This window comes from Streptococcus sp. SP8, assembly GCF_030440045.1.
GTDB classification, from domain to species: Bacteria; Bacillota; Bacilli; order Lactobacillales; family Streptococcaceae; genus Streptococcus; species Streptococcus parasanguinis_I.
The window spans coordinates 346,029-403,699 of record NZ_JAQFJL010000001.1; the positions used below are offsets into that span (position 1 = coordinate 346,029).

58 protein-coding genes, 1 tRNA gene and 1 pseudogene (2 of these 60 cut by a window edge) are annotated in these 57,671 nt (G+C 41.7%); 8 read left to right on the plus strand and 52 right to left on the minus strand.

Going from position 1 to position 57,671, the window contains the following annotated elements; all coding sequences use genetic code 11:
- Positions 1–422, minus strand: the 5' portion of a protein-coding gene (locus PCY11_RS01745; protein WP_049490916.1) for a glycosyltransferase family 2 protein. The gene continues 289 nt to the left of window position 1, outside the view; the window shows 422 of its 711 coding nt (coding positions 1–422); it begins with the start codon at positions 420–422; its stop codon lies beyond the left edge, outside the window.
- A 127-nt stretch (positions 423–549) separates the two neighbouring features.
- On the opposite strand from PCY11_RS01745, the gene PCY11_RS01750 reads away from it, so the two are divergent.
- Together PCY11_RS01750 and PCY11_RS01755 are read left to right on the plus strand one after the other, a co-directional pair.
- Positions 550–1,530, plus strand: a complete 981-nt coding sequence (locus PCY11_RS01750; RefSeq protein ID WP_070845454.1) for a Gfo/Idh/MocA family protein — start codon at positions 550–552, stop codon at positions 1,528–1,530.
- The gene (locus tag PCY11_RS01755; protein ID WP_070845453.1) at positions 1,527–2,612 is read left to right on the plus strand and encodes a DEAD/DEAH box helicase; all 1,086 of its coding nucleotides are present in this window, start codon (positions 1,527–1,529) and stop codon (positions 2,610–2,612) included. The genes PCY11_RS01750 and PCY11_RS01755 overlap by 4 nt, the downstream gene beginning before the upstream one ends.
- Positions 2,613–2,654: 42 nt before the next feature.
- Here PCY11_RS01755 and PCY11_RS01760 read toward each other — a convergent pair whose 3' ends face one another.
- From PCY11_RS01760 to PCY11_RS01780, 5 genes are all read right to left on the minus strand, one after another.
- A complete protein-coding gene (locus tag PCY11_RS01760; RefSeq protein WP_070673898.1) occupies positions 2,655–4,037 on the minus strand; it encodes a polysaccharide deacetylase family protein in 1,383 nt (460 codons plus the stop codon).
- 110 nt (positions 4,038–4,147) lie between these two features.
- On the minus strand, positions 4,148–4,528 hold the full coding sequence (locus tag PCY11_RS01765) for a VOC family protein (protein ID WP_070673897.1): 381 nt from the start codon (positions 4,526–4,528) through the stop codon (positions 4,148–4,150).
- A gap of 32 nt (positions 4,529–4,560) precedes the next feature.
- Entirely contained in the window at positions 4,561–5,919 is a 1,359-nt protein-coding gene (locus PCY11_RS01770) for a cell wall metabolism sensor histidine kinase WalK (protein ID WP_070673896.1), read from the minus strand.
- Positions 5,903–6,583: a response regulator transcription factor gene (locus tag PCY11_RS01775; RefSeq protein ID WP_003011876.1), complete on the minus strand. Its 681-nt coding sequence runs from the start codon at positions 6,581–6,583 to the stop codon at positions 5,903–5,905. Before PCY11_RS01775 ends, PCY11_RS01770 begins: the two co-directional genes overlap by 17 nt.
- Before the next feature lie 135 nt (positions 6,584–6,718).
- On the minus strand, positions 6,719–7,246 hold the full coding sequence (locus PCY11_RS01780; RefSeq protein ID WP_070845452.1) for a hypothetical protein: 528 nt from the start codon (positions 7,244–7,246) through the stop codon (positions 6,719–6,721).
- A gap of 205 nt (positions 7,247–7,451) precedes the next feature.
- Between PCY11_RS01780 and PCY11_RS01785 the strand changes: the two genes are divergently transcribed.
- Positions 7,452–7,985 (plus strand): biotin transporter BioY, encoded by a 534-nt coding sequence (locus PCY11_RS01785; RefSeq protein WP_049522885.1) that lies wholly within the window; start codon positions 7,452–7,454, stop codon positions 7,983–7,985.
- A 153-nt stretch (positions 7,986–8,138) separates the two neighbouring features.
- Here the strand turns inward: PCY11_RS01785 and PCY11_RS01790 are convergent, their stop codons facing one another.
- Both PCY11_RS01790 and PCY11_RS01795 read right to left on the minus strand, forming a co-directional pair.
- Positions 8,139–8,861 (minus strand): ABC transporter permease, encoded by a 723-nt coding sequence (locus tag PCY11_RS01790; protein ID WP_049503982.1) that lies wholly within the window; start codon positions 8,859–8,861, stop codon positions 8,139–8,141.
- Between the two features lies 1 nt (position 8,862).
- Entirely contained in the window at positions 8,863–9,819 is a 957-nt protein-coding gene (locus PCY11_RS01795; RefSeq protein ID WP_070845478.1) for an ABC transporter ATP-binding protein, read from the minus strand.
- Positions 9,820–9,925: 106 nt separating this feature from the next.
- Here PCY11_RS01795 and PCY11_RS01800 point away from each other — a divergent pair, with 106 nt between their 5' ends.
- The gene (locus PCY11_RS01800) at positions 9,926–10,636 is read left to right on the plus strand and encodes a LytTR family DNA-binding domain-containing protein (protein WP_301362361.1); all 711 of its coding nucleotides are present in this window, start codon (positions 9,926–9,928) and stop codon (positions 10,634–10,636) included.
- The gene (locus PCY11_RS01805; RefSeq protein WP_070845451.1) at positions 10,636–11,913 is read left to right on the plus strand and encodes a sensor histidine kinase; all 1,278 of its coding nucleotides are present in this window, start codon (positions 10,636–10,638) and stop codon (positions 11,911–11,913) included. Before PCY11_RS01800 ends, PCY11_RS01805 begins: the two co-directional genes overlap by 1 nt.
- A gap of 97 nt (positions 11,914–12,010) precedes the next feature.
- Here PCY11_RS01805 and PCY11_RS01810 read toward each other — a convergent pair whose 3' ends face one another.
- From PCY11_RS01810 to truB, 13 genes are all read right to left on the minus strand, one after another.
- Positions 12,011–14,554: a M1 family metallopeptidase gene (locus PCY11_RS01810; protein ID WP_049474793.1), complete on the minus strand. Its 2,544-nt coding sequence runs from the start codon at positions 14,552–14,554 to the stop codon at positions 12,011–12,013.
- Between the two features lie 130 nt (positions 14,555–14,684).
- Positions 14,685–15,338 carry a phosphate signaling complex protein PhoU gene (phoU, locus tag PCY11_RS01815; RefSeq protein ID WP_003006603.1) on the minus strand — a complete coding sequence of 218 codons (654 nt, stop codon included), beginning with the start codon at positions 15,336–15,338 and terminating at the stop codon, positions 14,685–14,687.
- A gap of 12 nt (positions 15,339–15,350) precedes the next feature.
- Entirely contained in the window at positions 15,351–16,109 is a 759-nt protein-coding gene (pstB, locus tag PCY11_RS01820) for a phosphate ABC transporter ATP-binding protein PstB (RefSeq protein ID WP_003003393.1), read from the minus strand.
- Between the two features lie 29 nt (positions 16,110–16,138).
- Entirely contained in the window at positions 16,139–16,942 is an 804-nt protein-coding gene (gene pstB, locus PCY11_RS01825; protein ID WP_003011874.1) for a phosphate ABC transporter ATP-binding protein PstB, read from the minus strand.
- A gap of 10 nt (positions 16,943–16,952) precedes the next feature.
- Entirely contained in the window at positions 16,953–17,837 is an 885-nt protein-coding gene (gene pstA, locus PCY11_RS01830; RefSeq protein ID WP_003006597.1) for a phosphate ABC transporter permease PstA, read from the minus strand.
- Entirely contained in the window at positions 17,827–18,738 is a 912-nt protein-coding gene (pstC, locus tag PCY11_RS01835) for a phosphate ABC transporter permease subunit PstC (protein WP_003003307.1), read from the minus strand. The genes pstA and pstC overlap by 11 nt, the downstream gene beginning before the upstream one ends.
- A gap of 16 nt (positions 18,739–18,754) precedes the next feature.
- Positions 18,755–19,621: a phosphate ABC transporter substrate-binding protein PstS family protein gene (locus PCY11_RS01840; protein WP_049474794.1), complete on the minus strand. Its 867-nt coding sequence runs from the start codon at positions 19,619–19,621 to the stop codon at positions 18,755–18,757.
- Between the two features lie 106 nt (positions 19,622–19,727).
- Positions 19,728–21,032, minus strand: a complete 1,305-nt coding sequence (locus PCY11_RS01845; protein ID WP_049474795.1) for an RsmF rRNA methyltransferase first C-terminal domain-containing protein — start codon at positions 21,030–21,032, stop codon at positions 19,728–19,730.
- On the minus strand, positions 21,033–21,803 hold the full coding sequence (locus PCY11_RS01850; protein WP_049474796.1) for an inositol monophosphatase family protein: 771 nt from the start codon (positions 21,801–21,803) through the stop codon (positions 21,033–21,035).
- On the minus strand, positions 21,793–22,071 hold the full coding sequence (locus tag PCY11_RS01855; RefSeq protein WP_003003480.1) for a UPF0223 family protein: 279 nt from the start codon (positions 22,069–22,071) through the stop codon (positions 21,793–21,795). The genes PCY11_RS01850 and PCY11_RS01855 overlap by 11 nt, the downstream gene beginning before the upstream one ends.
- A 12-nt stretch (positions 22,072–22,083) precedes the next feature.
- On the minus strand, positions 22,084–22,485 hold the full coding sequence (locus tag PCY11_RS01860) for a Spx/MgsR family RNA polymerase-binding regulatory protein (RefSeq protein WP_009732658.1): 402 nt from the start codon (positions 22,483–22,485) through the stop codon (positions 22,084–22,086).
- 171 nt (positions 22,486–22,656) lie between these two features.
- On the minus strand, positions 22,657–23,577 hold the full coding sequence (locus tag PCY11_RS01865) for a bifunctional riboflavin kinase/FAD synthetase (protein WP_070673893.1): 921 nt from the start codon (positions 23,575–23,577) through the stop codon (positions 22,657–22,659).
- A gap of 4 nt (positions 23,578–23,581) precedes the next feature.
- On the minus strand, positions 23,582–24,478 hold the full coding sequence (truB, locus tag PCY11_RS01870) for a tRNA pseudouridine(55) synthase TruB (RefSeq protein WP_049472264.1): 897 nt from the start codon (positions 24,476–24,478) through the stop codon (positions 23,582–23,584).
- Positions 24,479–24,659: 181 nt separating this feature from the next.
- Here truB and PCY11_RS01875 point away from each other — a divergent pair, with 181 nt between their 5' ends.
- On the plus strand, positions 24,660–25,976 hold the full coding sequence (locus PCY11_RS01875; protein WP_070845444.1) for an FAD-containing oxidoreductase: 1,317 nt from the start codon (positions 24,660–24,662) through the stop codon (positions 25,974–25,976).
- Between the two features lie 35 nt (positions 25,977–26,011).
- Here the strand turns inward: PCY11_RS01875 and PCY11_RS01880 are convergent, their stop codons facing one another.
- The 4 genes and pseudogenes from PCY11_RS01880 to pcrA all read right to left on the minus strand — a co-directional run bounded on the left by PCY11_RS01880 (position 26,012) and on the right by pcrA (position 31,223).
- Positions 26,012–26,812: an alpha/beta fold hydrolase gene (locus PCY11_RS01880; protein WP_049474798.1), complete on the minus strand. Its 801-nt coding sequence runs from the start codon at positions 26,810–26,812 to the stop codon at positions 26,012–26,014.
- Positions 26,813–26,842: 30 nt separating this feature from the next.
- A pseudogene (locus PCY11_RS01885) lies at positions 26,843–27,285 on the minus strand (N-acetyltransferase family protein).
- Between the two features lie 9 nt (positions 27,286–27,294).
- The gene (locus tag PCY11_RS01890; RefSeq protein WP_045759278.1) at positions 27,295–28,569 is read right to left on the minus strand and encodes a DUF2130 domain-containing protein; all 1,275 of its coding nucleotides are present in this window, start codon (positions 28,567–28,569) and stop codon (positions 27,295–27,297) included.
- Positions 28,570–28,937: 368 nt separating this feature from the next.
- Entirely contained in the window at positions 28,938–31,223 is a 2,286-nt protein-coding gene (gene pcrA, locus PCY11_RS01895) for a DNA helicase PcrA (protein WP_301362362.1), read from the minus strand.
- A 151-nt stretch (positions 31,224–31,374) separates the two neighbouring features.
- Here pcrA and PCY11_RS01900 point away from each other — a divergent pair, with 151 nt between their 5' ends.
- Entirely contained in the window at positions 31,375–32,565 is a 1,191-nt protein-coding gene (locus PCY11_RS01900) for a cation diffusion facilitator family transporter (RefSeq protein ID WP_301362363.1), read from the plus strand.
- Positions 32,566–32,746: 181 nt separating this feature from the next.
- Here PCY11_RS01900 and PCY11_RS01905 read toward each other — a convergent pair whose 3' ends face one another.
- From PCY11_RS01905 to PCY11_RS01930, 6 genes are all read right to left on the minus strand, one after another.
- Positions 32,747–33,163, minus strand: coding sequence for a transporter substrate-binding domain-containing protein (locus tag PCY11_RS01905; protein WP_345773225.1), 417 nt, complete (start codon positions 33,161–33,163; stop codon positions 32,747–32,749).
- 10 nt (positions 33,164–33,173) lie between these two features.
- A complete protein-coding gene (gene lepB / locus PCY11_RS01910) occupies positions 33,174–33,734 on the minus strand; it encodes a signal peptidase I (RefSeq protein ID WP_003006560.1) in 561 nt (186 codons plus the stop codon).
- Positions 33,735–33,896: 162 nt separating this feature from the next.
- Positions 33,897–35,402 carry a pyruvate kinase gene (pyk, locus tag PCY11_RS01915; protein ID WP_013903352.1) on the minus strand — a complete coding sequence of 502 codons (1,506 nt, stop codon included), beginning with the start codon at positions 35,400–35,402 and terminating at the stop codon, positions 33,897–33,899.
- Positions 35,403–35,471: 69 nt separating this feature from the next.
- A complete protein-coding gene (gene pfkA / locus PCY11_RS01920; protein ID WP_021152956.1) occupies positions 35,472–36,485 on the minus strand; it encodes a 6-phosphofructokinase in 1,014 nt (337 codons plus the stop codon).
- Positions 36,486–36,569: 84 nt separating this feature from the next.
- On the minus strand, positions 36,570–39,671 hold the full coding sequence (locus PCY11_RS01925) for a DNA polymerase III subunit alpha (protein WP_070845477.1): 3,102 nt from the start codon (positions 39,669–39,671) through the stop codon (positions 36,570–36,572).
- Between the two features lie 95 nt (positions 39,672–39,766).
- A tRNA-Ser gene (locus tag PCY11_RS01930) sits at positions 39,767–39,854 on the minus strand.
- A gap of 592 nt (positions 39,855–40,446) precedes the next feature.
- On the opposite strand from PCY11_RS01930, the gene PCY11_RS01935 reads away from it, so the two are divergent.
- Positions 40,447–40,638 carry a hypothetical protein gene (locus PCY11_RS01935; protein WP_009732644.1) on the plus strand — a complete coding sequence of 64 codons (192 nt, stop codon included), beginning with the start codon at positions 40,447–40,449 and terminating at the stop codon, positions 40,636–40,638.
- Positions 40,639–40,794: 156 nt separating this feature from the next.
- Here the strand turns inward: PCY11_RS01935 and PCY11_RS01940 are convergent, their stop codons facing one another.
- The 21 genes from PCY11_RS01940 to PCY11_RS02040 form a co-directional block, all read right to left on the minus strand.
- Complete coding sequence (locus tag PCY11_RS01940) at positions 40,795–41,679, minus strand: hypothetical protein (protein ID WP_301362364.1); 885 nt, start codon at positions 41,677–41,679, stop codon at positions 40,795–40,797.
- Between the two features lie 11 nt (positions 41,680–41,690).
- The gene (locus PCY11_RS01945; protein ID WP_009732642.1) at positions 41,691–42,041 is read right to left on the minus strand and encodes a hypothetical protein; all 351 of its coding nucleotides are present in this window, start codon (positions 42,039–42,041) and stop codon (positions 41,691–41,693) included.
- Positions 42,042–42,053: 12 nt separating this feature from the next.
- The gene (locus PCY11_RS01950; protein WP_301362365.1) at positions 42,054–42,518 is read right to left on the minus strand and encodes a hypothetical protein; all 465 of its coding nucleotides are present in this window, start codon (positions 42,516–42,518) and stop codon (positions 42,054–42,056) included.
- Between the two features lie 11 nt (positions 42,519–42,529).
- Positions 42,530–43,375 carry a lytic exoenzyme target recognition domain-containing protein gene (locus PCY11_RS01955; protein ID WP_301362366.1) on the minus strand — a complete coding sequence of 282 codons (846 nt, stop codon included), beginning with the start codon at positions 43,373–43,375 and terminating at the stop codon, positions 42,530–42,532.
- A gap of 67 nt (positions 43,376–43,442) precedes the next feature.
- Positions 43,443–43,703 (minus strand): phage holin, encoded by a 261-nt coding sequence (locus tag PCY11_RS01960; RefSeq protein ID WP_301362367.1) that lies wholly within the window; start codon positions 43,701–43,703, stop codon positions 43,443–43,445.
- A 15-nt stretch (positions 43,704–43,718) separates the two neighbouring features.
- The gene (locus tag PCY11_RS01965) at positions 43,719–44,000 is read right to left on the minus strand and encodes a hypothetical protein (RefSeq protein ID WP_031575451.1); all 282 of its coding nucleotides are present in this window, start codon (positions 43,998–44,000) and stop codon (positions 43,719–43,721) included.
- A 19-nt stretch (positions 44,001–44,019) separates the two neighbouring features.
- Positions 44,020–44,709, minus strand: a complete 690-nt coding sequence (locus PCY11_RS01970) for a hypothetical protein (protein ID WP_301362368.1) — start codon at positions 44,707–44,709, stop codon at positions 44,020–44,022.
- Positions 44,709–44,930, minus strand: a complete 222-nt coding sequence (locus tag PCY11_RS01975; protein WP_049472245.1) for a hypothetical protein — start codon at positions 44,928–44,930, stop codon at positions 44,709–44,711. The genes PCY11_RS01970 and PCY11_RS01975 overlap by 1 nt, the downstream gene beginning before the upstream one ends.
- A gap of 14 nt (positions 44,931–44,944) precedes the next feature.
- Complete coding sequence (locus PCY11_RS01980) at positions 44,945–48,808, minus strand: phage tail spike protein (RefSeq protein WP_301362369.1); 3,864 nt, start codon at positions 48,806–48,808, stop codon at positions 44,945–44,947.
- Positions 48,805–49,500: a phage tail protein gene (locus tag PCY11_RS01985; RefSeq protein ID WP_301362371.1), complete on the minus strand. Its 696-nt coding sequence runs from the start codon at positions 49,498–49,500 to the stop codon at positions 48,805–48,807. The genes PCY11_RS01980 and PCY11_RS01985 overlap by 4 nt, the downstream gene beginning before the upstream one ends.
- Positions 49,500–53,831, minus strand: coding sequence for a phage tail tape measure protein (locus PCY11_RS01990; protein ID WP_301362372.1), 4,332 nt, complete (start codon positions 53,829–53,831; stop codon positions 49,500–49,502). The genes PCY11_RS01985 and PCY11_RS01990 overlap by 1 nt, the downstream gene beginning before the upstream one ends.
- Positions 53,832–53,869: 38 nt before the next feature.
- Positions 53,870–53,995 carry a hypothetical protein gene (locus tag PCY11_RS01995; RefSeq protein ID WP_301362373.1) on the minus strand — a complete coding sequence of 42 codons (126 nt, stop codon included), beginning with the start codon at positions 53,993–53,995 and terminating at the stop codon, positions 53,870–53,872.
- A 65-nt stretch (positions 53,996–54,060) separates the two neighbouring features.
- On the minus strand, positions 54,061–54,354 hold the full coding sequence (locus PCY11_RS02000) for a hypothetical protein (RefSeq protein ID WP_009732631.1): 294 nt from the start codon (positions 54,352–54,354) through the stop codon (positions 54,061–54,063).
- A 44-nt stretch (positions 54,355–54,398) separates the two neighbouring features.
- The gene (locus PCY11_RS02005) at positions 54,399–55,037 is read right to left on the minus strand and encodes a hypothetical protein (protein WP_301362374.1); all 639 of its coding nucleotides are present in this window, start codon (positions 55,035–55,037) and stop codon (positions 54,399–54,401) included.
- An 87-nt stretch (positions 55,038–55,124) separates the two neighbouring features.
- Positions 55,125–55,730, minus strand: coding sequence for a major tail protein (locus tag PCY11_RS02010; RefSeq protein WP_301362375.1), 606 nt, complete (start codon positions 55,728–55,730; stop codon positions 55,125–55,127).
- 14 nt (positions 55,731–55,744) lie between these two features.
- Entirely contained in the window at positions 55,745–56,125 is a 381-nt protein-coding gene (locus PCY11_RS02015) for a hypothetical protein (protein WP_031575424.1), read from the minus strand.
- Complete coding sequence (locus PCY11_RS02020; protein ID WP_049488161.1) at positions 56,122–56,526, minus strand: hypothetical protein; 405 nt, start codon at positions 56,524–56,526, stop codon at positions 56,122–56,124. The genes PCY11_RS02015 and PCY11_RS02020 overlap by 4 nt, the downstream gene beginning before the upstream one ends.
- Entirely contained in the window at positions 56,519–56,896 is a 378-nt protein-coding gene (locus tag PCY11_RS02025) for a hypothetical protein (protein WP_031575417.1), read from the minus strand. The genes PCY11_RS02020 and PCY11_RS02025 overlap by 8 nt, the downstream gene beginning before the upstream one ends.
- Positions 56,889–57,074 (minus strand): hypothetical protein, encoded by a 186-nt coding sequence (locus tag PCY11_RS02030; protein WP_301362378.1) that lies wholly within the window; start codon positions 57,072–57,074, stop codon positions 56,889–56,891. Before PCY11_RS02030 ends, PCY11_RS02025 begins: the two co-directional genes overlap by 8 nt.
- Positions 57,068–57,358 carry a phage gp6-like head-tail connector protein gene (locus tag PCY11_RS02035; RefSeq protein ID WP_301362379.1) on the minus strand — a complete coding sequence of 97 codons (291 nt, stop codon included), beginning with the start codon at positions 57,356–57,358 and terminating at the stop codon, positions 57,068–57,070. Before PCY11_RS02035 ends, PCY11_RS02030 begins: the two co-directional genes overlap by 7 nt.
- A 16-nt stretch (positions 57,359–57,374) precedes the next feature.
- Positions 57,375–57,671: the 3' portion of a phage major capsid protein gene (locus PCY11_RS02040; RefSeq protein ID WP_118228308.1), read on the minus strand. Its footprint extends 816 nt past the window's final position; the window shows 297 of its 1,113 coding nt (coding positions 817–1,113); the start codon falls outside the window, past its right edge — the gene reads right to left on this strand; it ends in the stop codon at positions 57,375–57,377.

Here is a 57,671-nt window from a genome sequence, read left to right on the forward strand (position 1 = left end):
AATTTTTCAAAAAATGAAATTCCAATCCGTCGCGCGAAGGAGGATTGGAAACCTTGATTTTCAATGAAACGAGAGCCAATCACCATATTCACATTCTTCTCTTGAAGGACTTGAAGCATCTTTCTGATAAATTCAGGATTATGCTGACCATCTCCATCCACTTGAACAGCATATTGATAGCCATTTTTAACTGCATATTGATAACCAGTCTGGACAGCACCACCAATTCCTAAATTAATCGGTAAATCGATAACGTTAAAGTTGTTATTGCGACAAATTTCAAGTGTATGATCTGTAGAACAATCATTGATAATGACATAATCAAATTCAGGTGTATGTTCTTCAATCATCTTGATTGTTTTTTCAATATTTCCACTCTCATTATAAGCAGGAATAATGATCAGTAATTCTGAATTTCTCAATCCTATTGTTTTCCCTTCTAAGCATATCACTTCATTATACAATAATCAGTGCATATTTTCTACTTTATACTGTCCCCTCCCCCTTTTCATGGTATAATAGAGTGAATCGATTACGGAAGGACACCTTATGTTAAAGCTGGGAATTATTGGTACGAGTTGGATTTCACATGAATTTATTACAGCTGCTCATCAGACAGGCCACTATCACTTGCATGCTGTGTATTCGAGAAAGATGAAGACAGCTCAAGAGTTTTGTGAGCCTTATGGGGCGGTCTCTTGCTACACGGATTTCATCGACTTCTTAGACAGTGAGCTGGATGTGATTTACATTGCTAGCCCCAATTCTCTTCATTTCGCTCAGGCCAAGCTTGCTATTCTGGCCAAGAAGCATGTCATCATTGAAAAACCGGCTGTGACCAAGCCTTCTGAATGGAAGGAACTGGTCAAGCTCGCTAAGGAGCACCAGGTCTATCTCTTTGAAGCTGCCAGAAATTACCAAGAAGCAGCATTTCAAGTAGTTAAAGACTTCCTCTCTAATCAGGAAATACTGGGCGCCAACTTCACCTTTGCCAAATATTCTTCCAAATTGCCAGCCCTTCTTGCAGGTGAGATGCCCAATATTTTCTCAGATGTCTATGCAGGTGGAGCTTTGATGGATCTGGGTGTCTACTGCCTCTACTTGGCGATTGGCTTCTTTGGAGAACCGATCTCCAGTCACTACACCGCTCAGCAATTACCCAATTCGGTTGATCTCTATGGTCAAGGTGTCTTGATTTATCCAGAGTTTCAGGTTGCCATTCAGGCAGGGAAAAATATCACCAGCCATCTACCTGCTGAAATCTACACCAAGACTGGAACGCTGACTCTCAATGCTGTAGCAGCCATCAACCAGGCTCGCTTCGTCAGCCATTCTGGGGAAGTTATCGACCTTCCGATCCAGTCCTGCCCGCACCAAATGCAAGAAGAGGCGGAAGCCTTTGCCCTTGCCATCGCTCATCAAAAGCCAGCTGCTTATCTTGAATGGTTACAAACAGCTGAGCAGGTCCATGAAACCCTCTACCAGATGCGTCAAAGCGCTGGAATACAATTTAAGGATGAAAAAGAATGAAAGAACAATTTCCACAAAGCTGGAAAGACCAGTTAGAAACACTCGGATTTGATACATTCACTGAAATTCAGGAACAGATCTTCTCCCCTATCTATGAAGGAGAAAATGTCCTCGGGATCAGTCCTACCGGTACTGGTAAGACACTCGCCTACCTCTTTCCGAGCTTGCTCAAACTCAAACCGAAGAAGGCCCAACAACTCTTGATTTTGGCTCCTAATACAGAATTAGCAGGACAAATTTTTGATGTCACCAAACAATGGGCAGAGCCTCTCGGTCTCCAGACACAACTCTTCCTTTCAGGATCTAGTCAAAAACGGCAAATCGAACGCCTCAAAAAAGGACCCGAAATCCTGGTTGGGACGCCTGGTCGGATCTTTGAACTGATCAAGCTGAAAAAGATCAAAATGATGAATGTAGAAACCATCATTTTAGATGAATTCGACCAATTACTGAGCGATTCTCAGTACCACTTCGTCGACAAAATCAGCCACTATGCTCCCCGTGACCACCAATATATCTATATGAGCGCCACAGCCAAGGTCGATCCTGACCAACTAGAGGAAAATACTCTTCGCGTTACGGTTGATGGAGTTTCTTTGGATAATATCCAACATTTTTATATGCAAGTGGATAAGCGGGACAAGGTTGAATTGCTCCGCAAACTCGCCTACGTCGAAGATTTTCGTGGTCTGGCTTTTTTCAATAGCCTGTCTGATCTGGGTAGTGCTGAAGAAAAACTACAATACCGTGGTGTTGAGGCCGTATCGCTCGCAAGCGATGTCAATGTCAAATACCGCAAGGTCATTCTGGAACGCTTCAAAGACCATCAGCTGACCCTCTTGCTGGCCACCGATTTGGTCGCTCGTGGCATCGATATTGAACATCTTGAGTGTGTGATTAACTACGATATTCCTCGTGATGTGGAGACCTATACCCACCGTGCCGGTCGAACAGGACGAATGGGGCGTGAGGGCTATGTAATCACCTTTATCACCCACCCAGAAGAACTCAAATCCTTAAAAAAATACGCTTCTGTACGTGAACTGGTTTTAAAAAATTCTCAACTCTTTTTAAATGAATAAGAAAATCCTCTGCTAGTGAATGAACTGCAGAGGATTTTTACGTTAATTTCCATTGTAATAAATGCGATGACTTTCAAGTTGATAATCCAACAATTCATCCACCGTTACAAAGGTATAGCCTTGTGATTTGAGGTAGTCAAGGACGGTCGGTAGAGCGTCAATCGTGGTTTGATGGATATCATGCATGAGGATAATCGAACCCGGTTTGACTTCTTTTTTCACTTCATTGAGAATAGCCGTCGTATTATGCGTCTTCCAATCTAGGCTATCCACATCCCACATGATGAAGGATTGGTCGACACCGTATTGGATGGCACTATTGATGGCTCCATACGGAGGACGGGTAATCTTGGTCTGCACACCTGTCGCTTTTTGAATAGCTTCTTGGGTATCCAAGATCTCTTTTTTAGCATTATCCAAGCTCAATTTTGGCAACTGAGGATGATCCCAGGTATGGTTCCCGATTTGATGACCTTCTTTGCGGACTTGCTTAGCAATATCCGGATTCGCGCTGACATTTTTTCCAACCATAAAGAAGGTAGCTTTAGCATTGTATTTCTTTAAGATGGCCAGCGCCTGAGGAGTCGTGGTTGGATCTGGTCCATCATCAAAGGTCAGGGCAATCATCTTACGGTGGCGTTCTTCTATATAGGATTCGTAAGAAGCTAGATCATCAGGAAGCAAGCGCTCTGTATCAATCACGTCGTAGAATTTAGACAAGGGAACAGTAAAGGTATCGTCTCCCTTAACCTTGGTTGGAAATGGAATAGTGAAAATTCCTTTTTCATATTGGAATTCCCATTGGCTCAAATCCAACTCTGAGAAGTGGGCAACCATTTGATCAATGCTTTCCTCATCCAGCTGACGAAAGGCTAGATTCCCCCGTAATTCCTCCAAAAAGATCTGTTTGGCTCCATCTGGATCCGCAAAAACCTGGCTGAGGGTCAAAGGGTTACTATCATCATCCAAGTAAAAGAGGGGCAACTTCACCGTCTCATCTTTGATGAATTTCCCTTTTTTGTACTGGTATTCAGCCCGTTTGATTTGGATAGGGTGATAACCAACAAAAGGCGCTTCTGCTTCTTCACTATGGTAGAAGGTCAAATGCTTTGGTTCTTTGGTTTTTTCATCGGATCCTAGACGCTGAAGGTCTTCTTGGATCTTCTCTTTCACAATCTCAACAGGCTGTCCATCTTTAGTAGGATAATAAGCCGTCACATAAGAAGTTCCTAAAATCCCTTCCTGAACTTGAACATCTTTCCCTTTTTCAGAGTTTTTCTCTAGTTGGGTGACCTTGGCAAACTGATCCTGATAGGCTTTTTGTTCACGAACCCTTTGAATCTTTTGATAGCCAATATACAAAAGACTCAGTAAAAGGAGATTTGTAATGATTAATAAAATAGTTTTCGTGTGTTTGAATCTCATAACTTTATTATAGCAAATTTCTCTCGAAAAAACATTCCTTTTTTGTAAATGGTTTCATAAAAAAGAGGGCGACTGTCGTAGCCGACAGCGGCCCTTGTTTTTAGTCCCTCTTATTTTAAGCGAATGACTTCTACCTTATACCCATCCGGATCTACAACGAAATAGTAATTCGGTTGCGTCCCTGGAAGACCTTTTGGTTCTGTCACTTCATAGCCTTTAGCCTTGTGTTCCGCATTCAAACCTTCTAGATCAGGAGTACTCAAGGCAACGTGAGCATAGCCATCTCCGATGACATATGGACCATGATCATAATTGTAAGTCAATTCCAGCTCATAGTCATCTCCAGGCAAGGCCAAATAAACAATCGTGAACTTGTAGTCTGGGAAATCTTTCCGACGTTTTTCTTCAAAACCAAAAGCATCTTGGTAAAAAGCGATTGATTTTTCTAAGTTTTCCACACGAAGGCAAGTGTGCAACATTTTTGAACTCATAGGTATTCCTCTTTTCTATTTTTAAAAAATTATCAACGATTTTTTTTACGACTTTCCGTCTTAATGGATAATTTCACTTCAAAGATGGTCCCTTTTGGTTTATTATCTTTGACTTGAATGGCCCCTTTGAAGGCTTCTACAATCTGCTTAGCGAGGGATAACCCCAAACCAAATCCACCTTTTTGACGGGTTCTGGCCTTGTCCACGCGGTAAAAACGATCAAAGATCCGTTTCTTATCCTCATCTCGAATCCCTGGACCATTATCCAGCACCCTCAGAAGTAGATTTTTGTCCTTCAACTGGACTTCAAATTGGATCTCGCCATCTTCATCGGTGTACTTCAAGGCATTGTCATAGAGAATGGTCATCAATTGCTTGAGGAGCGTTCTATCAGAACAAATGACTTTGTCCACCTGATTGTCTCCTTGGAAGAGTTTGCCATTTTCTTCCGCAATGATCTCAAAATTGGAGAAGGTCTGATCGAAAAAGCTTGGTTCGATATCTTCCATCTCCGGCTTCAAGCCGTCATCTCTTCGGGCAATGTTAAGAAGGTTAGTGGTTAAGAGCTTCATATTTCGAACTTCATCCAAGCTGGATGCAATATTCTCACTCGATTCCATAATGGTCGCTTCAGGCTTTCTAAAAAGCGTTTCGAGGCGATTTTGCAGAACTGCTAAAGGCGTCCGCAACTCATGGGAAGCATTTTCCACGAAAGCCTTTTGTTTTTGCATACTCTCAAGAAGGGGCTTGACGCTGAGACGTGCTAGGAAGAGACTAGCGAATAAGGAGATTCCCCAGAAGCAGATCATGATGAGGGCGATTTGACTTTCGTGCTCTTCACTGGTCTGCTCTAGCTGACTGATATTGGTCATGACAACCGCATACTTGATGTCACTATCACTTTCATCATCAGATAAACTCAACTCTGCCATATAGGCCCGGTAACTTTCTTTTTTCCCATAGCTATTTGTAATTTGAAGCTGGGAAACCTTGTTGAGGAGCTTTCGACCAAACGTCACCGTTTTGAAGTTTAAAAACCCATTACCGGTTGTCAAGTTTTCATATTTTTTATTGAGCAAAACAACAGTGGTATTGGATGTGACATCCCCTTTAGGTTCTGATTTATCATGATCTGGGATCATCATCTCATGATCATTATCATCTCCTTTGGTATTTGACTGTCGCTGGTCTCGATAAGCAATCGCTACAAGCGAGTAGGGATCCTGACTGAGAGTCTTGAGGTTTTCATCGACCGTTGTATAGAGACTCGAGCGCATGACCTGGATGATAATCAGGGTCATGGCTGAGAATATCAAAGTAAAGAGCCCAAAATATCGGATGAAGTAGGAAAAATCATCTTCCCCGACGGTTTTCTTAATTCTGGTTAGCATCTTTTAAGATATACCCCACACTGCGCAATGTTTGCAAGTTCTCAACGAAATCAGTACCTTTTAATTTCTTACGGATTTTTGAAACATAGACTTCAACCACTGAGATGGTCGTATCACTGTCAAAGCCCCAGAGACGATCGAAAATCTGTGTTTTTGGAAGGATGACATTTTGGTTTTGAAGGAAGTAGACCAAGAGATCAAATTCCTTCCCAAGAAGTTCCACTTCCTTATCGTCCACGTAAGTCGAATTAGTGGATAAATTAACCTTCAAATTGCCATAATTGAGGGTATTTTCATTGACCTTTCCTGAGCGCTTCAAGAGGGCTTGAATCCGCATCTTAAGCTCTTCTAGGTAGAAAGGCTTAGTGAGGTAATCGTCTGCCCCTAGCTCAAATCCGTGTCCCTTGTCATCCAGACTTTCTTTGGCTGTCATGATCAAAACAGGGGTTGTCACGCCTTTTTCACGCAATTCTTTCAAGACATGGAAACCGTCTTTTTCAGGAAGCATGAGGTCCAGCAAAATCAAATCATAGATCCCGCTTTCTGCTTCGTAAAGACCTTCTTCTCCATCAAAGACCTGCATGACATCCGCAAAATCATCTAAAAAATCAAATACTGAATTTGATAAACCAAGGTCATCTTCGACCAATAGAATTTTAATCATTGTCGTATCCTCTTCTCTTTCGTGAGTGAGTCTTTCTAATCTATTCTTAACCATTATAACACGACTTCCCTTCATTTCCTATAGTTTAGAACTTGGTTTTATGATCAAATTCAGCCTGCCTGAGGAAGGCTAATTCTATGAGTTTGTCGTGTTTTCTTTGTTACTTTGACTGTCACTCGTCTTGTTTTTATTTTTTGAATTCTTCTTATTGGACTTTTTAGAGGAACCTTGGTTCCCTTCTTGTCCGCCAGATTGGTTCATGCCATTATCTGGACCATTCCCTTGTGGGCCACCATTGCCTTCTTGTGGCATCTGACCAGGTCCGCTACCTTGGCCTTGGCCACCACCTTGTGGGCCACCGCCTTGAGGACCGCCATCCTGTGGGCCACCATTTTGCTGGTTTCCTTGTGAAGCATGGCCATTTTGACTATTTTGTTGCTGATTAGATCCTTGGTTTTGACCCGTTTGGACCGGTTGAGAAAATTGTTGATTATTGGAAGATTGTGAGGCGATGACACCGACACCAAAGCCACTTCCAGCACCAACCAACAATCCACCAACGGCTGCCATGCCAATCCACCACTTAGGACTTCGTTTGAGGACAACCATTTTTTCTTTGGATTCTTGCGTTTCGACTACTTGTTTTGTTTCTTTTTGATTCATCTTTTTACCTTTTATCTTTTTGTACAAGTACTTGTCTTTTAAAATTTAAAGGGAGCTCGATCCTTTAGTAAGGCGATTATACTTCGGGAGTCTTAAGCCTGCCTAAATTTTTACTTAAAAAATCCTAAAACAAGCGTGGGCTATTGACAGGTTGAGCTCCTTATTGTAGAATAGTTACCATAAAATAAATCAGAGGTTAACTGTTATGAAGAAAATCTTTCCCTTAGTTCTCATCTCCATTGGAGTGGCCATGATCTCCGTCCTATCTCAATTCACCATTCCCTTTGGACCAATTCCTTTGACCCTACAGACACTCATGATCGGGATCATCGGGACCATCTATAAACCCAGCCATGCCTTTGTCACAGTCTGTCTTTACCTGCTTTTAGGCTTCTTAGGTTTTCCAGTATTTGCCGGAGGTGCTGGTGGTGCTTCGCATTTCCTTGGTCCTACTGCTGGTTTCCTCCTCTTCTTCCCATTCCGAGCATGGATCACGTCTCTATTTACCAATGCTAAATCCAGCATTTTCACTATCTTTTTGGCCAATCTCCTCAGTAGTGCTCTCCTCTTTGTGTCAGGAGCTATCGGCTTTATGCTGGTCACGCATACCGATCTCCAAAAAGCATTTGCTTTGGTCGTTGCTCCCTTTATCCTTGCCGACCTCATCAAACTGGTCATCATCACGATCACCAGCAAGGCGATTTTTGCCAGCCTCAAACACCACTGGTATTTCAAATAAGATTCAAAGGGCTTAGCAGATATATTAAAAAAAATCAACATCTGAACACAGATGTTGATTTTTGTTATAGGGATACATGTATAAATCTTTTCAATTGAACTCCTTTTAAAGAGAACACTGTTTTAATGATGAAAAACATAGATCCTCCTTCCTTTATTTTTCCTTATAAAGAACTCTCAAGATCAGTAACTGTGTTAGCAAAATCCAGATGATCAGAATAGTGAAGTCAAAAAATGAGACGGGACCATGACTATAGACACAAGCTCGTAGGAGGTTGACAGAAGGGACAAATGGAAGAACATGGTAGAGATGGTTTATCCAATCTGGAAGACGACTTGCAGGGTACATGATTGGAGAAAACATCAAACCAATCATAAGAATCAACTGAGACATCAGCGTGACAATATTGGGAGAAAAAGTATAAGCAATGGCAAATCCAAGACTGATCATCGTAAGACAGATCAGAAATAGAATGAAAACAGCCAGAACAGATACATTTAGGCGGACAGAGAAACGAAAATAGCCCAATATAACAGAAATGAACACTCCAGGCAAAATAGCAATCATCCACATCCAAAGATCTGCTAAGGAAATCAGAATTCGTGGTATTGGAAGGGCTCGTACGTAGTCTACATGTCCTTCTGACTTCGCATTTGCTATAACAGGAGATGAGATCGTACAGCCAATAGAAATAATTCCTATCAGAACTGAACCAGAAGAGAGATAGTAGGCAGCTGTCGTATCAATCTCACCGATCACTAGTGGATAACCAAAAAGAAGTGAAATGGATAACAGAACCTGAGCTAGCGTAAAGAGTAGAAATAGATCTTTTTGACGAAGATAGTTCCAACGAAGTAAGTAAAAGAATTGAGTCATATCAGTTTGTCAACTCCTCTCTATAAAGATCTGAAATGGATATGTTTTTCTGAGTAAGTGACAGATTTAAAATATTCTTTCTATCCAATTCCTGCGTGATTTTTGGTAGCAGTCTCGTTAACTCCTTCTCTTCTATTTCAATACGACAAATTGAACCGTTGATAATGGTGTAATCTTGAAATAGAGCTAAGCTATCTTCATTCCTAAACTCAAAAGATATTTGGTACTGTTTTTGATAGGTTATTTGCTGAACTGGTCCTGATTTGATTAACTTCCCATGGTTAAATAAGGCATAGTTGTCTGCATATTTTTCAACTTCCAAGAGATTATGCGTCACGATAATAATGGTATGACCTTTATGCGCCAGCTTCTGTAATAATTGCCATTGTTTTTCACGACGTATTGGATCAACATCATTCGTGGGTTCATCAAGAAGAATGATGGTCGGAGATCCGATTAAAGCCATTGCAAAAGAGGTCAGACGCTTTAAACCACCTGAAAGGTCCTTTCCTTGTTTTGCCCGGTACTCCTTAATTTCTAAGTCGGTTAAGAGCTGATCCATTTCTTTTTGTAAATCTAAGGTGTTTAACTCTCTCATTCTTCCAAGCATTTCTATGTTTTGTTCCACCGTCAATTTCTCAAGTGGTGCATACTGTTGCGACATATAGCTCATCATTGAGCGAGCTTGTTTACGATTCTGTACAAAAGAAATATCTCCATAGCATACATCTCCTTTATCGGGTTTGGTAAAACCAATCATTTGATTTAAGAGGGTGGACTTACCAGCACCATTGTGTCCTAAAAAGGCTGTAATTTTAGCAGCTTCTATTTCTAAGGAAATATGGTTATTAGCAAAATGTTGCTTATCGAATGATTTTGTCAAATCTTTAATAGTCAGTGTCGCAAATGTCTTCATCTTATCACTCAAAACTGAGAAGATTGTCCCAGCTTCCTTCATTTTTGATAAGATTATTGTATAATAAACATATGACTTTCCATGGTTTACGTCATGATTTACCATTTAAGTGTCATAATTAGCCAACTCAATTTGATAAGGGGGACTTATGTTAAACGTCGTTATTTGTGATGACTCAACTAGAGATGCTAGTCAGTTAGAACAGTATTTACTTTCTTACGACAAGGTTCCTGTAGAAACAAAACTATATACAAATCCACAAAAAATGCTAGAACAGTTAACAAGGGATACACATTGTGTTTTTTTGGATATTGATATGCCACAAATTACTGGAATTGACCTTGCACGTGAAATTCGTCAGTTCAATCCTTTTATCCCCATTATTTTTGTGACCAGCTATCGAGATTACATGGAACAAGTATTTGAAGTACAGACTTTTGATTACTTAGTAAAACCCATTGAACCCCAAAGGTTAAATAAGGTAGTAGATAGGATCTTGCGTTATTTAGATCTAGGACAAACCATCTTTAACTTCTCATTTGGAAAACAAAGTTACTCTATTCCTTTAAGTGACATTACCTATTTTGAAAAAGATAAGCGTTCCGTTTTTATTTACACACTAGCAGATACCTATAGGTCCTTACTGAAAACTCAAGAAATTTTAGATAAACTGCCTGATTATTTTATTCAAATTCATGCTTCTTATATTGTAAATCCCAAATATATAAAAGATTTTGATGCGAAAACAGTAACTATTTTGCTAAATGGAACCGAGGAGCATTCACTTCCAATTAGTCGTAAGTTCCAGTCTTCTTTTAAAGAAAAATACTATAACTATCTCAGTGAAAGGAATTTCTAATGCTAATAGGATTGCGGATCATTAGTATCTTGTTTGACTTATTTCTGGCAAGTGTGTTATTTTATAGGCCAAATTCCAAAAGTAAACATTCAAAAGAGACACTTTTAGTCCTTTGTTGTTGCTTTCTTCTTCATGTGGCTTTTGTGTTTATATTTTTAGAAAGTCGCGTTTTTTTAGTGAGCAATCTCCTTCTTAGTATTGTAGAATCCTCTCTTGTAGGACTCTATTTTGGCTACCCCTTTCGTGATTCTTCCTTTTGGATATTCTTACAGACAAGCCTGACATTATTAGCAGGAGCTGTTCTCAATCAAGCTATCCAACTTTTTCTTCCACTGTCAAAAGTATCGAAAAATTTAGGACTGATTAGTGGTTACCTTGCCATTAGTTTTCTTTTTTCAACCATCATAACACTTGTTCTTCGACAGTTATTTCGAACACATCAAAAGTTAGGCATGGCAACATCTAAAAGAAATTGGCTGTATCAATTTATTGTGCCGATTTTATCGATTATTTTTGCCTTTACTGTATCAGCTATTCAAGGGCAAGTATTTGGACCAGATTATCTTTCTGTCATTTCACTCTTGTCTCTTATTGTATTGTCGTTTTCCTCGCTTTATTTTACTCTACATCTTTCTCAACAACAGCACACTTATTATCAAAATAAATTAGATAAAGAACAGCTTCAATTCCAATTAAGAGAAACACAACAGTCTCAAGAGGAATACCAACGATTGCAAAGTCTTCGGCATGACTTAAAAAATAAACATTTAACTCTGTTGGCACTTCTAGAAGAAAATCCAGATGAGGCTAGAAAGTATCTTCACTCGTTAACTGATAGTATTTCAGGAAAACAAACCTTTTACTCCAAAAATCCAACAATTAATTTTTTACTAAATCAAAAACTGCACGATGTGGAAGATGAAATTGAATTGGAAATTGACTGCTTTGTCCCTCAAGAATTATCTATTCAGCCTGATATTCTAGCTGTTATTTTAGGAAATTGTTTAGATAATAGTATTTCAGCCTGTCTTCGATTAACTGATAAATCGGAGAGAACCTTGGCTCTAAATATACGTTATTTTCAACAAAACCTATTTATTTCGATCAACAATACCTTTAATGAACAAGAACAAGAGACTCGTAAAACACGTCAAAGAGATGGTTGGGGCTTACGAAACGTTGATGCTCTAGTACAAGAATACCAAGGAACTATCAAGCGTTTCAAAGAAAATGGCCACTATCGAACGGAGATTCTCTTACCAAGTCCAATAAACTAATGATCCTTCTCCTTTGATATCCAATACAAATGATTCATTGAAAAACAAAAGATGCTACAGAATAAATTCTGTAGCATCTTTTATAAATTTATTTCATTTATTTCGTCGCAAGGATAGCGGCTTCTACTGCTGCCTTTTCCCGTTGGATCAAATCCACACGTGCTGCGATCTCCTTGATACCCATGCTGATGTTTCGGCTGATCGCCATATCATCCAATTGAGGCTCAAAGAAGGCCTTGTATTCATTCAAGCGTTCACGGGTCTTGAAACAGTTAGCTGGGTAGATGACAAACTTATCAAAGCTCATATCACCACCGAGGGCTTTCTTGATCCAATCCCAGTTTTCACGCGCCCAAGTCCAAGTTCTACCTTGGGTAAAGTCATCATGCAAGAAGTTGTAGTACCAGCTCATAGCCAAATCCTGAGGTTTCACCACATCCTTGTTCTTCCACTCCTTCAATAGAGCTTCCAAAGTTTCCTCATCCTTGGTATAAGAAAGTGCAGCCGCCAATTGGCGTTTAAAGTTTCCATCCACTGTCTTCACATAGGTATCTAGGTATTGTTGGCTAAGCTCCTTGGTTTCCTGGTGCTTGATTTGGTTGACCAAGATTTGCAAGCGAATGGCAGCTGGAAGTTTTTCCAAGTCATCTGCATGCGCTTCAAAGATAGCGCTCGCTTGAGCTTGTGCTGCTTCATCATTGGCCTTAATCATGTTAGCAATCATTAGCTGACGAACTTTTTCGTCTTCTTCTGTTTCACCAGGCTTAGCCTCCAGACCCAAGCGTTCAAAGTTGTAACGGTTCAAACGTTTCAACAACTCATGGAAGGCCACTTCTGTTTCAGTTCCCTCATCCACAAAGAGACTGATTCCGGCTAAGACGCTCGAAACAGCTGAAACAACCAAGTAGGAACTTTCTTCTGTCAAGTGTTCAATCACTGGCAAAAGGCTTGCATAAGAAATTTGACCGCTTTCCGCTAAGAGACGGCGTTCTTGAACCACTTGCAATTTCGAAGTGCTATCCAAGCTAGCAAGTTCAGCAAGGATGTCTTCCAACAATTCCCCACGGTAATCACTGATATAATGAGCCGTATTTTCTGTATTGAAGCGAAGAGCTCCGGTATTAGCTTGTTTCAAGGCACTATAGTTTGGAATTTCTAAGACTTCTGTTTCCAAAGTATCTGGAATACCTGTCCAGTTGCTGTTCAAAGGAACAACCCACTTGCGACCTTTTTCTTCTCTTTCTCCGATGAAGAACTGCTCTTGACGGATGATCAAGGTATCGTTTTCCACAGAAGCTGAAACAACAGGGTATCCTGGTTGCTCCAACCAAGAATCCATAAAGGCTGCGACATCACGACCTGAAGCTTGCCCAAGAGCATCCCAAAGGTCACGACCGATAGTATTGCCGTATTGGTGTTTTTCAAAGTAGATCTTCAACCCTTTACGGAAGGCGTCATCGCCTAACCAGCGGCGAAGCATGTGCATGAGACGGCTCCCCTTGGCGTAAACGATTGCTGGGTCAAAGAGGGTGTTGATCTCATCAGGGTGTTTGACTTCCACATGGACGGATTGAACGCCATCTGTAGCATCGCGTTTCAAGGCAGCAGGCACACCGGTTGTTTGGAAGTCTTCGAAGATATTCCAGCTTGGTTCGATAGCATCTAAGCTGACATATTCCATCATATTGGCAAAACTTTCATTCAACCAGAGGTCATCCCACCATTTCATGGTCACGAGGTTTCCGAACCATTGGTGAGCCAATTCGTGAGCCACCACCAAGGCCACTGTTTGACGGCTTTGGGCAGTCGAGTTTTCATCTACAAGGAGATAAACTTCACGGTAGGTTACCAAGCCCCAATTTTCCATCGCTCCTGAAGAGAAGTCTGGAAGAGCGATATGAAGGGATTGAGGGATTGGATACTTAACGCCATAGTAGTCTTCGTAGAATTCAATAGCACGAACGGCAATATCTAATGAGAAGTCCAAATTTTCTAATGGGTGAGCTTTTGTTGAGTAGACTCCGACAAGGGTTCCATTCTTAGTCTTAGCTGTCACTCCTTGGAGGTCTCCAGCCGCAAAGGCCAAGAGGTAAGAAGACATGCGAGGAGTTGTGTCAAACTTCCAAATACCTGTTTCTTTACGGTTTTCCACATCAATTTCAGGCATGTTTGATAGGGCAATTTCACCTTCTTCTTGGTCAAATTTCAAAGAAAGATCAAATGTTGCTTTAGCTTCTGGCTCATCCACACTTGGGAAGGCTTCACGCGCAAAATGGCTCTCAAACTGAGTAGAGAGGACTTCCTTCTTCACACCATCAATACTGTAGTAAGATGGGTAAATCCCTGTCATATTGTCTGTGATCTTACCAGAATAGGTCAGAGTAACTGTCACTTGACCTGTGCTTTCCAATTCAACATAAACCGCTTCATTGGCATCATCAACCGTAAATGGACGAGCTTGACCTGCTACTTCTACTGTTTCGATGGTCAAATCCTTTTGGTGAAGCGAGATCTTGTCCTCCTTGGCTTGACCTGTAATCACCACACGACCGCTAAAGGTCTTGGTTTTACGACTTAAATCCAAAAATACTTCATAATGTTCTGGAACGAATGTTTCTACAAAATGTGCAACTGCTTGCATAATTTCCTCCTTTAAATGTTTCACGCTTTTCCAATCAAAAGCCCTAATAAAACTATTTTATCACAAAGTTGGGATAAAAGAAAAGACAAGCATGACAATGCCTGTCTGATATCGAAAAGACTCCATGATCTTACATTTCGATAATTTTACCTGTTTCAAAGTAAACTACCCATTCACAGATATTTTTTGCATAATCTCCGATGCGTTCCAAGAAGTTGATCACTTGGAAATAATCACGACCCGTCACGATGGACTCTGGATTTTTCCGAATTTCTTCTGTTGCTAATTCTTGGATACTATCAAAATAATGGTTGATGACTTCATCTCGTGAAGCAACTTCATAGGCCAAATCCACATCACCTTTGAGGTAAACATCTAGTGTCGCTTCGACAAAATCTTTGACTTCACGGCCCATCTTGCTGATTTCTTCCTCAACAGATTGGATACGGACTTCCCCTTTCATGCGAATCGTTGCCTTGGCAATCGATACTGCGTGGTCCCCCATCCGCTCCAAGTCAGAAACTGCTTTTAAGACGGTCATCACGACACGAAGGTCTTGTGAAACCGGCTGTTGAAGGGCGATAATCTCAAAAGACTTACGCTCTAGCTTCACTTCGTATTCGTTGATCTCCGCATCATCTTCGATGACCTGACGGGCCAATTCACGGTCATGGGTCACGAAAGCACGAACCGTACGGTTGATCTGACTCAACACTTCATTTCCCATTGCATAAAACTGGTTATGCAACTTCTCTAAATCTTCTTCAAATTGAACTCGTAACATTTTATTTTCTTCCTATCCAAATTTACCAGAGACATAGTCTTCTGTTTCTTTCTTAGCTGGGTTCAAGAACATTTCATTGGTATCATTGTACTCGATCAAATCCCCATCCAAGAAAAAGGCAGTTTTATCGGAAATCCGACTTGCTTGTTGCATGGAACGTGTCACCAAGAGCATGGTGTAGCGGTCTTTTAGTCCATACAAGGTTTCTTCAATCTTCCCAGCTGAAATTGGATCCAGCGCTGAAGTTGGCTCATCCAAAAGAATAATCTTTGGACTGGTCGCAAGGACCCGCGCCACACAGACCCGCTGTTGCTGACCACCAGAAAGTCCGATAGCTGAATCATGCAAGCGATCCTTGACTTCATCCCAGATGGATGCGCGTTTCAAAGAGGTTTCAACTGCTTCGTCCAAGACAGCCTTGTCCTTGACACCATTAATCATCAAGCCATAGGTCACATTATCATAAATGGACATTGGGAAAGGATTGGGCTGTTGGAAGACCATTCCGATTTCCTTACGCAATTCGACCGTATCGGTCCGCGGTCCGTAGATATTATGTCCATTGTAGAGGATAGTTCCTGTAGTGGTGACCTCATGGTTGAGGTCGCCCATGCGGTTAATGGCTTTTAAAAGGGTAGATTTCCCTGATCCTGAAGGACCAATCAAGGCTGTAATCTCCTTTGGAGCAAAGTCCAAGGAGACGCTATTTAGAGCCTTCTTTTTATTGTAATAAACCGACAAGTCCTTGACTTGCAAAATTGGTTCTGTCATTCTATTTTCCTTTTTGTTGTCATTTTACTTTATCCAAAGTGACCCGATACATAATCGTTGGTCGATTGCAATTTCGCATTTTGGAAAATATTCGAAGTCTTATCGTACTCGATGAGGTTTCCTAGGTAGAAGAAACCGGTATAATCGCTAGCACGGGCTGCTTGTTGCATGCTGTGGGTCACGATGACAATGGTATAATTCTTCTTCAACTCAAGCATGGTTTCTTCTAATTGCGCTGTTGCGATCGGATCAAGCGCTGAAGCTGGCTCATCCATGAGTAAGATATCTGGCTTCACAGAGATGGCCCGTGCGATACAAAGTCGTTGCTGTTGGCCACCTGAAAGTGTCAAGGCTGATTTATGAAGGTCATCCTTGACCTGATCCCACAGAGCTGCCTGTTTCAAAGAAGTTTCGACCAATTCGTCCAAGATCTTCTTGTCTTTCACCCCAGCGCGTTCATGCGGGAAGGTGATGTTTTTATAAATCGATTTGGCAAAAGGATTGGGCCGTTGGAAAACCATCCCAATATGCTTACGCATTTCATAAACATTGATATCTGGACGATTGACATCGATTCCTTCATACCAAATTTCACCCGTTACACGCGCAATATCAATGGTATCGTTCATCCGGTTCAAACTACGAAGGTAGGTTGATTTTCCAGATCCTGAAGGACCGATCAAGGCTGTAATCTTATTCTTTTCAAACTGCATGTCAACGCCTTTGATGGACTCGTTCGTTCCATAATAGACATGCAAATCTTTGGTCGATAGGACCACCTTTTCTTCAGGAAAAGTAATGATGTGTCTCTCATCCCAATTGTATTTTGACATTTCTTCTCCTTTAAGCAGATGTTAGTTTTTTATGGAGGTAACTTCCGAGTTTGCGCGCTCCAAAGTTAAAGATCAAGATAAAGATCAAAAGAACGGCGGCAGAACCGGCTGAGACTTCGATCGAGTCTGGAATAGTTCCTTCACTGTTGACCTTCCAGATATGAACAGCCAAGGTTTCAGCCTGACGGAAGATCGAAATCGGGCTGGTCACACTAAAGATATTCCAGTTTGACCAATCAAGGGCTGGAGCCGATTGACCTGCTGTATAGATCAAGGCAGCAGCTTCCCCAAAGATCCGTCCTGAAGCTAAGACGACCCCAGTGATAATACTTGGAAGAGCTTCTGGTACCACGACATGAATCACAGTTTCCCAGCGAGACAAGCCCAATGCTAGACCTGCTTCGCGCTGTGTATGGTGAACGTGCTGCAAGCTATCTTCGATATTGCGGGTCATCTGTGGCAGGTTAAAGACGGTCAAGGCCAAGGCCCCTGAAATGATCGAAAATCCGTATTTGAACTGGACAACGAAGACCAGGTAACCAAAGAGACCTACAACGACAGATGGCAAAGAAGACAAGATCTCAATACAGGTACGAACCAAATTGGTCAAGCGACCTTTTTTTGCGTACTCAGAGAGGTAAATCCCAGCCCCAAGAGAAAGTGGGAAGGAAATCACCAAGGTAATGACCAAGAGGAAGAAGGAATTATACAATTGAATTCCGATCCCTCCTCCTGCTTGGTAAGAAGAAGATTTCCCAGTCAAGAAGTGCCAGGATACATGGGGCAAGCCACGGACCAAGATATAAAGGATCAATGAGGCAAGAATCGCAACGATGATCCCTGAAATAGCATACAGCACTCCTGTTGCAATTTTATCCATTCGTTTAGCGTGCATAGTTCTTCTTACCTCTTTCTTTCGTAATCAGTTTAATCACACTGTTAAAGGCAAGACTCATGAGGAGCAATACCAAGGCGAGTGACCAAAGAACATTGTTATTGACCGTACCCATGACGGTATTTCCGATTCCCATGGTCAAAATAGAGGTGAGGGTGGAAGCTGGTGTAGTGAGTGAGGTTGGCACCACTGCCGAGTTTCCGACCACCATCTGGATAGCCAAGGCTTCCCCGAAGGCACGTGCCATACCAAAGACAACCGCTGTAAAGATTCCAGAGCGGGCTGCCTTGAGCGTGACATGCCAAATGGTTTGCCAGCGTGTCGCACCCATGGCCATACTAGCTTCCCGATAATGACGGGGCACAGCTCGGAGGCTATCGGTCGTCATAAAGGTGACAGTTGGCAGGATCATAACAAAGAGGACAAAGACCCCTGAGAGAATCCCAAAACCGGTCCCTCCAAAGAGACTACGCGTAAATGGAACGACCACTTGAAGGCCAATGAATCCGTAAACAACTGAAGGAATCCCCACTAAGAGCTCAATCGCTGGTTGCAAGAAACGAGCTCCTTTGGGGGAGACTTCTGTCATGAAAACTGCTGCACCAATGGCAAACGGCGTTGCCAAGAGGGCAGAAAGCAAGGTTACAATAAAGGAACCTAGAATCATTGGTAGGGCTCCGAATTCCTTTGCAGCAGGATTCCAAGTACTCCCAAATAGAAAACTAAAGATATTGACTTTATTGACAAAGAAAGTCGATAAACCTTTTTGGGCCACGAAAATCAAAATCATGGCAACGACGACAACAATCAAACTCATACATAAAAAAGTAATGGTTTTCCCAAATTTTTCTAGGCGGGAGTTTTTTGATTTCGTCAGCATTTTTTTTGCTACTTCGTTCATTTTTTACCTAATTCTTTTATTTTTTTGACACATTCCCTTTTAAATCACGGGTGACTTTCATGTCATTGATCGGGATATAACCCATCTTACCAACAACCTTTTGCTGAACCTCATCGGTCATCATGTAGTCAATGAATTTTTTAGACAACTCATTGGGTTTTCCTTTGGTATACATGTGTTCGTAGGACCAGATTGGCCAGTTATTGTTGACAACATTGGCTTTGGTTGGTTGATAGCCATTAAGCTTCATGGTTTTGACACTGCTATCCAAATAGGTAAAGGCTAGATAAGAGATGGCTCCTGGCGTTTGAGAAACGATGTTTTTCACCATTCCATTAGAGTCTTGCTCTTGAGCCTGCTTGGGTTGTTTGCCATCCATGATAATGGCATCAAAGACAGCTCGGCTACCAGAACCAACCGCCCGGTTCACAATCGTGATTTCAAGATCTGGACCTCCCAATTGCTTCCAGTTGGTATATTCACCCGTAAAGATCTTTCGCAATTGCTCCGTTGTCAAATTGTCGATTGAGATATTTTTATTGGCAATGATGGCTGTTCCTGCTACGGCTACCTGATGGTCGACCAGACTAGAGGCATCGATCCCAGATTTTTCCTCTGCAAAGAGGTCACTATTTCCGATGTCCACAGCGCCTGATTGAACTTGTGAAAGTCCTGTACCAGAACCTCCTCCTTGTACATTTACAATCTTACCAGGATGTTCTTCAATGTAGCGATCTACTACTCCTTCAACCAAGGGTTGTAAGGCAGTCGATCCGACAGCAGTGATGGATTCTCCGCGATTGATCCAAGAAGCACAAGCAGATAAACTTCCTGCTAATGCGATCGTCGCTAGTCCTAGGATCAGCTTTTTAGACTTTTTCAAATCATGTCTCCTTGATATTCACTATTTCACTTATGATTTTGACAAGTTTTTTTCAAAAAAACCTGTAATTCCACTATATCATAGAACGAGTTCTTTGCCCAGCATTTTACCTAAAACGAAGCCCCTTTGGATAGAAATTTTTCAGGGTCTGTCCGGTCACTTTGGCAAAGCCCAAACCATTGCCTTCAACAAGGACCTGGTACCATCCATTTGGATGCGTTTCCTTCAATTGAACCGTCTCTCCCGCCACATAATGAACAAAGTCTTCAGGCGTGATCGAAACGGTCTCTTTTACCTCACTCGGTTTCAGAGCAAGGCCCAAGGCAAAACTAGGTTCAAATCGATTTTTCTTGAAGGTCCCTAGGTGCAAACCATTTCGGGCGATTTTTACTTTTCGCAAATCTGGTAAATCAAGCGGAACCAAGTAGAGTTCGTCACCAAAGGTTTCGAGGACACCTTCTAGAGTGATCTTCAAGTGTTTCTTAGAAAACTCCTGCCACCATTTCTTTTGCTCCGCAGATAATTGGTCCTTTTTGGAAGGGATTTTGGCAGGACGATTCTCTCCTAGATAACGGAACTTAGCAACAAATTGTCCCTCCCCTTTAAAGAGATGAGGATACATGCGCGCCGTTTCTGGATGGTCAATGCCTTCTGCCATACCATTGATCTTCTCGATCGTTTCCAATTCTAGATCAAAATTATCTAAGAGCCAGGATACGATCTCTTCATTTTCCTCAGGAGCCCAGGTACAGGTTGAATAAACCAAGGAACCACCTGGAACCAACATCTTGAGAGCATCCTCTAGAATTTCTCTTTGAAGAAGACTACACTCTCGAGGATAATCGATGGACCAATAGTCCATGGCATCTGGTTGCTTACGGAACATCCCCTCACCTGAACACGGGGCGTCTAGTACAATCAGATCAAAAAAGCCTGAGAAAACTTTGGCCAGACGATCGGCAGACTCATTGGTCACCAATACATTTCGGGCACCGAAACGTTCGACATTCTCTACGAGAATTTTCGAGCGTCCCTTGTGGATTTCATTGGAGACCAAGAGTCCTTGATTGTCCAAATAAGACAAGAGTTGCGTCGTCTTACCACCAGGTGCTGCGGCCAAGTCTAGGACCTTCATCCCTGGCTTCGGCTGGGCGACTTGGGCCACTATCTGAGCTGCTGGTTCTTGTGAATAGACCAAGCCCGTTGCGTGTTCGATGGATTTCCCTGAGACCTTTCCATAATGACCCCAAGGAGTATTGGGAATCGGATCATCAAATACTTTTTGTGCTTCTTTCAAAGGATTGGTGCGAAAGGCTGCTACTGCTTCTTGATCAAAGGTCGCAAAAAAAGCAGCAGCATCCTCACCTAGAAGATGCTGGTATTTTTCTTTAAAACCATGGGGAAAATTCATTTAACTTCTCCCTTTCTTAAGATAGGTTTGAATCTCTGTTAACTTCACCTTTGGAACCATCATAATGGGTTCGACTGTCTGGTAATTAGGTTTATCCCCATTTAGATTTAGGACGGTATAGCCTAACCGTTCGCCCATGATCGCTGCGGCTGCATAGTCCCATGGCCAGATATAGCTAAAGTAAGCTAAAATCCCACCTGAGAGAATTTTTGAAAAACTAATACCGGCACTGCCATAGACCCGGATTCCTAGTGAATCCATGCCAAGATCGGCCATTCCCCAGTCATTTTTCTCAAGCATACCGACATTTGACGCAATCAAAAGGTTTTCCAGAGGCTGATCTACAAAGGGCGTCAATTCAACCTCATTGCGATAAACTGGGAATTCTCCACCCCCGAAAAAAAGGTGATCCCGCATCACATCGTAGATCAGGCCAAACCGACCGATTCCGTCTTCGAAATAGGCCACCATGACCGCAAAATCTTCCTTTTGGGTCACAAAATTATTGGTCCCATCAATGGGATCAATCACCCAAACGGATCCTTCTGAAATCGGTGAACGAAGGCCATCTTCCTCCGCAAAAATCCGATCTTCTGGGTAGCGATTTGTGATTTTTTCAACCAAATCCTTTTGAACCTGTTGGTCCATCTGGGTCACCAAATCTGTCGGCCCAGTCTTTTTTGAGATCATCAAGTCATCATGGAGATGAAGACGCAAGTAGTCTCCAGCCTCTAAAACGATTTGTTTGGCAAACTCTAATTTATTCTTCAAGAGAAAACCATCCTTCCTCTTTTTGCTTTGCAGCCTGGGTCGCACGATAGAGAGAATAACCGCTCACTTCTTCGAACTCCCGTCCGAGACGTTTTTCTTCTCCGATACTAGGCACGACCTTCTTAAAAGCGCGGTAGGCTTCCATGTATTCTTTGGCCTCTACCTTACTTTCATAGGCTTCTTCAACTTTATTGAAAAAAGAAAGCACTGAAGCAAGCTCTTCAGTGCTCCACGATAAGTCCAGTGGGTAACTATAATTTTTTTGCATTCGACATACTTCTTAGTTTATTTCTGCTCTTAGAGTGGCAGAGCGTAACTCTTGTTTTCGATAACTCCGCGGCAAGAAGGCCCGAATTTCGTCTTCGTTAAAGCCGATTTGCATGCGCTTGTTATCTAAAATAATCGGTCTCCTTAAGAGACTTGGATTTTCCTCAATCAGATGAATCAAGGCTGAGATCGATAAATCTTCAACATCAACATCCAATTTTTGAAAAATTTTTGAACGAGTTGAAATAATGTCGTCTGTTCCGTTTTCGGTCAAGGCCAATATACTTGTCAACTCCTGTTTGCTCAAAGGACTTGTCATTATATTGTGTTCTTTAAATGGAACATCGTGCTTTTTTAACCAAGCCCGAGCTTTTCGACATGATGTACAACTCGGTGATAAAAATAATGTAATCATGTGGTTCACTTCTTTTTTATATATAACTATCTAACTCTATTATACAAAAAAATTAGGTGCTTGAAAAGCGCTTTTTTGATTTCTAGTCGATTTTTCTGAATTTCAGTAGAAAAAAAGAAACCACTTTCATTATCCCCAAAAAGACAGCAGAAAAAAGGACTAGGTAACTTCCTAATCCTCGGGCCAGTTTCGTGAAACTGCTTCATCTTCTTTCAATTGAGCCACTAGTTGATCGATCCCATCGAATTTGACCATTTCCCGTATCTTATCCAACCAATGAATGGTCAAAGTATGGCCATAAATATCTCCAGAAAAATCAAAGAGATTGACTTCGAAACGAAGCTCTTTTCCATCAAAGGTGACATTTTTGCCAACAGAAGCCATGCCTCGATAGATCTGCCCTTTAAAATCGACATCAACTACATAAACCCCATCTGATGGTAAATAGGTCCGGTCAATCGGTGCTAAATTGGCAGTAGGATAGCCAATGGTGCGGCCACGCGCATCCCCATGCACGACGATGCCCCGACTGGATAAAGGGTGACCAAGTAGACGGGCAGCTTCTTGGACGCGTCCTTCTAGGATAGCTTGACGAATGCGGGTTGAACTAATCTTTTCCCCCTGATCCAATACAGGAGAAATGACTTCCACTTGACCATCAAAATAATCAGCTAAGTCAGAGGCCGTTTTCTTATCAGAGCCAAAACTATAATCAAATCCAGCAATTAAAACTCGGGCCCTCAAGGCTTTGACAAATTGATCAACAAATTCTTTGGCGGTTTTAGAAGCAAAATCGGTCGTAAAATCAATGAGGAAGAGCTCATCCACTCCTAGTTCGTTTAATTTTTGGAACCGATCCTCAGGACTCTGCAAATGAAGCAGTAATTCTGGTTGGTAGCGAACAAAGGCTAACTTAGGAGATTCAGGAAAGGTTAACAAAGCGACCTTCAAGCCTTTTTCATCCGCGATCTGACGCGCCTTTTTAAAGAGTTCTTGATGCCCCAGATGCAGGCCATCAAAGTAGCCCAGAACCAAAACTGTCTCATTCTCCAAATGGATCTGGTTAGCAGTAGTAATCGTACGAATATTCATGAATTTATTGTAACACACTTTCTGTTAGAAAGACTTTTCGAGGTTTGTAAAGTTCTTCTCTTTTTTCTAAAATGGCTACCAATTTTCCTTGGTAAAAAGCAGCTAACTCTTTGGAGTCACTCTCAACTGGAATAAAGCGTCCCACTTGAACTTCGCCAACCTCTTCTACTGTCAGCTCTACTTTTTCCAGATCCCCGGTGCCAATTTCAAGTGGGTGAAGGAAGCTCAAATCTCCTTGTGCTACTTTTTCAGCCACTTCTTCTAAGGTCAGGGAATCTTCCAGTGACAAACCGGCAGCACTGGTCCGTGTCAGATGAGACATATGGGCTGCATAACCCAGTTTTTGACCCAAATCCACCGACAAGGTCCGGATATAGGTGCCCTTGCTGCATTTAACCCGGAAGCGAAAACGGGCTAGTCCTTCCTCGTAGCCAATCTCACTGGTACGCGTGAATTCATAAATGGTTACCTGTCGGACAGGGCGTTCCACTTCTTCTCCTGCCCGTGCATACTCATAGAGCTTACGCCCATTGACCTTAACCGCGGAGTACATAGGCGGTACCTGCTCGATCTCTCCCACCATTTGGGCAATCATACGATCGACCTCTTCTGCATCTAAAGGCACTTCCACTGGGGTCCGCTCCACGACATCCCCGCTGGCATCCTCCGTTGTGGTAGAAAATCCCAGAGTGATTTCTCCTTCATAGACCTTGCCTTCATCTTGCATGAATTCGACCATCCGGGTCGCCTTGCCAACTGCTATTGGAAGCACTCCCACCACATCCGGATCCAGCGTTCCCCCATGGCCGATCTTCTTAGTTCCTAAGATTTTTCGCAGTTTAAAGACCACATCATGTGAGGTCATGCCTGCTTCCTTTTTTACATTGATAATTCCGTCCATCTGATTTGCTCTTTCTAACTGATTGTGTGACCATCCGGTCCACCGACCCTTTATTATACCATGAAACAAGACTTCTTGTCCCTCTTTCCCCCTTCTCATGAGCTCCTAAAAAATCCCGTAGCAGATTTCAGACTTTTTAAAATGGATTTGATACAATAGAAAGCGAAAGAAGGTGTAACATATGTTAATGTATGATGTTATTGTGATTGGATTTGGTAAAGCTGGTAAAACACTCGCAGCGAAATTATCAAGCCAAGGAAAAAAAGTCGCTCTGATTGAAAAGAGCAAATCTATGTACGGTGGTACTTGTATCAATATCGCTTGTATTCCCACCAAGACCTTGATTGTTGCAGCAGAAAAAGGCTTGGATTTTGAGCAAGCCATGAATGAGAAAAATGCAGTCACTACTCGTCTCAACGGCAAGAACTACGCAACCATTGCTGGAACTGGCGTAGACATTATCGACGCGACGGCTCGTTTCGTTTCTAACAAGGTCATCGAAATTCAAGCTGGAGATGAAAAGGAAGAATTGACAGCTGAAACCATTATTATTAATACTGGTGCTGTGCCAAATGTCCTTCCGATTCCAGGTTTGGCTGAAAGTAAATTTGCCGTGGATTCAACCGGCATTCAACGTTTGGAAAACCTACCTAAACGCCTTGGTGTCCTTGGCGGTGGACCTATCGGATTGGAATTTGCCCACCTATACAATACCTTGGGTAGCCAAGTAACGGTATTGGATGCTTCTGAAACATTCTTGCCACGGATCGAGCCAAGTATTGCAGCTCTTGCAAAAGGCTACCTTGAAGAAGACGGCATTCAATTCTTGCAAGGCGTTCATACCCAAGAAATCAAAGATGGTGACCATAGCTTAACGGTTGTCACAGATAAGGGAGACTTTGAGTTCGATATCCTTCTCTACGCAACAGGTCGTAAGCCAAACACAGCTGGACTTGGTCTTGAAAACACAGACATCCAAGTCACTGATCGTGGAGCGATCCAAGTTAACCGTCATTTGGAAACCAGCGTCCCTGGAGTCTTTGCAGTTGGGGATGTCAATGGTGGTCCACAATTCACCTACATGTCACTCGATGACTTCCGCATTGTCTTCAACTACCTTACAGGCGATGGTAGCTACAATCTCGAAACTCGTCACAATTATGCGACAACACTCTTTATTGCTCCTCCACTTGCCCAAGTCGGCTTGACCGAGCAAGAAGCACGTGACAAAGGACTTCCAGTTGCTGTTAAAGAATTGCCAGTTGCTGCTATGCCACGCGGACACGTCAATGCAGACCTTCGAGGTGCCTTCAAAGCCGTGGTCAACCCAGAAACTAAAGAAATTCTTGGAGTGACGCTCTTTGGAGAAGCTGCAGGCGAAATCATCAACCTGATCACCATGGCGATGGACAACAAGATCCCTTATACTTACATCGCAAAACAAATCTTTACCCACCCAACCATGGCAGAAAACCTAAACGATCTCTTTGCGATTTAACTAGAATAAAAACGCTGGAATTTTTCCAGCGTTTTTTAGTTTAAGAATCCACAGACAGCCTCTTGAAATGCTTTATTTTCTTCATAAAGAGCATGCCCAGAATGCTTAAGAATGAGGAGTTGACAATCCGAAATCGCTTTTGCTAGTTCCTTGGATCCGTCCACACCAATCACATCATCTTCAAGCGCACCAAGGACAAAGGTTGGACACTGAATTTCCTTTAAGACCTCAATGCTATCGTGAGTAAGGCAAGACTGAGACTGAATGGCAATTCTATTTTCATCTTTGATTCGCCCCAAGCGACCCATGATATTATAAAGGAACCGCCACTTTTGATAGCTCTTTTGCGTATAGGAGTGCTTTGCGATATCCAGCATGAGATGCTTAAAAGTTCCAGATTGACTAAGCTTTTGCCAATGCTCAATTCGCTCTCTAGCAAGTTGACTAGGTTTTGCAGTAGTCACGGCTAAGATGAGCTTTTGAACCTTTTCAGGGAAATCCACCACCAACCATTGGGCAATCATTCCACCTTGCGAAATCCCCATAACATAAGATGTATCTAAGTTCAGCGCCTCCATTGCTTCTGCTACATCTGCTGCCATATCCCGCGTCGTATAGCCCTGTCTCAGCTCATTGATTCGAGAAAAAACATAGATTTTGTAACGTTTGGCAAGTATACGGTATGTGATTGAAAAAGGCATAGCCATACCTTTAACCGTCTGCAATCCATCCCCCAATCCTGGTATGATCACTAATGGCTGTTTACCTTTTCCAAATGTTACATAGTCCATGCTCTTTTTGTTCAAATATAAGGTTTTCCCTTTTGTTGAAGACATTACTTCGTTTTCTCTCCTATTTTATCATGTTTATTCATGTTGAGTTTTTAAATACAGAGCAAAGCCGGCAGTTACTTTTTCAAATCCAACTGCCTGATAAAACTGATGTGCAGCATTTCGTTCAGCGGTTAATCCACTATTTAGAGCCAGCGCCTTAACCCCTTCTTTTACCGCTTGTTTTTTCAATTCATCGATTAGCCTACTAGCAATTCCTTGTCGTCTTGTTTCTTTTGCAACTGACAAAGCCAAATACGATAGTAAGACCCATCTGCTTCAAAAAAGAAGAGTTTTGCATAACCTAAGAAACCTAAAATTTCTCCGTTTCTTTCAGCTAAAAGACAGCCATAATGTGGTTGAGAAAGAATCATTTCTAAGCGTCGAGACAGCTTAGAAGCGGTCGTTGGATAGCCCAAGTCTTCGTATAAAGTCAGTAAGACTTCAGCATCTTTCATGGTTGCTTTTCGTATCTGCATAGAAGCCTCCTAGTCTTCCTTCAAGGCATCAAACTTCGCTTTCATAGTTGGATTTTTCCGAGTCAATTTTTTAACGGAAACATCATCCAACTTGTTGTTAGCGAGGCGAAGTTGGTTTTCTGATGTGGTGAGGAATTTCTTGACTTCTTCCATCCGCTTGATGGCTTTGTCGATTTCATCGATAGCCTTGCCAAAGTTGACAGAAGCCGAATTGTAGTTCTTAGCAAAGGCTACTTTAAAGGCATCTAGGTCCTCTTCAAAGTGGGTAATATCAATATTTTGTTCACGGACAAGCGCCAATTCCTGCTTGTATTTAAGGGAATTAAGGGCCGCATTACGCAGGAGCCCAATGATCTGGATAAAGAACTGAGGACGGACGACATACATCTTCTCATACTCGTGGCTGACATCGACAATCCCTGTGTTAAAGTAGTCGTTATCTGCTTCAAGCATGGTCACTAAAACCGCATACTCACAGTTCTTTTCTCGACGGTCCTTGTCCAATTCCTTGTAGAAATCCGCATTCTTATGCTTCTTCTCTGTCCCGTCAGCTTCATTCTTCATCTCGAACATAATGGAGATAATCTCCACCCCATTTTCATCGCACTCGCGGAAAATAAAGTCGCCTTTAGACCCACGTGCAGAGACCTTGTTGTCCTTTTCAAAATAGGCATTTGGAAAGGCAAAACTGCGAACCTTGTTGAATTCACTTTCCGCATACTGTTCCAGACTTTCCCCGATGGCCTTGGTCGACTGTTGGGCCTTAAAATTCTTGTAGAACTCGACCTGTTCATTGGCTGCCTTAAGCTGGGCTTCGTAGTTTTGCTTGACAGAAGCTAGGGACAGTTCATTTTCCTTCTCTTGAAGGAGTAATTGGTTTTGTACCTGATCACGCTCCTTCTCCAAATTAGAAAGCGTCTTTTGCAACTGGTTCTCATGCTCCAAGCGCAAGGTGGCCAATTGATTCTCCAGTGCTTGCACTTCTTTTTCTTTCTCTAGCAAGCTTTGGCTAGCTGTTTGCTCCACCTCTTTTTTAGCCAATTCTTTTTCAGTATCAAACTGTTGAATCTGGTTTTGTAACTGAGCAATTTCTTGATCCTTCTTTGCTAACTTCTCTTGCTGCTCATTAAGGGCCTTTTGCTCTGCTAAAGCCAACTCTTGCCGAATTCGCTCATGAATTTCCTTGTCAAACTCTGCTGTCCGTACCTGTGACAAGAGTTCGCTGTATTGACTTTCATTGACTGTAAAGACTTCCCCACAGTTGGGACACTTGATTTCGTTCATAGTATGCCTCTTTCTCTATTCTTAGTATATTATATCATGCCACCAGTAAAATCAAAACCAACAAACGAAGCTTGCTGGTTTTAAGTAAATATTCATTCTTTTATAGAGACTTTCCTTAGGTGAGGACGGACGGTAGCGACTCCCTTTGGGATTCCATACCTTAGATTTGAGCCTTTCGTCTCAAATCTACCGAGCACCAGAAACTAATGCGTTTCTGATGCTTTCCTCACGGCGAAAAGTCTCAATCTATTTTGCACTAGTTCCAAAATATTTTTTTCAATAGTCTCATTCAGTAATAACTTTAGATTTCTGAAAAGATGTTGCTTATTTATAATCTGAAACAGTGGACTTAGCTTACTGGCTTTAGTTTATTTCTTCTCAATCGGCGCGACACTGGCCAAGAGTTTCTTGAGACCCACTTCTGGGAAGTTGATCTTGAGCTCTTGGGTGTTGCCACTACCAGATACTTCAAGCACAGTTCCTTCTCCCCACTTCTTGTGAATGGCAATATCACCAATGGACCAAGCGACGCTTTCTTTAGCAGCAGCTCGGTTACTATTACCAAAAGGTAGGCTTGATGACGTGAGAGCACTTGGGGATGCTTGTCTCTTGCGCTCTTGAAGGGCTTGAGACAGGCTCATGCCTTTTCCAAATGTCGTTCCGCTTCCATTGCTATAAGAAGCCTTAAAGCTGGTATTAACTGGACGGGCTAATCCTTGGTAGGTCAATAAATCCGAGCTAATTTCATTGATGAAACGCGTCGGACGGTTGTAGCTGGTCCGTCCAAAGAGCAAACGAGAGTTGGCATTGGTCAAGAAGAGAACCTTCTCTGCCCGCGTGATCCCCACATAAGCCAAGCGACGTTCTTCCTCCAATTCATCTGGATCCTCTGCTGCACGACTAAGAGGAAAGACATTTTCTTCCATTCCAATCAAGAAGACGACCGGGAACTCCAATCCCTTGGCTGCATGAAGAGTCATCAAGGTGACTTCTGAAGTTTCTTGGGCCCCATCGTCTGTATCGGCAATCAAGGCCAAATCGTTCAAGAAACGACTCAAGGTTTCCACACCTGATTCGTCTTCGACGGTCTCTCCATTTTCATCAAAATTCTTGGTAACAGATAGGAACTCTTGGATATTCTCGATGCGGGCCTGACTTTCCAAATTTCCCTGATTGGTTAGGGCCGTCATATAACCTGTCTTGTCAAGGACTTCTTCGACCAACTCTGTAATGGTCAGCTGGTCCAATCTTTCTCTCAAATCAAAAATGAGATTGGCAAAGTCCCAGATGGCTTGAGCGGCCTTTCCTTTGATGCCTGAGAGCATGATATTGGCTGAAGCATCCAGGAGTGAAGACTCTTGCATTTGGGCAAAGTCACGAATCTTATCCACTGTACCTGGCCCGATTCCCCGCTTGGGTTCATTGATAATGCGCTCAAAACTGATATTGTCACTGAGGTTGGCAATCAAGTTCAGATAAGCAATGACATCCCGAATTTCCTTCCGGCTGTAGAACTTGGTGCCTCCCACCATGGTGTAGGGAATGTTGGACTTGAGCAGCGCTTCTTCAATGGTCCGTGACTGGGCATTGGTTCGGTAGAGAACAGCAAAATCACGGTGCTTGTAGCCAGCTTCGCGACTGAGCTCTTCAATGGTTTTAGCAACAAAGACTGCTTCATCCTGCTCGTCATTAGCCCGATAATAAACAATATCTTCCCCGTCTTCATTTTGTGTCCAGAGATTCTTCGGACGGCGGTGGCGATTGTTTTTGATGACATCATTGGCTGCTTGCAGGATAGTTTTAGTGGAACGATAATTTTCCTCCAACAAAACGACCTTAGCTTCCTTATAATCCTTCTCAAAGTCCAGGATATTCTGCATATCTGCTCCCCGCCAGCCATAAATAGACTGGTCCGCATCCCCAACGACACAGATATTTTTAAAGCGTGAAGCCAAGAGTTTGACCAACTGGTATTGGGCATGGTTGGTATCTTGATACTCGTCTACGTGGATGTATTGGAACTTCTGCTGGTAATAGGTCAGCACATCTGGATGCTGATCAAAAAGACGCAAGGTCAGCATGATCAAATCATCAAAGTCCACTGCTTCTGACTGACGGAGTTCCTTTTGGTAAGCCTCATAGCACTTGGCGACGATCTGGGTGTACATATCGCCAGCCTGGGCGGCGTAGGCCACTTCATCGATCAGGTCATTTTTGGCATTGGAAATAGTCCCCAAAATGGTCCGTTCATTCCATTTTTTAGGATCCAAGTTCAAGGACTTCAAGATCCGCTTCATCAAGGTCCGTTGTTCTCCTGGATCTACAATGGTAAAATTGCGATTGTAGCCAATATGATCCGCATCTCGGCGAAGGATGCGCACACACATGGAGTGGAAGGTCGCAATCAAGCAATCTTGGGTGGCTGGATTCAATTGATAAGCCCGCTCCTTCATCTCCCGAGCGGCTTTATTGGTAAAGGTAATGGCCAAAATATTCCAAGGATTGACCATTTTTTCATCGATCAAGTAAGCGATGCGGTGGGTCAAGACACGTGTCTTACCAGAACCAGCCCCCGCCATGATCAAGAGGGGACCTTCTGTCGTTTGGACCGCCTCTGCTTGGCGATCATTCATACCATTCAATAAAGGATTCATCTCATACTCCTCATTCATTCAATCGTTCTATTATACCACAAAAACCGGTCTAGCTTCTTTTAAAAAAGGACTCATTTGAATTTCCCTTCCAAAAACGATATAATAGTAGCTTAAAGAAAACAGGATTTCATCCGAGGTCTAGGAGGATATTTTGGATAAACCATACAGTAACTTAAAACTGGCCGAACGTGGCGCTATCATTAGTATTCTAGCCTATTTATTGCTCTCTTCAGTAAAATTGGCTACCGGCCATCTACTTCATTCATCCAGTTTGGTAGCCGATGGATTTAACAACTTATCTGATATCATCAGCAATGCTGCCCTGCTCATCGGGATTCGTCTCGCTCGCCAACCTGCTGACCGTGATCACAAGTTTGGTCACTGGAAAATTGAGGATCTAGCTAGTCTAGTCACCTCCATCATTATGTTTTATGTCGGCTTTGATGTCTTACGCGATACCCTCCAAAAGATCTTCAGCAATGAAACCGTTAGCATTGATCCACTTGGTGCTGGTGTCGGAGTGGTTTCAGCCCTTGTCATGCTAGGCGTTTATTTCTACAATCTTCGCTTAGCAAAACGGGCCAAATCAAAAGCCTTAAAAGCGGCCGCAAAAGACAATCTTTCAGACGTCGTCACATCTCTTGGGACGTCGATTGCGATTGCTGCTAGTGCTTTTAACTATCCAATTGTCGATAAAATCGCAGCCATCATCATCACCTTCTTTATCCTCAAAACAGCCTACGATATTTTTATGGAATCTTCCTTTAGTCTTTCAGACGGCTTTGACGATAGTCTCCTCGAAGATTACGAAAAAGCTATTTTAAAACTCCCTAAGATTGCGCGTGTGAAATATCAACGCGGGCGGACCTACGGAAGCAATATCTATCTGGACGTTGTCTTGGAGATGAATCCCGATCTTTCAGTCTATGAAAGTCATGCCATTACAGAAGAAGTCGAGGATCTCTTGACAGAAAAATTTGGAGTCTTTGACATTGATGTCCATGTAGAACCTAGCTCAATTCCTGAAGATGAGCTGATCGAAAACGTTGAAAAGAAACTCTTGACCTACGAAAAACTCCTCTATGCTAAGCAAGAATTTGATACACTGCTAGCAGATAATTATACCTTGATTGACGATACTGGTCACGAACACCACAAGGCGGAATTAATAGAGGCTCTCGCAAGCGACCAGGTTCAATTCCAAAACTTTGAACTGGAGTCCATCAGTCAAAAGACCAAACTCATACGCTATGAACTAGACGGTCAAATCCATACCAGTCTCTGGCGTCGCCACGAAACTTGGCAAAAGATTTTCCATCAAATCACTAATAAAACCGACTAAAAGAGGCTGGGACAAAAGTCCTAGCCTCTCAATTGTTTTTGGATTGTCGAGCAAGACGCAGTGGTTGAGTGGTCTCTACTACGCTGATTTCATCAGCTTTTACAGCCCTACTCAACTGTGCGGAGGTGGGACGACGAAATCGAATTCTAACGAATTACCGATTTCTGTCCCACTCTCTTTTTTACTTGATGTCATCTGTTGCTACATCAGTTCCCAACCACTTCTTAGAGATCTTTTGGAACTGGCCTTTTTGATAGAGTTTTACGAAGGCTTCATCAATTTTTTTCTTCAAAGTTTTATCCGCCTTGCGCACCCCTACCGCAAAGGATTCTGTCTCAAAACCGACAGGAAAGACATTATAGTCTTTTAAAATTCCTTCCGTTTGCAGATAATAGTTGGCATAGACACGGTCGATTAAGAGGCCATCGATCCGATCATTCTGAAGATCGATCAGCGCCTCGTTGAAACTCTGGTATTGGGTAGCCTTTTGATTTTTGATCTTATTTTTCAAGATTTTAGGATTGGCTTCAAAATCCATATAGCCAGGCGATCCGGTCTGGGCATCTAATCGTTTCTCTTTGATATTTATAAAAAAAATAGCCTTTCGGCTATTCTTCTACTTTTATAAATCCAAATTTATTGAGAGGATAAAGACGCAGATTCACGACTCCTTCGATCTGATTTTTATGGATATAACCAAACTCACGACTATCTTCTGTATCTCCTCGGTTATCATTTAAGACTAGATAAGTATCGGATGGGACACGACCAGCCTTGGTCCCTTTTAACTCTGATAAAAAGAAATCATCCGTATAATACCCATTACTCGTTGGAGCAGCTAAGTGTTTGTTGAGCATTTTGTTCAGGTAAGGTTCTGGTGTTGCCTGTCCATTCAAATAGAGGACGTCATCTACGTAGCTGACTTCGTCGTTTTCTTTGGCAATGACACGTCCAAGGTATTCTTTTCCACCGACCTTGTATAAGACCAAATCACTGCGATCTACCTGAGCATTTCTAGTCGCTACCACAAGATCTCCAGTTTTCACAGAAGCATTGGCCATTTTATCATTGATACTAAATGGATGAAATACAAAGATTCGAAGCAAAATCAGTGCCAAAACCAGTACACCGACAATGATGACATTTCTAATTAAATCTCTCCTTGGCATGAATGTCTCCCTTCCTTTTTATTTATTATACCATGTTTTTGATCTTTAAAAAAGAGAAAGTAAGCATTAGTGAGAATTCTTGTCATACTAAACAGGAAAAAGAAAAACCTCGCGGTCAATCCTTTCGGACCAACCAGCAAGGCTTTAAGATCAAATTGTCTATTAACGTACTGTACGGATACGCATTGTGTTTGTACGAACAGCTTCTCCAACTGGTACACCAGCAACGATAACGATATCATCACCAGATTTAACAAGACCAGCTTCAACTGCTTTACGTTCAGCAATTTCGAACATATCGTCAGTTGATGAAGGAGCATCTGTCAACATTGGGATAACACCCCAGTTCAACATCAATCCACGTTCTGTCAATTCGTCAAATGTCAATGCCAAGATATCAGCATCTGGACGGTATTTAGAGATCAAACGTGCAGTGTGACCTGTCTTAGTCAATGTTACAACCAATTTGATATCCATTGAGTTTGTAGCATCTTTAACAGCTGAAGCCATAACTTCTGTCTTAGAGTTACGTTCGAATGAAGCTGGGTTCAAACGACCATATTCTTTCAAAAGTGTTTGAGCGTTCATGTCGATTTTCGCCATTGTAGCTACAGATTCAAGTGGGTATTTACCGTTTGCAGATTCACCTGAAAGCATTGTAGCATCAGTACCATCGATAACAGCGTTGAAGACGTCAGATACTTCAGAACGAGTAGCACGTGGTTTTTCAGTCATTGTTTCAAGCATGTTTGTTGCAGTGATAACAACTTTACCAGCAGCATTTACTTTAGAAGTAATCATTTTTTGGTAAACTGGAACCATTTCGAATGGTACTTCGATACCCATGTCACCACGAGCGATCATGATACCATCAGTTACTTCGATGATTTCATCCAAGTTTTCGATACCTTGTTGGTTTTCGATTTTCGCAAACAATTGAACGTGGCTGTTACCAGTTTCTTCACAGATAGCACGAACTTCTTGAACGTCTTTTGCAGTACGTACGAATGAGATCGCGATGAAGTTGATACCTTGTTCCAAACCGAAGCGGATATCGTCGTTATCGCGTTCAGCAAGTGCTGGGAAAGGAATCTTAGTGTTAGGGATGTTTACACCTTTTTGTTTAGCGATGATACCATCGTTTTCAACTTCAACAACAAATTCACGTTTTGCAGCGTCTTTTTCTACAACGCGAAGACCCAATTTACCATCATCAACCAATACTTGGTGACCAACTTCAACATCATCAAAGATGTCAAGCGCACCAGCAACGTTCAAAGCAATCACTTCACGAGTTGATTTGATGCCTTGTTTTGTAGCAACGCGGATACGTTCACCAGTCTTGTATGAATATTCTTTAGCTTCGCCTTCGAACAATTCAGTACGGATTTCAGGACCTTTTGTATCAAGAAGGTAACCAACTTTTTTACCAGCGATTTCTTCTGCACGTTTAACAGTCGCCATACGTTCACCTTGTTCTTGGTGGTCACCGTGTGAGAAGTTGAAACGGAAAGTGTTAGCGCCAGCTTCGATCAATTTAGCAATGTTTTGTGCTGAAGCTTCAACGTCAAGTTTTTCAGCCCAGTATCCATCTTCACCGAATTTTTTACCGCCACGGATTTCTACCGCAGGACCTAAAGTTGCAACGATTTTTACACGTTTGTTCATGATATATATGACTCCTTTTTAAATATATCTGTCTTTTTAAGACAAGGTTAACGAATTTATGAAATAAAATTAGATTGAAGACAAGCTACGGTTCAACTCGGCAAGACCAAGATCAGCTTTATGTGGATTGTTTACCACAATCTTACCATCTTCTGTCAAGCTAAAGAGGGCTCCTTCTTCTGCTTTACCAAGGATTGGGTTTTCAACCATTTTTTCATTACGGATACCAACGGCTACACCACCGATTCCTTGTTTCAACAATTTAACAGCGTGTGCTCCCATACGTGAAGCAAGAACACGGTCACGCGCAGTAGGTGAACCACCACGTTGGATGTGGCCAAGCTCAGTCACACGAAGGTCACTTTCATCACCAGCTTCTTTCAAAGCTTTACCAAATTCATCTGCAGACATCACGCCTTCAGCCAAGATGATGATGTTGTGGGTACGACCTTTTGCGTAACCTTCTTTGATGCTCTCAACAACATCTTCGATCTTGAAACCTTCTTCAGGGATGATGATTTCATCTGCACCAGATGCAATCCCTGCCCAAAGAGCGATATCTCCAGCGTTACGTCCCATCACTTCGATAACGAAAGTACGGTGGTGACTAGATGAAGTATCACGGATCTTATCGATCGCGTCCATTGCAGTTGTGACTGCCGTATCAAAACCAATTGTAAAGTCAGTTCCGACGATATCGTTGTCGATCGTACCAGGAAGACCCACAGCTGGGAATCCAAGCTCAGTCAAGCGCATCGCACCATGGTAAGAACCATCTCCACCAATAACGACAACACCTTCGATCCCGTGTTTCTTCAATTGCTCGATCCCTTTTAATTGACCTTCGCGTTGTGCGAATTCAGGGTAACGAGCTGAATGAAGGAAGGTACCACCACGGGAAATAATATCTCCAACAGATGAGGCGTCAAGGGGCTGAATTTTACCAGCAACCATTCCCGCATATCCATCATAGATACCGAAAACTTCCATTCCTTCTGAAATTGCTTGACGAACAACTGCACGGATGGCAGCATTCATACCAGGGGCATCTCCACCACTAGTTAAAACAGCAATACGTTTCATTTCGTTGTTTGCTCCTTTTTTTCTTTTACATTCTACGTAATTATAACACAAAGAAGACTAAAATTCTCGTATTTTTCGCAGTTTTTACCGATAAATCGTTTTCATAACGAGATTCTTTAATTCATCTTCCAATTCTTTGTTTTTCTGGACGGTATAGCCCTTCAATTGAAGAGTTTTTTTCTCGTCTTCATAGCGTAATATCACAGGATATGGGCCCGGATATTTTTTCAAGATAGAAAGAATCGTTTTATCCTGACGATGATCGAGCAACTGGATCCAGAACTTTTCATTGGTTGCCAGTTGTGCCTCTGCTAGAATCATCTGCAAGCGCCCATCACGCTCTTGTATTTTCCCTGTCAAGTAATAAAAGCCACCTTCTTTTATCAAGGAGGAAAATCGATTGTAGGTTTCAGGGAAAAGGGTCACATCCAATTTTTTCTTGGTATCACTGACTTGTAAGAAAGCCATGAGATCACCTGACTTGGTTCGAATGGTTCGAATGTTTTGTACCTCAATGAGAATGCGTACCTGCTCTCCTTGTATGAGTTGAGAAATTGGTTGGATCTCGTAGGGACTCGTTTGCCCAATCGCAACCAATGGGTGGGTACTGAGTCCGATCCCAATAATGGCCTCTTCCTTCTCATATTTTTCAGCCTGGCTAAAGTCCTCTGCTTCTGTCCAGGAATAGTTAGAATCTGCAAATAAACTACCTAGCTCATCAGCAAAGACAAACAAATTCGGCAAATTGTGAAGCACCTTGCGCCTATTTTTTTCAAAAATATCAAACAATCCAAGCTCCACTAAAGGTGTTAACAGAGGTAATTTATGATACTGATTGGGGAGTCGTAAAATGAAATCTTCGACACTTTCAAAGGGACGATTATCAATGATCCAATACGCTAAATCTCTCGGGAGTCCCTTGATATTTTTCATTCCTAAGTAGATTTTTCGATCCTGGAACTTATCTCTGTAAGGGATGGTATTGATGGATAATGGCGCGACTTTAAAATCAAACTGGAGAGCATCTGTCAGATAATCGCTACTCGAATAATTGAGCATGACATCAAAGAAAACATCTGGATAATGGACCTTGAAATAGGCCATCTGAAAGGCCAAGGCAGAATAGGCATAGGCATGAGAACGGTTAAACCCATAGCCTGCGAATTTTTCCATGATCGCAAAGACCTCTTTGGCTTTTTCTTCCGTATGCCCAAGTTTAAGAGCACCTGCGACAAAATCGTCTTCCATCTTGTGCATTTCAGCCACATTTTTTTTGCCCATAGCCCGACGTAAGATATCGGCTTTCCCTAGGCTAAAACCTGCAAAACGCTGGGCAACCTGCATGACCTGCTCTTGGTATAGCATGATCCCATATGTGGGCCGTAAGATTGCTTCAATAGCTGGATCTAAAATCTCAACTTTTTCCTGGCCATGCTTTCTTTTGACGAAATTGTCAATGTAATCACTAGCGCCTGGACGATTGAGAGAGGTGGTCGCTACCACTTCTTCGAAATGATTGGGTCTCACTCGTCTCAAGAGGCGAATGGCTCCAGCCTGTTCAAATTGGAAAATCCCCTTGGTATCCCCAGCAGTAAACAAGGCCAAGGTTTCTGGATCTTCTAAATCAATGGCTTCAATCACGATCTCTTCTTGGTACTTTTCATAGACGGCTTCCTTCATTTTCTGAACAAAGGTTAAGTTTCGCAGACCCAAAAAGTCCATCTTCAATAGACCATTGGCTTCAACCGCATGAGCATCGTACTGGGTGACAAACATGTCTTCTCCATACTTGAGAGGAATGTGATCCGTCAAATCCTGGTCACTCATCACAACACCCGCCGCATGGATCGAGGTCTGTCTAGGTTGGCCCTCAATTCTTTTGGCAATTTCAAAGCCACGTTCAAATTCTGCTCGACTATGAATCACTTGTCGAAAAGCTAGATTCTGTTCATACGCTGTCGTCAGTGTATCCCTAAAGCCAATCCGCTTGGTAATGGAGGTTAATTCGTACTCTGGTACCCCAAAACGTTTAAAGACATCTCGAATGGCTTGTTTGGCCCCAAAGGTTGAAAAGGTCACGATCTGAGCTGCATGGTAACTCCCATAACGGTCTCTCACATAACGGATAAATTCTGGACGATAGATATCAGGAATATCAATATCAATATCCGGCATGGTATAGCGCTCCACATTTAAAAAGCGCTCAAACAGGAGGTTCTTCTCCACTGGATCAATCCCTGTAATCTCCAGGGCATAAGCTACCAGTGAGCCTACAGCAGACCCACGCCCCATTCCCATATAATATCCTTGACTTCGTCCGAAACGAAGAAGATCCCAGACAATCAAGAAATAATCATCAAAGCCCATTTGGTGAATAATGTCTAATTCATGATCCAAACGTTCTTGATAGACCGGACTGGTCAAGTTCTTTCGAAGAAGACCCACTTGAGCTAATTCTCTCAATTCCTCAACAGCTGGTTTCTGAGGATTAAAGCGAGGCAATTTCAACTGAGTATCAATGTCGTATTGAATCCCTTGGACAAGTTTTTCAAGATTTGTGATGGCTTGCGGAAATCGCTCAGCAAAATCATTCTGTAAATCCTGAGGAGTTTTTAGGACAGTTCTAGGATCAATTTGTCCTGTTTCTGTCAAGCTTTGATTGTCCTTGATGGCCGCGAGCATCTGCATGGCTTCCATATCTTCCGCCTCAAAAAAACGCACAGTATGAAGAGGAAGCACAGGGTGGCTAAACTCTTGGACCGGCGTAGCCGCAAAAACTCCGATGAAGTAATCTAGATCAAGCGGTATGTCTTCATGAGCAAAAGGCGCTGGGACAATGACCGCTACTCCTTCTGTGAGGTGCTTCACATCTTCCCAATTGTTTTTCCCCATCATTTTGACGGTCGACATCTTCATCAGATTCTGGTAGCCTTTCGTTGACAGGGCCATCATCCGAAACGGAATGGTTTCATTGTCTACTTTTAGTCCAATTTCTAAACCGACCAAGGGGCTGAGGTTGTGGGCCTGACAGGCTTCGATAAATTCATAAGCACCATACAAATTATCTACATCCATGATTCCCAATGCGCCATACCCCATGCTTTTAGCCACTTGGACATAGTCTTTTATGGTCACTAGGCTTTCCATAAAGGTATAGACTGATTTGGTATCTAGCTGTGTAATCACTTTTTCTCCTTTCTGCATTGTCTATTTTGGTGCCTCCTTTGGTAACTCCTTTTTGTACAAAAAAACACCACTGCTACACAATGATGTCTCAACAACGGAAGACATGGGATTCGAACCCACGCACGCTATTACACGCCTACCGCGTTTCCAACACGGCCTCTTAAGCCTCTTGAGTAATCTTCCATGAATAAAAATATGGAGCCGGTGGGAGTTTCTGAAAGTCAATCAATTCGCTGTTTTTAGCTTTTTGGGTCTGTTTTAAGGACTGCTTCTAAAACTTCACAACTTCATTGCTCACATTGCTAGTTTAGCATAGCTTTCGAGAAAGTTCAAGTTTTATTTTTTTCTCTTGGACGCAAAAGGAAGTTATTTAATAGGAAAAAATCTTTTATTTTTTTTAAAAAAGTTGATAAAACCTCTTGACTTTATGTAACTTTAGTTGTATAATATATACATAAGGTTAAGGAGGAAACCTTAGACAAGGAAACTAAAGAAAGGAAAAATAAATGTTAAGGCGAAGAAAAAAGCCAATCAAAGCTAAAACGAATAAGCTAGTAGTCAAAATCAACTTGTTCATCATAAGCATTGAGTGGCATATCGAATTCGGATAGTGAGCAATCACTATCCGCCCCTAATAGGGGCTTGCTTTAATTATAACAGGTATCAGGATGAAAGTAAAATTTAATGTTAAAAAAACCACAGCTAGAGAAAAACTTGAGTTTATTTTAGGGCTTCTGTTGATCGTAGTGATCATTTGGTTTTTTGTGAGGTAAATATGTTAGTTGATATCAATGCTATTAAATGGCTGCTAGAAAATGCCACAGCCTATTCTATTAGTAAAAATTGTGGATTATCCACCCAAGCTGTAGACAAATATAAGAATGGTATTTCTGATATTATGAATATGCGTTTGAAACACGCAATTAAAATGACAGAATACGCCAATCAGTTAAAAAACAAAAAGTGATGGTTATTTAATCATCACTTTTTTGATCTAAAGACCCATTGCTTATAGCACAGAATCAAAAAAACATAGTCATTCTATTGAGGTTATAACGGACAATTTTAAAAATGTCTATTAGAACAGAAAAAGCCCCTCCAAAAAAGGAGGGGTTAAATTATCCTATAAAGTCTCTGGCCACGGGTCATCTGTGATATATGACATATCAGTAAATCGTAAATCTCCGATGTCTCGGTCAGTAGGCACTGGATCATCAAATTGTAAGCGTAGCTGGTTGCCATCACCCGGCCCGCCTAGATAAAAAGTGCCAAGGCGCTTGCCCTTGTCATTGGTCATGACGCCAAGTTTTGAGCTAGTCGCACGAAAACCGACGGGTATACCACCGACGTTTAAGATTACAACATTTCGCTCACGGTCAGACCCCTGTGGAACGTAGCTGGGCGCACCTCGTCTCACGATTCCAAACCAACCCCAAGAGAGGCCACCAAAGCCGATCTCAACCGTGGAGTTTATACGTCTAAACTCGACATACGCATTAGTTTGATTTGAGTTGATATTTCTTGGTTTAATTTTGACATCTCCAAACAAGACCGACCAAGCGTTAGAGCCGGTTCCGGAGCCTTTCTTGATCCACTTCACCGCTCCGTTTTTAGCCGTGGTATCAGTATAAATTGTACCGATGTCAGCGTTTAGATTATACGGGAAGCCTTGACCTTTTAATTCCGTTCCAGCACTGCCACCAGATCCTACCGAACGCTTTAATTCCTCAAGATCGTTTTTGCTGGCCAGTTGGCTTGTGTCGATTGTCGGGATTTTAGAGCGTGTTACGAATGGATCACCGCCATTTGCCAATTTTGTATCAATCAATGCATCCAGACCCAATTCAAGGTGCTTGTCTTTGATGTTATTGGCCATCTGGGATTGCAAGGTTGTATAGGTTGGAAATAGTTCGTATGCTTTAGAGGTTGATAAAAATGAAGTCTGTTGTCCTTGAAGCACACCTATATCAACCCCAATCGCCTGAATAACTTGTTTTAGTTTATCCATGCTTCACCTCCTTAGAGGGTATTTTTAGCGGTATTATAAATCTGTGCAAAATCGGTATTTTCCAAGTCAGTAAATTTTTGACCAAGCTCTGTCATTTTAGACACGATAGCCTGATCTGCTGATCCTGCACCGTTAGCAATACGGTCTGCGATTTCTTTGAGAGTGTCAAGTTCTTCTGGCACACCCTCGCCAAGGATTGCGGTTTTCACCCCTTGAATTGCTGTTTCCAATTGTTGTTGTGTGATCCCGCCTTGACCAAGCTCAGACTTGTCAGCTTTATTAGCAAGCGTGGTCTTGATTTCTTTTACGTCAGCACCAACGGCCTGTGCAAATTGTGTGAGGTTTTGTGTGTTTAAAGTCATTTATTTCTCCTTTTAAATTTTAGCTAGGTTATATAGTACGGTTAGATCTGGGAGTTCTTCCGTCTGTGGTCCATTTGGATGTTCTGCAATGTACTTGTCGATTTCAGTCTTGACATCGTTTCTTACAAGCGAAAGAACTTCCACGCTTGTAAATTCGTCCGCTGAACGGGTAATATCCAAGCGTGTTGAGCGATCACTGGGGAATATATACCCGTCACAAACGACTTCTACCAAATAAGATCCAATAGGTAGGGCTTTCCCAATTTTAAAAGTAACTTTTGATTTCTCTACTGTACTCTCAAATGTAGCCTTTCCTTTTTGATTAAAGATCCGGATTGTGGCATTTTTGCCATTTAGATCACTGATTGGTCGCATTTGCTCGTCCAGTAGCTCATATCCAAAAAGTGAGGCAGAGTCGCCTTGCTTGACGACTGCCCCTCCTTCAAATTGTTTTAGGTTCGTTGAATTAATGCGCATAATTCACCACCTCAGCTATAATAGTTCACCAGGTCGTCCTTGTCCCAACATGAAATCCAGACTGGTCCAAATTGGCCAAATTCAAACAATCGCCAATAATAGCCACCATAATAGCCACCTTTGCCAGTGTCCGTGATATGAGCTTCATCAAGCTCGAAGCTAAAGTACATTCCGGCTTTAAAGTCTTGATCTGCTCCGTCTGGTAAGTTGTTTCCGTCCTTATCGACCCAGTTTACCATCGAAACGGGAATACCGTTTTCAGTCCAATCGAAGCCAACGGGCGCTAGATAGTCACATTTAATTTGCCAGATACCATTAATGTATTTGACCTCATTTGCTTCGTAGTAAGCCTTTTCTTGCGGTTGTACGGATGTGTTTGCTTGGTTGTTTGTCTGTGGTGCTGTGTCAGCATATCGCCAAACCTCGATATAAGCTGGTTTATTCCAGCTGTAGTAGTCGTTCCAAGGATAGGTATTGATAGCTTGTCCGACTGCTCCTTGTGTCGAATAGTCGCAAGAAATGAAGTATGTATCATCGATCATTGCCCCGACATGCCCACCATCGCCACCAGATGAAGACATATCGGCACCCCATGACATTAGAATAATATCGGCCATTTGAGCGTCCCATGGTTGGTTACGGCTCACACGATAGAAGCCGTTATTTGCGAGTTGCTGCCCAAGTGTCACCGTTGATGGCAAACCTTGAATTGGGATACCCGATTCTTTCAATACTTGCGACATGATACCAGAGCAATCCCCTGTCCCATCTGAACCGTTGCGAGAACCTAACATCGAATATGTAATCAGCCCACGACGGCTTGTAAAACCGTTAACTATAGATTGTTGTACACTCATGTTTTTTCAATCCTTTCTAAAATCAAAAGCGACTATCCAAAAGAAGATAGTCGCTAGTACGAAAATATTAATCTTGGTTAGGTTCTTCATAACCTAATGCTCGTGTGCTATCACTCAATCCTGATGTTGTAGGGTCGTTAACAATCCCTACAAGTACAAGAAAGGCAAACAGTACATTGATAAATACAAGGACTTTATCAATTGTTTGGCCAAACTCCAATTTGATGCCAAAGATATCGGCAAATGCTTGGAAAAGCAAAGCCAAAGCTGGTACAAGGGCAAGCCAAAAGTTTTTATTTTTCAAACGTACATTCCAGTTGATTTTCATAATGTTACCTCTTAATTATTTTTTGTTTTGAATTAATGCTTTAAGTTCCTTCATATCCTCGCTCAAGGCTTTGACCTGCTCTGCGAGGATCAATAGAGACTTATTCTGTTCATCGTGGTTATCGAGTCGTCTAACTGCTGTCAGACGAAAATCACGCATGTTTTCAATGTCTTTTTCGATCACGACCATGCGTTTTTCTTGTGCCACGACACTTCCTTTAAAATTACCGTAAATTCCAAGTAAGATCCCGACAAATCCGACCATCATCGAGATATCTTCTGGTGTAAAGTGGATCATAGATCACGCCCCTCTCTAATTAAAGTACTGGTTGTGGTGTAGCTGTCGCCACTGGTTGAGTTTCAAGGTCACCAGAAGGTTGTCCTGGCTTCTCTTCCTTCTCTTCTTTTGGTCTAGCCCATTTCCAGATGCCAATCTTACCATTTTGGAAAAGGCTGTTTAATTGATCCAAGGTTTCGCCCTGATAAGTAAATGGTTCGGTCACTTGGATCATGACACGCTTGCCTTCACCAAATGCTTCTGTATGATTTGGATCTTCAACAGTAAAGATTTCTTGTGGTTGGTAAGTTTTACCAGATTGACCAAGGTCTACCAACTCAAGACCACGTTTAAATACAGTAGGATCAAGTGGATTTTCAACATCGGTCACACGGGCCAATACATTCCATTCTGCCACTTCTTTGATCTTCTGGATTTGGTTCGCTTTTTCTTCGTTGTCTTTGGTTAGAGCTTGGATTTTAGCAATAGCATCATTGTTAGCTTCGACAGATTTGTCTAGCTCTTTCTTGATCGCTACGACTGCGCCAGATGTGTCAAACTCCATGCGGACGATATTCAATACTGCTTCAACCAGTGTCGCATCATCTTCGGTCATGCGATTGGTTGGCAAGATTTCTTCAAAGACACGGTACGGAAAATCTTGCTTGATTGCTACTTTCGTAGTGTTGGCTACTGCATCGTATGATTTAAATTGTACTTTGTAATCCATTAGTTTGTTACCTCGTTTTTGTTTTTAATTTCTTCAAATAGATCCTTTAAATCTTTGTCAGACTCTAGGACAGAGCGATAGCTTTCAACTTCATTTACAAGTTGTGCTACATGTTCCTGAGATTTAGTAAGTCGGGCTTTAAATTCAGCCTCGTTGATTGTCTTATTCGCCAATTGGTTGGCTAAATCAGTGATGATTGCTATGTATGTGCTTTCGTTCATTTTGCTACCTCTTATTAGATATATTGGTCAAATGGAATTGTTTGATCAGAATTGATATTGTAGAATGGGAAGTCATATATATTAAGCCCCCATGAAGGGTTTTTTTTGCGTATTATTTCAAAATTCTGTCTGAAATGTTCAAGTAGTACGCCTAAATTCCACGCTCCGGCATGCCCTCCTTCCCCGTGCGAAGGAACTGTGAATCCAGTAGTTTGAAATTGTAGTCCGCCATTTTGACGCACAGAGTGTCTAAATTGGATTCGGTCTCCGACTAATTCCACCCTGTCGTAAGGAGTTTCACGACTATCACGAAATATTCTGATACCGGCGAAAGATCCGTCCGCCCCAGCATCTGATGGGTTGTCGGTCATTTCGTTGATCCATTTATGAGATGTATTTCCTAAAGTGGTCGCAACACCGCCATGTACGGAATCTTTAAACATCAACGCTCCGATAGTGTTGTGCTTCTTCTGAGGATGTGTGCGTTGTCTAAAGAGTACATTTTTACCAGACTTAAATTCAATTCGAGCGTTTTCATTAAAATCAATTTCCGAGTTATCTAGGTCAATTTTCATCGCTCCCTTATTAGATAAAATCCTACCACCACTAATACGTTCAGCAGAGAAATCAATCGAGGCAAGTTGCGTGATAAAGGCTTTTTGGGCCATTAATTCTCTGATGAAAGCTTGATTTGACACCAGCTTATCAATCATAGCCGAATCTACCAACACCTTATCAGCCGTGACTGAGTTTGAGGACAAAATTGGTGTAGTTACTGATCCTGCTTTCATGTGACCAGTTTCCACGCTCTCGCTTGCAATATGACGGCCTAAAATAGATCCATCAACTACCATGTCCCCTTTTACTTTAATCAATTTTGCAATTAAAGCAATGGATTCTGGCTCTTGTACTAGCAAGGAACTGATGGTTCTTCCACTAATTTCCTTACCAACACCAAAACTAATCTGCCCAGGAGTGATCTGGATATCCGTTTTTCTCAACATGTCACCCATTTGATTGGTTATTGTTGTGAATTGCCCATCTACGGTCTGTTTGTATTCGGCAATCTTAGACTCAATTTTAGTCTCTGAAGTGCCAGCTTTATCCAGTGGGCTGGGCCTAAATGCTGGAATCTTAGATCCACGGACTAAAATTGGATTTCGTATCCAAAACTCTCCGTTATTGATAGCATAGATGTAGAATGGGAAATTTCCTGTTTTGTTAAACTCAAAATCACGATTGGCAGTGAAATGGAATTCTGCTCGAATCCATCTATCTTTCGGTGTATTTTTGTCAGCAAAACCTTGAGCAAATATGGCAGTATTGTTTGAATGGTTTTTTAATGCAAATGCTAGTCCTTTGTCTACCTCTACACTAGATTTGATCATGTAATCAAATGCGATAGAGTATACATCACCTTGCAAAATACGATCAATATAGATTGGGAAGCAAGGTCCTAGCCATGTTGTGGACGGAGACCCATCAATTTTCATTTTGAAGATTCCGTCTTCCGACCTTGAAAGCCTATTATTATTATTATTATTATTGGATACACTGTATTCAGTTAATGTGTCCGCAAATCTGATAAGATTGTCTGGTGTTGTATCTGTCGCAACACTTTCAAATCTTCGATTGATTCCAGCTACATCTTCATCATATTTAGCTTTTGCTATGTAGCCTTGCTCTAGAATCTGCCTTGTTGCTTTCAGGGCATCAACTGCAGCCTTCTCAGAGTAGGTCTGCATGCGCTGTTCAAGTTCGCCATTTGGACCAGCTTTGCTCTCTAGTTGTGTTAATTGGGTCGAGAGACCTTGGATAGTTCTTTCAAAAGTAGCTTGAGCCTGTGTTACTAAATATTCTTGATCTTCAAGTGCTGGTTGCCACGGCCTTTTTTGAGTCCCTTTATAAAGGTCAATTTCTGCAATATATAAATCAGATTGACCGCCATTTGTTCCGTTATTATCAAAACGTAAATAGGCATTATCAATATCTCCAGAATTAAATTGGACCGATACACTTTCTAGGTCACTAATGCTTAATTTCTTGCCATTAATCAACTGTTTGATAATAGTGAAGCCTTGAGTTTCACCATTCCGTCTGCCAAGAACGAAAACATCATAAGATGTTAAAGCTGAATTGTTAAATCCTCTAAAGTTAAGAGTGTAATCTGTATTCTTTTCTAACAAAAACCGATTGGAACTTATAACTTTTTCGGTTCGGTCATTGTTGGAGAAAATAAGTATTGGTTTTGAACCGTTAAAATAGAATGGATGGTTCCCTATTTTTGTAATCCCGTTGCTGCCAAAATACTTCGTACCTTCTTTATAAGCAGTATCACGAATTAAGTTAGGCCCACCGATTCTCGAAGAGGTAAGTTGCTCTTTAATTCCATTCACTGTCTGCTCGACATAAGAGCGATCAGCCTTGCCATTGGCCACATTAGTGAGGTCGGAGATAGCTTTTTCAGTCGTCTGTTCAAATCGTGATTGTGCGCCTTGGACTCCTACAAATTGGCTTTGTGTTTGATCTTTGAAGTCATTGATTATTTTCTTGATATCTGCATCACTGGTCTTTAATTGGTCAGTAGTAGCTTTCAATCCTTGCATCTTCACTTCAATGCCATTGTACTGAGCTTTGAATTCTTCTACAATTTCATTTTTATTTGCTTGGTTTGCTGCATTGATTTTCTCAGTTACTTTAGCCGAAATTTCCTGCTTGACTACTTCAGCTTGCGCTTTCGCTTGTTCGATTCCATCAGTGATTTTATGTTCCAGCTCTTTTGCTTGCTTGTCATACTCAGCATTAGCATTGTCTACAAGCTTCTGCACTTTCGCTTCGTATTCAGCATCATAAGACTTCATTTTCTTCTCAACGGAATCATTGACCATTCCTGAAATCGAGTCTGCTAAAGTTCTAGTAACTTCACCGAAACCGATGCTGACAAGCTTGATGCTCATTGGATTAAACTTGTATTTCGTGATCTTTTTTCGCAAATCGACATCGTAGCCCTCGTGGAAGATGCTCACGATATCAAACATGTGTACTGGTTGATCTGCCTGGCCGACAACATCAATCTCAAGGCTTTCTTCGATCATGTCACACAGAGTTTCACGGAAATAGCGCTTGCCGTATTCCTCAAGTGTCTTTTGATCCACTACATCCTGGTCTTGTACTTCCATATCTGCTTCGTAGATATGCTTGTATTTATTGATCAGTGGGCTATCAATGGTCACGGTTAGGATCTGATCTTTCTTTCCTTCCTCGTGCGCTTCAATAACCTTTTTAAAATGGATCCGTGTTCTCAACTCTTTGGTGGATTTTGTTTCTTGGAACGACTTCATATTTTTCTTGTAGGCAAATAATGATTCGTTTTCGATTCCACCATGTTCTAGCAATCGGACGCTGTACTTGTCCCGGACAAGGTCTCCACCCCACTGCCCAACGATGGAGTGCTTGTCTTTGGCCAAAGCTTCCATCGCTGAGATATCTTTTAAATTAAGGGTGTGTTTTGACATTACATCAGAAAAGAATGTGAATGGTGTTTCTCGTTTGAACCCGGCAACAAGCGCATTCATTACGGTTGCTCCATTCACTCGATCGACATTGATCTTGTTGATAGAATAACCATTTAACAATGTAGCTACTTGATTGGCGTATACTGTGACATATCCGTGTTGCTTTTCGACTTCAAAGATAGTAAAGTACTGTTCTCCGTGCAAGTCATCAGCAACTAATTCTGTTTCCGGAATTAACAATGCCCATTTTGGGTCTGATGTGGGAAATTTAAAGGTAAGCTGGTAGGTGCTGTTAGCTTCCTGAACGATTTCGGAGCTAAAAGCTTCATTAAGAGGAAAATTTCCCTCTTGCAGATAGATCATACTTTATACCTCCAATTCCCTTTTATTGTGATTTTTGAGACGGTGCCTGAAACTGCAATACCAGACGTACCTGGAGCAATTTCGAAGAATCCACCTCTTTTTCTCAATGTATTTTTCAGATTTCCATTTTTGTCATAGACATTTTGTTTTTTATGACGGCAATCGATTGTTGCCTTTGTATCAATCATGAGTTGCATGGTTTGCTTCCCGATAGTGAGAGATACATCTCCATTGCCTTCGATTGTGATGACTGGTTCAGAATATACAGTTCCTGGATTGTTTACTGTACCGTTACCTGCCAAAGTGACTACGGCATTATTATTTAAGTAACGGAATGGATGCATCTTTAACTTAATTTCTAAGGTCCAAGCGTGCAAGCCATTTTGTTTAAAGGATGCGCTTTGAAAATCAGCATAAAAAATAGAGCCTGGTCGATGACTAAACTCTATTTTATTATCTTCCGGCTTAAATTGATTTACAATCGTTTCGATTTCGCTTGTCTTAACAACGTATAGATTTACTGTCTTATCGTACCCGTCATAAGCTCCATCATAAAGATTATAATCTCCGTTGGCACCATAGATCGTATTTGATTCGACCCTTGGTGTTGCCGTCTGGTCTTCTCCAAAATCTGTCACATAGCAGTTTGGGATTGATCCAGTGTCAAATCCATTTATAATCATGTTAAACATTAGATTCCCTCCCTTGCCATAATTTTAGAATATCTTTGATAGCTGTTCTGCGCTAAAACATCACCGTCCAAATAGGTTTCTGACGGTTTTTCAAGAATAGCAGTAAGGATCTTTTCTAAACTTGCTCTCAGAATTGCGATCTCAGCAACGATATTTTCACCACTGTAGCTATTTCCGGTAGAATTATCTTTAAACGAAAATTGCTTGCTGGCATTTTTGATTTCTCGCAAGAATTTAGCATCTTCTGGGATTCCGACCCCTGCCGCATATCTTGGAAAACCGAGATTTTTCATCAATCGTTTAGTTCTATCGGCTCGCAATACTTTGGATCCACGAGGCAAGTTGAGTACAACATCCCGTCCGTCTGGTATGAATGAGCTCCCGTCTGGTAATGTTACCATTTCTTTATAGACTGCATTTCGCTGGTCGTTAACCATTGCAAGACCACCTTCGTGGAAGTTCGTACCTTTTTCGTGTCTTGATCCAAAAACACGGGAGAATGAGTTGACCACTTTATTTACTACTTCTGTAGCAGTGATAGTCGTGTGGTGACTTGTTGGAATACCGTTGATAGCATTGGTAGCACTGTTCGCAGCATTAACCGCACTAGTGCTATCGCCTGTTATGGACTTAGTTGGGCTTGGTGTAGCGTTCCAAGCGTTTTGATTATCAATCGCTTGTCGTGCAGCAGTGATAGCGCCCGTTGGATCACCTAACTGTGGTTTGACAGGAGACGGTGTGCTGTTCCATTCTTGTTGCTTATTAATCGCTTGTTGTGCAGCATTATTCGCATTGCTTGGATCAGCGGTAATTTGTTTGGTTGGTACAGCGAATCCGTTGTATAGTCCTAAAGCCCCCATAGCTTGGTTAGTTCCCAGTGTCACACCGTCTGGAGTTGCAATCAAGTCCGTCTTATGGTCGGTAGGTAGTGTTAAGATGCTAGACATCGCACTAGCGATAGCGCTCTTTGTCTTGTCTTCTGCGTCCAAGTTGACTACGTGAGCCATACCAGTTAACGAATCAACTGCCAGTCTTACACGTTCAGCCTTATCACTTGCAGCATCTTTTAAGATCAGTTCTTTCTGCTCTGGTGTGAGTGTATTCCAGCGTTCAATGATTGCTGTGGCACGTTCACCAGACGAAAGAAAGTCAGTATTCTTCATCAAGAGTTCCTTGACTGCTGCTGGCATAGCGTTGTATTGTTCGAGCAATGTCTTACTATCGAGAACAGCTTTCATCCCTTGATTATTACCAACAACAAGTTCTTTCTGCTCTGGTGTAAGTGTGTTCCACTTATCGACTTCCACAAGCGCTTGGCCAATCATCATTTTAGCGTTAGTCTCAAGATTTGCATTCTTCAAGAGGAATTCCATTTGATTCCAGCCATCTTCTGCGCTTGCTGCTTCTTTAATGATATCGAGAGCGTTAGTCTTAACCTTGCCCTCTTTCAAATCCCAGACCATTGAGTTCCATGCAGTGTTAGCTTGGATTTGCTTCTCAGACATACCGTCGATTTCGTGTGCCCAAAGTGAGCTGGTTTGTTGGATCGAGTTTCCAGCCTTAATAGCTTTCTTTTCAAATTCTTCGAACGATAGACCAGTCTTTTCAAAGGCTTCTTGGTACATCTTAGCGACCTGCTCACCAATCCCATCAATTCCACTTTCACGGAATTTCTTGACCAGTTGAGCATAGCGGACTCCATAGGCTTCCATTTTAGCGTTGTGATCTGCTTCGATTTGTTGCAATTCTGCAGTTAGTTTTTTGCGTGATGCAACACTTTCCGCATCTGTTCCCTTGATACTATCAATTGCATCTTTCAAAATTTTCTTGCGATCATCGTAGGCTTTTTTCTCATCAGCCATCCATTTCAAAAGTTCGCTCAGCGATCGTTGAGCTTGCTCACGATTTAACCCGCTAATTTCACCATTAATTGCTTTTGTAATTGCTACACGCTCAGCGCCCGAATATTTCATATTCTTGAGTTGGATATTAATCAACTCATTTTGGTTAGCTGTAATAATTTGTTGCTCTTCTCTGGTGATATTTCTATGCTGGTCTGATGCTCTTTGATAAATATCTGTGATCTGACTTGTCAAATCGTTAACAACTGTTTTGGTACGTTCAGCGCCTTCAGCAATTGCTTGTTGAGATTCCTTAGACAGACCCAATTTCTCAGCTAGCTCAATTTTCTTTTTGGTATTTTTGTCAACTAAATCGGTAATATCTTGCCCTAAACTTTGCACGCTTTTACGGACTTCTTCAACACTTTTAGTTGATCCTGCACCAAAGTCAACCATTGCTTTCTTTGCTTCTTGTACTTTGTCGTACAATCCGCTCAATTCCTTAGATTGTAACTCATTGACAGCAGTGCCCCATAAATGAGTACGTTTTTCCGCTTCTTGTGCATCTAAAGCGTATTTAGTGGCAACACCACCAATTAATAAACCGCCAGTTATCCATCCTGCGGGGCTGGTTAAAAATCCAAGAGCTTTAGACCATAATGATGTGCTGGTTGCTGCGCTTTCTGCAGCCGCTCCTGTTGCTGTGATCCCTGTTGTTGCTGTTTTAAACGCAGAAGAAAGACTGTTTCCTTGTTTAAACAATTCGAAGGTCTTGCCTAATACAGAAAGTCCACCTCCGACTTTACCAATTCCTTGAGTAAGGAAGCCGATGCCTTTAGTAATACCACCGATCACACCGATACCTTTACCAAGAATTGACAAGGCTGGGCCTGCGCCTGCTGCAAGCAGTCCCCATTTGATGATATTCTGTTGTTGAGACTCGCTCATTTCACTAAATGCCTTAGCCATGTCCGCCAATTTTTGGATCCAAGGTTTTGCAGCTTGCAAGCCAGAATTCATAGCTTTCAAAAGTGGTCCACCAAATTCAATTGCCAAATCAGTGATCTGGTTTTTAAAAATTTTTAATTGAGATTCTGTCGTTTCATAGCGTTTTTGAGCTTCGGTAGTAAGAGCTGTATTTTCTTTCCACGCACTATTTGACCTACGGACAGCTTCTCCCATCTTGTCAGACGCAGAAGCTAGTGATTTGAGCATGTTCCCTTGACGAATTCCAGACATGTCGAGTTCAGCAAGGATACCATCCATGTTTTTGCCTTCTTCATGAGCTTTCTGGAGCCCTTTAATAAATGCTTGCAAAGCTTCAGCTGGTTTTTGCTTCCATGCAGTAGAAAATTGTTCTGCTGTCATTCCTGCTGTGCTTGCAATAAGTTGAAGTTTTTCTTTTGCTCCTTTGCCAACTCCAGCAACAGCTTTCCCGATACCAGTAAGTGTCTGGTTCATCGCAGTTCCACCTGCTTCAGCTTCTATACCTACGCTACTCATTGCAGTGGCAAGCCCTAAAATTTCAGGCGTTGTTAATCCAGCAAGCTTTCCGCCCGCTGCCAAACGATTGGTCATTTCGACAATATCACGTTCTGTTGTTGCAAAATGATTACCAAGATCTACTACCGCTGATCCAAAGTGCGCAGACCATGTACCCAGATCTTTTCCAGAAACTTGCATGATATTTCCGATTTTAGCAATTGATGATGCTGCTTCTTCAGAACTCAAGTTGGTAGAAACACCAAGATTGATCATGGTCTTTGAAAAGTCCTTGATTGCTCCAATTGGCACCCCTAATTGTCCAGCTGCTTCCGCAACATTGGCAATTTCAACTGCACTTGAAGGCATTTCTTTTGCCATCTCACGAATACTAGCAGATAGCTTATCAAACTGTTGCGGTGTTCCATCTACAGTCTTTTTGACTCCTGCAAATGCCGTTTCATAGTCGATTGCAGCTTTTAAGGCAAATCCAGCACTTGCAATCAATGGAGCACTGACACCTTTTGTCAATGTCCCACCAAAATCAGAAACTTTCTTACCGAATGTTTGAATGTGATCTCCACTTTTAACCAAATTCTTCCCAAGGGCTTCCATTTTACCTGAAAAGCTATTTTCACGGCCTACAGCCTTCAATGCTTGTTCAACTTTGTACAGTTGCCCTTCCATTGCTGATAACTTAGCATTTTCTCGCTCAATATCAGCAGCAGCTTTGTCAAATTTAGCAGATCCAGGATCGAGCTTGTCGAAGTTCTGCTTCATTTGATCGAGTACTTTTTTCTGTGCTTCAATGGCTTGTCCTAAAGACTTGTATTTTGCTTTGAGGAGTTCAGTACTCTTACCATTGTTTTTCAATGTGCTATCGAGCGCTTTGACATTATTTTGGAAATACTTCACAGCGTTCTTTGCACTTGTTAAGCTAGGATTGAACTTTGACACGTCCAGCCCTAGTTCGATATACATTTGTCCTAGTGGCGTTCCACCTGCCATTTTTCCTCCTTTTACAAACAAAAAAGCCCAAAGAGGCTTTATGCTTCCATTTCTCCAAAAATGTCAGCTAGATCTAAAGACGCATTTTCGGCTTGATCTTTATCAAGATCAATAATTCCGATCAGATCTTCCCAGCTTAATTCCATCACATCATGGACATTCATGTTATATGGTCCATCAGCAACTTCCTTAACGAATTTGTAGAAACGTTTTAATGCGTTTTTAGGATCTATTTTTTCCCCTTTGGGTCTACATCACCCACAAGATGAGCATAAATTTCCGTAAACACTTCGATGATTTTAGCAAAATCAGTATGTTCTAGCAATTGCTCTACTGTCACATTCTCAAATAGTGACGCAATGAAGCCTAATTGCTGATCCAATTTTTCGACTTCTGTCTTGTCTGATGTGAGTGAGTCGTTTAGTACAAGGTAATCACGATAATCACGAGTAGTAATTTCTTTACTAGAGTAAAGTACATCTTCTCCAGCTTCGTTCTTCATGGTAAATGTAATTTTTGACATTGTTTGCCTTTCTATAATTAAAAAAGCACCGAATGGTGCTTATTTCATTTTGTCCAAGTTTTATTTAAAAATTCAATTTTATTGACATCATTATCCGAATGGTCATTATCCATCGCATAAAATATAGTTATGGTTGCCTCTTTCCCGGCTTGTATGACGACACTTTTATCCGATTGAACAGAAACGGTATCATCGTTAGACATAACGGAATCATAAGCAAGATAATTACCTTTGTCATCGCTCGCAAGGAATTTACCTGGATTGAATTCAATATTCGATGAGTCGTTATTTTTTATAGTCAGTGTTGCCGTTACTGGGATGAAACTTTTAGAGTCATGGTTCATCGCAAGCATTCCGGAAGTTTGTTTTTTCGGTTCGCTGACAGCAATTTGAGTTTTGTCGAAAAGAACTCCGTCCCCAAATTTGTAACTAGTCAATGAATTCATTCCAAGAACGAAATCATTTGCTTCCAGAAATAAATCGTGATCTACGTTTGATACGTATGTAGAGAGCTTATCTTTTACCATGACAGCTCTGTCCTTCTCTTCCTTTACGCTCTCTAATTCCTTGTGTGTCTTAGAAAGTTGATTATTGGAATTTACGAGCATAATAGCAAGTACAATGGAAACTAGAGTGATCATAATGGTTAATGTTATTAAAACTGTATTTTTCTTATTTTTCATAACAAAACCTCCACAACTTATTATATCAATAATTGTAAAGGTTTACAACGATATAAAGATAAATAAAGGGGCTAAATGCCCCAATTATTATCCTGCTACTGCCATACCAAGTTTGGCTTTCAATTTCTTGATTTTTGCTTCATCGCTACCAAAGTACATTGTACCGTACTTGTTCTTGGTTTGCTCATCAGTACTTGCGCCTGCAGCAAACGATACATCTGTAGTAGCAAGCTCTTCAGCTTTATCTTTGATCGTGTTTAGATCGATTGCATCCATTGACAGATTTCCTTTGTAGAAACCGTAGTAAGCTCCACTACCATCTGCGGTATTTGATTCGAGCAAGATCGCAACATCTTTTGAAACAGTGTCAGCTCCAAAGTCAAGGATGTCATCATCGTTTTCGTAGCCGAGAGCTTTAACGTAAAGTGCTACTGGGATGTCCAAGAGGCCAAGCTCTACCTTGACATCTCCTACTCCACGGTTGTTTACATGGTAAGCGATGTTGCTTCCAAATGTTTTTGTAGGGTCAACTGCAAGACCAGAGATCTTAGCGGTTTGAGTCGCACCTTCTCCTTTTTTACCCTGGATGATGAAGAGGTTTTCTCCTTCTGTTGGGGTTTGATTCCCATCCAAAATGCGAACTGTCAAACTTTTAAAACCGACTGTCGCTGTACCTTGTTTTTGTTGTGTCATATTAAATTTCCTTTCTAATAATCGTCATACAGTTTGCTCTTCCCTTTGTAGGTCCTAGCATCTGCATAGCGTTTGATTTCAGGGATCCATTCATCTAGGCCCCCAGCAATTTGGTAGAATCCTTGCGATTCCATCACCTTTTCGACTAACCCTTGCAATTTTTTGCATTCAATTCGGTTGGTCGATTCAACGTTGATTTGATAAAGAAATGTTTTCGAAAAGCTTGTATTACTTCCCTGGTCACTTTGGATAGGTGGCCCTAGTGGGATAATAACAATACTCGTCTGATCTGTTGGTAAGGTTTCAGGACGCTCAAACGATTTGATAGTGATCTTAGAAAGTTCCTCATCGCTCATCAGAGCATCATATATTTCTGATATCTTGTCTTTAATCATCCAAGCCCTTCTCCTTTCAATTTAGTTGCTAACCTATACTTAAATTTTTCTTTGTTGGCTTCCGAAAATCTTCGGATAACACCAAATCCCCTTGGATGGGCTTTTTTGGCATATCCAAATTCGTTCAAATGTTCTAACCGCCAACGTGAACCAGCACCAAAACCAAGCTTAACCATTGGCACTCCTTCAAAAGCACCCGTTACATTTCCGACTGTTGCGCTTTCGATTGTTTCTCCGGTTTTTCTGAAAACCTCTAGAGCTACTTGAAAGTCTTCAAGCGTTTCAGTTGCTGCGCCTTTCAAAGCTCTATTCGCAGACCTTCTCACTTTCGCATCGCCAAGCTTTGCTTCTAAATTTCGGATGACTTCATCGAAGCCTCTTAATGTAGCGCCACTAGTCATTTGATCCACCAATAACAACAATTAAATAATCACGGTTGTCATAATCGGGACGAACATCAATGATCTGCCATTTTTTATTTTCTAATCGGTGATCATTCACTTGTACAAAATGCTTATTGTCAGGTTGATAACTTGTTAAAGGATCTCTTATTTTTAAGGTCATCTTTGCAGTCATTGATTTTCCTGTTGAAATTTCGATATCCTTTAAACTAGGTGAGTAAACTTTAGCAAATGTATAAAATACTTTTTCAAAGCTCACATCCCTGCCATCTAATCCTTCAAGTACTTTTGAGTTATAAAACTCCACAGGAGTTCTTAATTCACTTGTATTGGTTTCTGGTTTCTTGTATTTAAACTCAGGCTTATTCATCTTCCACAACTACATCTTTGCTTAGATTGTTCGAAGCTACTAAATCGTATTCTTTAACAAAATCAGGTAATTTCTTCATCAATTCGTTTTTTCGATCATCATCAACTTCAAAAATGTCTCCAACGTGTCGGACAACATTTTCTTTCAAGTCAAAGAAATCTTGGATTGTTTCTAGCACTCTTTTCCTCCTATTGGGTGGTTTTGAAGTGATAACTCAAGGAGTTCTCCTTGAAAATTTGCAAAGAAAAACTCGACCTGATCATTGTACAGATATCTTGCACGTTCCAAGACAAGCTCTTCAGTGCGAGAATCTGACAAATCAAAAGCTCCTGTTAAGTCGAGAATTGCTTTTTCGGATGAGACTAACATCCTTGAAAGATTCCAGTCTTCTGCATCATGAAAGATTTTCATCCGCTCCTTGAATGTTCCTAGAAGCGGATGAAATTGTTTTGTGTCTTCCATTCGGTGTCACCACCTATTATTTAATTTTCAATACCCAGACAGCAGCAGTCTTTTCATCATGAGCCTTACCATAAGCGAATTGCTTAGCAGTGTAGAGGTTCAAATCTTCGAGAGCGTAAGTCTCAGTGAAGCGACCAAACTCGATTCCACCACCTACGAAGGCATCGTAGCGACCTTTGACGAATGTAGTCACTTTACCAGCGGTTTGAGCAACTGATTCAACCAAGATCAAGTTGTACGGCATTGCAGTTACATACGTTCCTTGAGCGTTCAAGGAAGTGTATTGTTTCTTGACATCCCACGCATCCGCTGG

What these genes read in the sequence shown, in the direction of transcription:
- PCY11_RS02000 (WP_009732631.1), bottom strand. Translation starts at nt 54,354, where the DNA reads ATGTCAAAAATTACATTTACCATGAAGAACGAAGCTGGAGAAGATGTA.
- PCY11_RS01890 (WP_045759278.1), bottom strand. Translation starts at nt 28,569, where the DNA reads ATGAACGAAATCAAGTGTCCCAACTGTGGGGAAGTCTTTACAGTCAAT.
- pcrA (WP_301362362.1), bottom strand. Translation starts at nt 31,223, where the DNA reads ATGAATCCTTTATTGAATGGTATGAATGATCGCCAAGCAGAGGCGGTC.
- PCY11_RS02020 (WP_049488161.1), bottom strand. Translation starts at nt 56,526, where the DNA reads ATGACTAGTGGCGCTACATTAAGAGGCTTCGATGAAGTCATCCGAAAT.
- pfkA (WP_021152956.1), bottom strand. Translation starts at nt 36,485, where the DNA reads ATGAAACGTATTGCTGTTTTAACTAGTGGTGGAGATGCCCCTGGTATG.
- PCY11_RS02025 (WP_031575417.1), bottom strand. Translation starts at nt 56,896, where the DNA reads ATGAATAAGCCTGAGTTTAAATACAAGAAACCAGAAACCAATACAAGT.
- PCY11_RS01800 (WP_301362361.1), top strand. Translation starts at nt 9,926, where the DNA reads ATGTTAAACGTCGTTATTTGTGATGACTCAACTAGAGATGCTAGTCAG.
- PCY11_RS01965 (WP_031575451.1), bottom strand. Translation starts at nt 44,000, where the DNA reads ATGATCCACTTTACACCAGAAGATATCTCGATGATGGTCGGATTTGTC.
- PCY11_RS01770 (WP_070673896.1), bottom strand. Translation starts at nt 5,919, where the DNA reads ATGCTAACCAGAATTAAGAAAACCGTCGGGGAAGATGATTTTTCCTAC.
- PCY11_RS01995 (WP_301362373.1), bottom strand. Translation starts at nt 53,995, where the DNA reads ATGAATGTCCATGATGTGATGGAATTAAGCTGGGAAGATCTGATCGGA.
- PCY11_RS02005 (WP_301362374.1), bottom strand. Translation starts at nt 55,037, where the DNA reads ATGAAAAATAAGAAAAATACAGTTTTAATAACATTAACCATTATGATC.
- PCY11_RS01765 (WP_070673897.1), bottom strand. Translation starts at nt 4,528, where the DNA reads ATGAGTTCAAAAATGTTGCACACTTGCCTTCGTGTGGAAAACTTAGAA.
- pyk (WP_013903352.1), bottom strand. Translation starts at nt 35,402, where the DNA reads ATGAACAAACGTGTAAAAATCGTTGCAACTTTAGGTCCTGCGGTAGAA.
- PCY11_RS01990 (WP_301362372.1), bottom strand. Translation starts at nt 53,831, where the DNA reads ATGGCAGGTGGAACGCCACTAGGACAAATGTATATCGAACTAGGGCTG.
- lepB (WP_003006560.1), bottom strand. Translation starts at nt 33,734, where the DNA reads ATGCCAAGGAGAGATTTAATTAGAAATGTCATCATTGTCGGTGTACTG.
- PCY11_RS01810 (WP_049474793.1), bottom strand. Translation starts at nt 14,554, where the DNA reads ATGCAAGCAGTTGCACATTTTGTAGAAACATTCGTTCCAGAACATTAT.
- PCY11_RS01805 (WP_070845451.1), top strand. Translation starts at nt 10,636, where the DNA reads ATGCTAATAGGATTGCGGATCATTAGTATCTTGTTTGACTTATTTCTG.
- PCY11_RS01855 (WP_003003480.1), bottom strand. Translation starts at nt 22,071, where the DNA reads ATGCAAAAAAATTATAGTTACCCACTGGACTTATCGTGGAGCACTGAA.
- PCY11_RS01980 (WP_301362369.1), bottom strand. Translation starts at nt 48,808, where the DNA reads ATGATCTATCTGCAAGAGGGAAATTTTCCTCTTAATGAAGCTTTTAGC.
- PCY11_RS01795 (WP_070845478.1), bottom strand. Translation starts at nt 9,819, where the DNA reads ATGAAGGAAGCTGGGACAATCTTCTCAGTTTTGAGTGATAAGATGAAG.
- PCY11_RS02010 (WP_301362375.1), bottom strand. Translation starts at nt 55,730, where the DNA reads ATGACACAACAAAAACAAGGTACAGCGACAGTCGGTTTTAAAAGTTTG.
- PCY11_RS01970 (WP_301362368.1), bottom strand. Translation starts at nt 44,709, where the DNA reads ATGGATTACAAAGTACAATTTAAATCATACGATGCAGTAGCCAACACT.
- PCY11_RS01935 (WP_009732644.1), top strand. Translation starts at nt 40,447, where the DNA reads ATGTTAGTTGATATCAATGCTATTAAATGGCTGCTAGAAAATGCCACA.
- PCY11_RS01945 (WP_009732642.1), bottom strand. Translation starts at nt 42,041, where the DNA reads ATGACTTTAAACACACAAAACCTCACACAATTTGCACAGGCCGTTGGT.
- PCY11_RS01750 (WP_070845454.1), top strand. Translation starts at nt 550, where the DNA reads ATGTTAAAGCTGGGAATTATTGGTACGAGTTGGATTTCACATGAATTT.
- PCY11_RS01880 (WP_049474798.1), bottom strand. Translation starts at nt 26,812, where the DNA reads ATGTCTTCAACAAAAGGGAAAACCTTATATTTGAACAAAAAGAGCATG.
- PCY11_RS01775 (WP_003011876.1), bottom strand. Translation starts at nt 6,583, where the DNA reads ATGATTAAAATTCTATTGGTCGAAGATGACCTTGGTTTATCAAATTCA.
- PCY11_RS02035 (WP_301362379.1), bottom strand. Translation starts at nt 57,358, where the DNA reads ATGGAAGACACAAAACAATTTCATCCGCTTCTAGGAACATTCAAGGAG.
- pstB (WP_003011874.1), bottom strand. Translation starts at nt 16,942, where the DNA reads ATGTCAAAATACAATTGGGATGAGAGACACATCATTACTTTTCCTGAA.
- PCY11_RS01780 (WP_070845452.1), bottom strand. Translation starts at nt 7,246, where the DNA reads ATGAATCAAAAAGAAACAAAACAAGTAGTCGAAACGCAAGAATCCAAA.
- PCY11_RS01860 (WP_009732658.1), bottom strand. Translation starts at nt 22,485, where the DNA reads ATGATTACATTATTTTTATCACCGAGTTGTACATCATGTCGAAAAGCT.
- pstA (WP_003006597.1), bottom strand. Translation starts at nt 17,837, where the DNA reads ATGCACGCTAAACGAATGGATAAAATTGCAACAGGAGTGCTGTATGCT.
- pstC (WP_003003307.1), bottom strand. Translation starts at nt 18,738, where the DNA reads ATGAACGAAGTAGCAAAAAAAATGCTGACGAAATCAAAAAACTCCCGC.
- PCY11_RS01845 (WP_049474795.1), bottom strand. Translation starts at nt 21,032, where the DNA reads ATGAATTTTCCCCATGGTTTTAAAGAAAAATACCAGCATCTTCTAGGT.
- PCY11_RS01875 (WP_070845444.1), top strand. Translation starts at nt 24,660, where the DNA reads ATGTTAATGTATGATGTTATTGTGATTGGATTTGGTAAAGCTGGTAAA.
- pstB (WP_003003393.1), bottom strand. Translation starts at nt 16,109, where the DNA reads ATGACAGAACCAATTTTGCAAGTCAAGGACTTGTCGGTTTATTACAAT.
- phoU (WP_003006603.1), bottom strand. Translation starts at nt 15,338, where the DNA reads ATGTTACGAGTTCAATTTGAAGAAGATTTAGAGAAGTTGCATAACCAG.
- PCY11_RS01865 (WP_070673893.1), bottom strand. Translation starts at nt 23,577, where the DNA reads ATGAATATTCGTACGATTACTACTGCTAACCAGATCCATTTGGAGAAT.
- PCY11_RS01940 (WP_301362364.1), bottom strand. Translation starts at nt 41,679, where the DNA reads ATGGATAAACTAAAACAAGTTATTCAGGCGATTGGGGTTGATATAGGT.
- PCY11_RS01960 (WP_301362367.1), bottom strand. Translation starts at nt 43,703, where the DNA reads ATGAAAATCAACTGGAATGTACGTTTGAAAAATAAAAACTTTTGGCTT.
- PCY11_RS01955 (WP_301362366.1), bottom strand. Translation starts at nt 43,375, where the DNA reads ATGAGTGTACAACAATCTATAGTTAACGGTTTTACAAGCCGTCGTGGG.
- PCY11_RS01975 (WP_049472245.1), bottom strand. Translation starts at nt 44,930, where the DNA reads ATGAACGAAAGCACATACATAGCAATCATCACTGATTTAGCCAACCAA.
- PCY11_RS02015 (WP_031575424.1), bottom strand. Translation starts at nt 56,125, where the DNA reads ATGATTAAAGACAAGATATCAGAAATATATGATGCTCTGATGAGCGAT.
- truB (WP_049472264.1), bottom strand. Translation starts at nt 24,478, where the DNA reads ATGGACGGAATTATCAATGTAAAAAAGGAAGCAGGCATGACCTCACAT.
- PCY11_RS01790 (WP_049503982.1), bottom strand. Translation starts at nt 8,861, where the DNA reads ATGACTCAATTCTTTTACTTACTTCGTTGGAACTATCTTCGTCAAAAA.
- PCY11_RS01785 (WP_049522885.1), top strand. Translation starts at nt 7,452, where the DNA reads ATGAAGAAAATCTTTCCCTTAGTTCTCATCTCCATTGGAGTGGCCATG.
- PCY11_RS01950 (WP_301362365.1), bottom strand. Translation starts at nt 42,518, where the DNA reads ATGCGCATTAATTCAACGAACCTAAAACAATTTGAAGGAGGGGCAGTC.
- PCY11_RS01985 (WP_301362371.1), bottom strand. Translation starts at nt 49,500, where the DNA reads ATGTTTAACATGATTATAAATGGATTTGACACTGGATCAATCCCAAAC.
- PCY11_RS01755 (WP_070845453.1), top strand. Translation starts at nt 1,527, where the DNA reads ATGAAAGAACAATTTCCACAAAGCTGGAAAGACCAGTTAGAAACACTC.
- PCY11_RS01760 (WP_070673898.1), bottom strand. Translation starts at nt 4,037, where the DNA reads ATGAGATTCAAACACACGAAAACTATTTTATTAATCATTACAAATCTC.